Consider the following 57,671-nt stretch of genomic DNA (forward strand, 5'->3'; position numbering starts at 1 on the left):
ATACCCTTAAACGGCTGCCCATATACCTGTTACCGTGGTAGATACATTATGTGTATTTACTTATCTTTACACAATTTGGTTTTTTCACCCTGTCCTACTTACTCACTTCCATGACTACTGAGCAAGCATTGAAAGTAATGATGATAATAGTCAATTTTTATTAGTGCTGATTTTATTTAGCACGTATTTTTAGTGCTAAAACTTATTTAACACTAAATTTAAGAGAGAAATATGGTACAGGCAGCATTTCCCATCGCACCCGAAGAAAAGCAATCTACCATTTGGCATACTTTGGAAATTTCTGAAACGATCGCTCGCTTGGATAGTGATGCTGAGAATGGTTTGAGTAGTGTAGTAGCCAAACACTTATTGTCTGAAGTGGGAGCAAACGAACTCACAGGCAAGAAAAGCAAACCTTGGTGGTTAAAATTTTTACTGCAATTTAACCAACCACTGCTGATTATTTTGTTGTGTGCGGGTTTAGTAAAGGCGCTAACTGGCAGCTTGGTGAATGCTGGTGTTATTTGGGGAGTGACTACCACCAACGCCATCATTGGATTTATTCAAGAATCGAAAGCCGAAAGTGCGATCGCTGCCCTCGCCAAAGCAATTACCACCGAAGCAACTGTCATCCGTGATGGTCAAAAATTACGCATTGCTTCTGGTGAGCTAGTGCCTGGCGATATTGTTTTGCTAACTTCTGGTGATAAAGTCCCAGCAGATTTACGGTTAATTCAGGTTAAAAATTTACAAATAGATGAATCTGCCCTGACTGGTGAATCTCTAGCAGTAGAAAAGAATACTCAAACTTTAAAGCCAGATATTGCTCTCGCCGAGCGCAAAAATATGGCTTATGCGGGTGGCTTCGTTACCTTTGGGCAAGGTACTGGTGTTGTAGTTGCCACAGGGAATACCACAGAAACAGGGCGAATTTCTCAGTTAATGGAGCAACACACAGATATTTCTACTCCCTTAACTAGAAAATTCAATAAATTCAGCCAGAATTGGCTGTATATGGTGTTAGGATTAGCAGCCCTCTGCTTTGTGGTGGGATTAAGCTTTCGAGGTTTTCAAGAAGCTTTAGAAGCAGCAGTCGCTTTAACAGTCAGTGCGATTCCTGAAGGATTACCAGCAGTCGTGACAGTCACCTTAGCCATAGGTGTTTCTCGGATGGCACGACGCAACGCCATTATCCGCAAATTACCAGCCGTAGAAACCTTGGGAAGTGCAACTGTTGTTTGTTCTGATAAAACTGGGACTTTGACAGAAAACCAGATGACAGTACAGGCAATTTATGCCGGGGGATATCAATATACTCTCACTGGTATCGGTTACACACCGGAAGGCGAAATCCTGATAGATGACAAACCCGTGAACCTCAACAGCCATAAAGGTTTGCAAGAATGTTTAATCGCAGGCTTGTTGTGTAACGATTCCCATTTAGAAAAGAAGAATGGCAGGTGGGTAGTAATGGGAGATCCCACAGAAGGCGCATTAATTGTATCAGCAAATAAAGCAGGTTTTAGTCAGCCTACCTTAGTTAAGCAAATGCTAAAGGTAGATGCGATTCCCTTTGAATCAGACTTTCAATACATGGCGACTTTGCACGCCACACCCCAAGGTAAGACTATTTATGTCAAGGGTTCAGTCGAGGCAATTCTCCAGCGCTGCACCCTGATGTTGAACACTGATGGACAACCCCGCCCGTTGGATTGTGTAGAAACATTACGGCAAAGCAGCGTCGAGCGGGAAGTAAATATTATGGCACGGCAAGGCTTGCGGGTATTAGCTTTAGCGAAGAAAGTAGTACCCGATAGGCAAAATACACTCGATCATCCAGATATTGATACCGGGTTAATTTTCATCGGTTTGCAAGGAATGATCGATCCACCGCGTGAGAGTGCCATTAAGGCAGTCCAAGCCTGTCAGGAAGCGGGAATTCAGGTCAAAATGATCACTGGCGATCATGCTATCACAGCGCAGGCGATCGCTTATCGCATGGGTATCAACAAAAATGGCTCAGTTTTGGCTTTCACAGGTGCAGAACTAGCAAAAATGGATAAAACAGAACTTGCCGAAGTTGCCCAAGAAGGCGTAGTCTTTGCCCGTGTCGCCCCGGAACAAAAGCTACGTTTAGTCGAAGCTTTGCAATCAAAAGGTGAAATCGTTGCCATGACAGGAGATGGTGTCAACGATGCACCAGCCTTAAAACAAGCAGATATTGGTATTGCGATGGGTGGTACTGGTACAGAAGTTGCCAAAGAAGCCGCAGATATGCTGCTTACCGATGATAATTTTGCCTCCATTGAAGCTGCTATAGAAGAAGGACGGGCAGTTTATAAAAATCTGCTCAAAGCAATTTGCTTTATTTTGCCTGTCAATGGTGGTGAATCAATGACAATTTTAATTAGCACATTGCTAGCCAGAGATTTACCAATTTTATCTTTACAAGTTCTGTGGCTCAATATGCTCAATTCTATTAATATGACAGTGCCTTTAGCCTTTGAGCCAAAGGCGCAAAACATCATGCAACAAGCGCCCCGTCATCCTAATGAACCATTAATTTCAGGGAGTCGGTTACAACGAATTTTAGCAATTTCCCTATTTAATTGGATTGTCATATTTGGAGTATTTGAATATATCCGCCAAACTACGGGTAATATCGATTTAGCAAGAACAATGGCGATTAACGCTCTCATTGCTGGACGAATATTCTATTTATTGAGTATTAGTCAATTAATCCCGAATTTGATTGCTAAGATGGACGGCACAATTAAAGAGAACGTTGATATTCCTGCTATTGGATTTGGGATTTTAGGGGCAATTATTTTGCAAATTATTTTTGCTCATGTGCCATTAATTAATGAAGTTTTTGAAACAGCACCATTAAACTTGCAGCAGTGGCTATTTTGTTTAGCAGTTGGTTCACCAATGATTTTGTGGGCTACAGTAGTAAATCGTTTTGATCCGCCAAATTAAATACAGCCAAAAACGAACCGCAGAGAACACAGAGTCATGAGAGGTTTTTTGCTCAGTTAATTGTTCCTTCTTATACCAATTCAATTAATGATTGCAACATATCCTTGGGTAAAGACGCGATGAATCGCGTCTCTACAAATGGTCTATTTGTCGCATTATTTTTTGCAATTGGTATTATTTTTCTCTCTGTGTACTCTGCGCCTCTGTGGTAGCCTGCGGCAAGCCGCTGACGCTCCTTCTCTGCGAGACGCTACGCGAACGTCGCTACCGCTTCGCTAATGCGTCTACGTTAAAAAAATTGACACTAATCGATCTGCTTTGATTCTCGACTCAGAGGTAAAATACCACTCATTTGTTCTAGATTTAACACTGTGGCTAAATCTGTTTCACTCATCAATCCGCGTTCTAAGACAATCTGCCGTAAAGATTTACCAGTTTCTAAAGATTCTTTAGCGACAGCTGCGGCGTTTAAATAACCGATGTGGGTATTTAGTGCAGTTACTAAAGCTAAACTACCTTCGGCATAAGCTAAGCAACGTTCCTGGTTTGCTGTGATTCCTTCAATGCAACGTTCTGTAAGGACAGTGATGGTATTGCCGAGAATTTCGATGCTGTGAATTAGGTTATAGGCAATCAGTGGCATCATCACATTTAATTCTAATTGTCCGGCTTGTGCGGCTAATGCGATCGCACTGTCGTAACCCATCACCTGAAAACACACCATTGATGTCATCTCTGCCATCACGGGGTTATATTTCCCTGGCATAATTGAGGAACCGGGTTGCACTGGAGGGAGTTGAATTTCTTTCAAGCCTGTTTTTGGCCCCGAATCCATCAGCCGCAAGTCGTGAGAGATTTTGACTAAATCCTGCGCTAAGTTGCGTAAAGCACCAGAAACATTTACAAATGGGGCCATACTTTGCATGGCTGCCATAAGATGGGGTGCAGGTTCTAAAGGAGTGTCAATCAATTCTGAGAGAACCTCTACCACACGGGCGCGATAAAGAGGATGAGTATTTAACCCTGTTCCGGCTGCACTACCTCCCAAACCCAGCACCATCAAATCACCAGAGGCGGTATAAATCCGGTTTTGGTGTTCTGCAAGAATTTGTGCCCAAGCCCGAAAATTTTCACCCAAACGCACGGGTACAGCGTCTTGTAAATGGGTTCTGCCAGATTTGACGATATCTTGAAATTCTACAGCTTTGTTTTCTAAGGATGCGATCGCACCATCTATTGCTGGGTGTAATGTCTTGGATAATGCCAATAATCCACCAATCCGAATGGCAGTAGGAATCACATCATTGGTAGACTGCCCATAGTTAACGTGGTCATTAGGACTAACACGTTTATAATTGCCCTTTTCTTCACCCAGAATTTCTAAGGCGCGATTTGCCAAAACTTCGTTGATATTCATGTGGTGAGATGTTCCAGCACCCGCCTGATAAACATCCACGACAAATTGATCTCGGAACTTCCCAGCTAGGATTTCATCAGTTGCTTGCACAATCGCCTGACTAATATCTTGGGGAATACAATTCAGTTCTCCATTGACAATTGCTGTAGCTTTTTTAATTATTAATCCAGCATCTACGTAGGTAGCTAAAGGCTTGAGTCCGCTAATGGGGAAGTTTTCGATTGCTCGTAGCGTTTGAATGCCGTAATAAAAGCTACTAGCAATTTGGCGATCGCCCATCGAATCGCGTTCGATGCGGAATTGAGAGTCTGTGTGTTCAGTCATAGTATTGTTTTAAGAGAGCTACAGAAAACAGATTTTCCCATGCAGGCACACTCAGATACACTAATCTGCATAGATTTTGCATATTTGCCTCGCTGCTTGTTGCTTTACAGTCGTTAATTTTGAAGTTTGATTTATGAATTACGAATTACGAATTACGAATTACGAATTATTATGACCATACCCAACTGGATTACCTTCTCTCGCCTATTGGGGATACCATTTCTGCTTTATGGTTTATATAATCCCACACCTCAAGCTCAGTGGATATGTTTGGCGATTTTTCTCGTTGCTGCATTGACTGATTGGTTAGACGGCTATTTGGCGCGGAAACTCAACCAAATTAGCGAGTTGGGTAAGTTTCTCGATCCCTTAGTTGATAAACTTTTGGTACTTGCGCCGTTGCTGGTTTTTATTGAACTAGGAAAAGTGCCGGCTTGGGGAGTGTTTTTGATTTTAGCGCGAGAATTAGCGATCGCTGGTTGGCGGGTAAATCAAACGACGATTACCGGGGCGAATATTTGGGGTAAACTCAAAACTGTTAGTCAAATAGTTGCGATCGCACTTTTGATTGCGCCTCTGGGTGAAGTGTGGCGAACTCCCTCTTTGCTTGCCTTTTGGATTTCTGTTGCCCTGACTTTAATATCTGGGGGTATTTATCTTTTGCCGCAAAAAGCTAGGACTCATGAAACGACAATATAGTATTGTAATTCAGTGGTCTAATGAAGATAAAAAATACATCGTCAGCCTACCTGAGTTTGGCCCCTATGCACACACTCATGGAGATACCTACGCAGATGCTCTCAATAATGGTGAGGAAGTACTACAACTTTTGATTGAAGATTACCAAGCACAAAGAAAACCACTGCCAGAGCCTTTGACTGCAAATGTTTCCTTTCAGTTTGTGTAATCCTCACCGTAATTATAGGAACACTCGGTAATTTCAAAAATAATTCAATAAAATTTGATCGGAGTTCTAAGGTATAGTCTTTATTCTTAACCCGTTGTACAGATGTGATTCATCGCGTCTCTCCTCACCCCTAACTTTTTTCATGCCATCCCCAATCTTACCGCCCCCCCTAAAACCTGGAGACTTACTACGAGTAATTGCCCCTAGTGGTGCTTTGCGAGAATTTGAGGCATTTGAACGGGGTATAGAAATTTGGCGATCGCGTGGTTATCGCATAGAAATCAGTCCTCAGATAGATGACAAATGGGGTTATCTGGCAGGCACAGACGAAACCCGTCGTCAGCAATTAGCAGCAGCGTGGCAAGATCCTGATTGTCGCGGTATTCTCTGTTCTAGAGGGGGTTTTGGCAGCACCCGCATTTTAGAAGATTGGAGTTGGCAACAAAATTCAGCACTTCCCAAGTGGCTTATAGGCTTTTCTGATATCACAGCTTTATTATGGAGCCTTTATATAGCAGGAATTTCCGGCGTTCATGCTCCTGTGCTGACAACTTTGGCAGATGAGCCAGATTGGTCAGTTGAGCGATTATTTCATTCGGTAGAAGGTCGTCCTCTTGCGCCTCTCAAGGGTTGCGGGTGGGGTGGCGGCATGGTAACTGGCACTTTGCTACCAGGTAATCTCACGGTTGCTACTAACCTTTTAGCTACACCAATCCTGCCATATCTGGATGGTGTAATACTGGCGTTAGAAGATGTCACAGAAGCACCCTATCGCATCGATAGAATGCTCACACAGTGGCGTTTGAGTGGTGCTTTGTCTCAAGTCTGCGGTATTGCTTTAGGTGGTTTTACTCGCTGTGAAGCGCCGCCAACTGTGTCTAGCTTTAGTGTAGAAGAAGTATTGCGCGATCGCTTGGGTGATTTAGGTATTCCGATTGTCTCTGACTTACCTTTTGGTCACGATAGTCCCAATGCAGCTTTACCAGTGGGTGTAGAGGTAACTTTAGATGGGGATGCAGGGATATTAGCAATGCCTACGGCGGCAAGCTACGCGCCATAGGTGAACGCTAATATTATTATACCTTTAGGTTATCATCCAGATTAATCTACTTCTGTATTACAACTAAATAATCCCGATCCAAATAAAAGTTTTTTCCATTTGGACTGGACTCTTTAATTACCGTCATTTGCGCCTTTTCTATTAACCACTTAATTGCTTCTGGTGAAGTGGGTTGATACAATACCTCATCATTATCGTATGCAGCAAACCTTGCCCAACCATTTGGTGTAGTTATATTAGTGGTATGAATAAAAGCTTTTCCACCTGACTTGAGAGTTGCATAAATACCGTTTAAGTATTTCCAAATTGTTTGTAAATCTAAATGTACAAATACATCGAATGAATATACAAAATCAAATTTTTCGCTAAACTCAGGTTCAAATTGAGAATTTTTTATTAAACGAAACTCTATTTGAGGATATTCTATAAGCGCTGCTTCAGCATTATCTAGCATTTCTTGTGCTATGTCGAAACAGTATAATTTTTTGACGTTTTTAACCACTTTTGCCGCAATCCTACCACCACCAACACCTATTTCTGCAACTGTACTGTCTTGAGAAATAAACGGTGTAATATACTCACTCACAATATTGACTGCATCTTCTACTGTCGCCCATTCATCACCTAAATAATTGACGTAATTATCTCTTTCATCATCTGTAATTTTTTGATTACCTAGAATAACTTGAGATTTATCCCATGTTTTGGCATAGTTGTTCCAGAATTCTTTATTAATTTCAACGTTGGATGGCTGCATTGGTAAATCCTGTTAGTTGTAACGGTAATATCTAAAGTCATAGGGCTAACCTCACGCATGAGTGAGGTTTGTTCTTGATTTTAGCAAGCACAGACGTAAAGAAAGAGCTAAAAAAATTACGTATTCTAGCTTATAGAAACCCCTGAAAGCGATCGCTCGCTAAAACATTAATCTCAAAGTACACGCAGTAAGCTGGGAATGCTTTCAATCGCTGACAAATTCTGGATTTCTGCCAAAGCTTGCCTAAAATTGCCTTCCCGCACATCATGGGTAACAACCACAATCTCTGCGAGTTCCCCTTGAAAGCCAGTTTGGACAATTGACTCTAAGCTAACGCCATAGTTACCAAAGCAAGTCCCCAATTTCCCGATAACTCCCGGTTGGTCATTGGTAAGGAAACGGGCATAAAACCGAGTTATCAGTTCTGCCATCGGCGCAATTTGGCAGTATTCTTGATGTCCACAAGCTATTAATGGATTTGCAACTGCTGTATTGGTTTTGAGGACAGCAACTAAATTTAAGATATCTGATGTCACAGCACTGGCGGTTGCACCTGCACCAGCACCGGGGCCGAAAAACATTACTTGCCCGATGGGTTCTCCTTCGACGAGAATGGCGTTGTAAACGCCGTTGATGCTAGCCAAAGGGTGAGCTTGGGGCACTAAAGTCGGGTGAACTCTGACGGAAAGTGGTGATGAGGGAGTATGACGTTTAGCGATCGCTAACAATTTAATCACAAATCCCAATTTTTCGGCGTAGGCAATATCTGTTTTGCTAACTTGCCGAATGCCTTCGGTATAAACATCTTGTAGGTTGATGCGTCCACCAAAGCTTAATGATGCGAGGATGGCAATTTTATCGGCTGCGTCTAAGCCTTCAACATCGGCTGTAGGGTCAGCCTCAGCATAACCCAAACGTTGGGCATCAGCTAAGACATCGCTGAAGTTGCTGCCTTCTGTTTGCATCCGCGTCAGGATGTAGTTAGTTGTACCGTTCACAATGCCTGTGACAGTGTGAATGCGGTTAACACTCAAAGACTGCTTTAGGGGTTGAATCACCGGAATCCCGCCACCCACAGCAGCTTCTAGCATGACGTATACGCCAGCTTGATTGGCAGTTGTGAAAATTTCCGCCCCAAAGCGGGCGATCGCTGCTTTGTTGGCGGTGACTACGTGCTTACCATTACTCAAAGCTTTGAGAATTAGCGATCGTGCCGGCTCCAGTCCGCCCATCACCTCGATAACTATATCTACCGCCGGATCGTTGACAATGGATTCTAAATCTGTAGTTAAGACTTCTGTAGATAATTCTACTGCCCGAGGTTTATCGAGCGATCGTACTCCCACCCGATAAATTTCTATCTCTTGTAACAACGGGTGCCGTCCAGCCTTATCTTGCAACAACTGCACTGTCCCCGTTCCCACAGTGCCTAATCCGAGTATTCCTAGTTTCACACCCACAATTTTTGCACCCAATTTATTCTTTAAGTGCTGAGTGCTGAGTGCTGAGTGCTGAGTAGTTATCAGTACTTAGTACTTTACCACGCAGAACAGAGAACTCTTTCCTCAGCTATTTACAATATTCATAACAAAACAATTGTAGGTAGAGCGTTTGCCCTACCTACTGATTATCCTGCTTCCTTTGTCATTTGTCCTTTGTCCTTCGTCCTTTGTCTAAAACTAATGACTAATGACCAATGACTAATGACTAAATTAGTAAGTTTCTACGTGCCAGCGACCGGCTTTCTTGAGTTGCTTCTGGTAATCACTCCAGGTTACGCCTTCCTTAGCAGCAGCAGCAGTTAAGGCTGCATCAATACCTTCTTCCATACCCCGCAAACCGCAGATGTAGGTATGAGTTTTTTCATTTTTAATCAACTGCCACAATTCGTCAGCATGTTCTGCTACGCGGTCTTGAATATACATTCTACCGCCTTGGGGATTTTTCTGTTCGCGGCTAATGGCAGCAGTTAGGCGGAAGTTATCAGGATATTTTTGTTGAATTTCTTCCAGTTCTTCCTTATATAACAGGTTTGGAGTTGTTGGTACGCCAAATATCAGCCAAGAGAATCCTTTAAATTGGTATTCTGGGTTAGCGGCTCTTTCCGCATCTTTAAACTGCCGCCACAGATAAGCCCGCATAGGAGCAATACCTGTTCCAGTCGCCATCATAATGACATTAGCTTCAGGATCTTGGGGTAACAACATTTCCTTACCCACAGGCCCTGTAATCTTTACCTCTGCCCCTGGTTCCAAGAAACACAGGTGTGTAGAGCAAACACCGTAGACTGTTTCGCCAGTTTCTGGGTGCTTATACTCCAACTGGCGGACGCACAGTGATACTGTCTTATCATCTACATCATCGCCATGACGAGTTGAGGCGATGGAGTACAGTCTCAGTTTCTCTGGTTTACCGTTTTTGTCTAATCCTGGTGGAATAATCCCAATACTTTGACCTTCTATATACTTCAAATCCCCACCAGATAGGTCAAATTTCAGGTGTTGAACAATACCAATACCACCTTCTTTGACTAGCGGTTCATTAGATATTACCTTGCCAATAAACGGAGCATTGGGACGGTAAGTGTTAACAGGAACGTCACCGTGGTCTTTTTTGGCTTTCGCTTGAGTCATGGTGTTGCCTTTCTTGTCCTTGTTCTGTTCTTCAGCACTATGAGCATTTACAGGTGTGGCTTTACCATTCCCTTCACTGTTAGCAGTTTCCCCAGATTTAGCTAATTCGCTGACAACGCTTGTAGCATTCCCAAATGAGGCTTTACCATTAACTGGCTCTAGAGCAGTTATAGGCTGGATGCTAACAATTGTGCCGCCTAGACGAGTGATACGTCGCATTTCTTGATTCATGCGGTTGTAAGGCACTCTGATGAACACACTGCCACTTTTCCGAATTGGGTAGTTAGTTTGATCAGTTTCTTCGCTCTGACGCAAACCCACTACTTCATAAACGAAGACGCGGCTACCTAATTCTGTGTTGGCAGCACCCTCAACAGCACCTTGATTGTACATTCTTTCTACCACTCCGATAATTTACTTAACCGTTTTTCAAAAAAAACTATTCCTATCCCATGCCAGCTTTAGTTTACCGGATTTTCGTTTCACAAAACTGGCTCTCAAGGAAAAACGGCATCATTAAATTAATGCCTTGCTAAGTACACTCACCAAAGACATGCAGGCATAGCAAAAAACACACCTGTTCACCTTCTAAGGTAAATGATAAGTCTTGTGGAGAATGTTAATAATGAGTCAATTTAATCTTTTTTTTGTTAACTACCACCCGCATCAGCAAGATAGTTTTTTACTTAACTACCCAACGAGTAACTCACAATAGCAGATATTGACAGGAGAACTAGTTTGATTGCTGGAAGCTACCACTCAGTTGACCTCCAAAATTTGCCGTTGTGTTTGGTTACTTCGAGAACTTAAATCGGGGAATACCAATACCGGAAAGTTTTCTTTCCATTGGTTTTAACTCACCAAATCTACTGCTTTCTCGAAATGTTGTTAGCTATATTTTATGACCTGTCTAGAAATAATTACATGGCTATTACAACTTAAGCTACAAACATAGCAATAGAGAGAACCGTGATTTAATCAACTATAATCAGTTTCACATTGATGTGAAAAATCTGTCAACCTCTATTCAGTACTTTGCCATAACTCAAACGCTTGTATTTGACCATATACATAAATTTACAGCCAATAATTTGACTAATGCAAGTTCTTGGCTCATTCGTTGGGTAGATTTTTGCTTTGAATATCTTAAGTATTGTCGAGTAGGAATTACAATTTAAGAATATTAGGAAATTCGCGGCAATAATAAATTATACCTTAGAGTCTTAATTATATAGAGTCACAAGTAGCAGTCTAATAAAGTTGCAATACTGATGGGCGGTACTGATCCCCATTTTTAAATTAACAACTAAATCACCTAAAAATGATTCATGAACCACGCTAATTCTTCTTGACAGTAATCTTGTATGGGATACCCCCTTCTGTTAAAATCAAATATACCACTAGGATTAAATACTTACCGGCACCAACATTCAGGCTAGTCCGACGAGTAGCAACTTAATTACTTTGTTGCCTACCCGCTTGGTGTCTTATAGATGTGCTAGGTAGCAAGAACGCAGGATAAACCAAAGAGGTAAACTCCTGGCTTCAGAATCTGCTGTGTGAAAAAATATTGACACAATTTTAGTATTTTAGAGGGGATTTATGACAAGTAAGCCGGAACGCGTGGTACTGATTGGAGTAGCCGGAGACTCTGGGTGTGGGAAATCTACGTTTTTGCGTCGTTTGATAGATTTGTTTGGTGAAGATTTGATGACAGTCATCTGCTTAGATGATTATCACTCCTTGGATCGCAAACAGCGTAAAGAAACTGGGATAACGGCACTAGACCCCAGAGCAAACAATTTTGACCTAATGTATGAGCAAATTAAAGCGCTCAAAAGTGGTCAAGCGATTGATAAGCCGATTTACAACCACGAAACTGGCTTAATCGACCCGCCAGAGCGGGTAGAGCCGAATCACATTATAGTTGTTGAAGGACTGCATCCTTTATATGATGAGCGGGTGCGATCGCTAATCGACTTCAGTGTTTATTTTGATATTAGCGATGAAGTAAAAATCGCCTGGAAAATCCAGCGAGATATGGCTGAACGCGGTCATCGCTACGAAGATGTCTTAGCGCAAATCAATTCCCGCAAACCTGACTTTGAAAAGTTTATCGAACCACAAAGAGAATTTGCTGATGTAGTTCTCCAAGTATTACCCACCAACTTGATCAAAAACGACACAGAGCGCCGAGTCCTACGAGTACGTATGCTCCAACGAGAAGGTAAGGAAGGCTTTGATCCAACCTACCTATTTGATGAAGGCTCAACAATTAATTGGACTCCCTGTGGACGCAAGCTGACCTGTTCTTATCCTGGTATGCAACTATACTACGGTTCAGATGTTTACTACGGTCGCTATGTCTCAGTACTAGAGGTAGATGGTCAATTTGACAACTTGGAAGAAGTAATTTATATCGAAACCCATCTCAGCAATACATCCACCAAATATCAGGGTGAATTGACTCATTTGTTACTCCAGCACCGTGAGTATCCAGGTTCTAATAATGGTACTGGTTTCTTCCAAGTACTTACAGGTTTAAAAATGCGTGCTGCCTATGAGCGTTTGACAGCTACGGAAGCAAAGCTAGCGGTTCAGGTTTAAAAACAGCAGTACTTGTGTCAAAGTTTGTGGGGGCGCTTCTGGGTGCCCCCTTTTTTTGTGTTATTAAATACATTTTGTCTACGAAATAATTACCATAAATTTATTTTTTTTACAGATACTTACCTTATAGTGAGTGGTTTTTATCAATATCAACAAGATACTAACTACTGAAGTATAAATATTGTTATGATTTCATAAATTAATGTGAGTTCGACGGCTCCTAGGAAACTAAATTGTTTCTCTCAAGGCATAACGAATGCCGTTCATTGGAAGCACACGTTAAATTTAGGTAGTTGAACTGAATACCACATTTAGTCAGCAAAAAAACTCAAGTCAGGAGGAATTTGCTTTGTCTCGTCGATATCTATTTACCTCCGAGTCAGTCACCGAAGGTCATCCAGATAAAATCTGCGATCAGATTTCTGATACCATTCTGGATGCCCTACTGACACAAGACCCTAGCAGCCGTGTCGCTGCTGAAGTAGTAGTTAACACTGGTTTGGTGCTAATCACTGGTGAAATAACCACCAAAGCAAATGTGAATTTCGTCAATCTCGCCCGCAAAAAAATTGCCGAAATTGGCTATACCAATGCTGATAATGGCTTTTCTGCTAACAGCACCAGCGTTCTGCTGGCTTTAGACGAACAATCACCTGATATTGCCCAAGGTGTTAACACCGCTCAAGAAACGCGCCAGCAAGATAGTGATGAGCTATTCGACAAAATTGGTGCAGGCGATCAAGGTATAATGTTCGGTTTTGCCAGTAACGAAACACCAGAACTGATGCCCTTACCCATCAGTCTCGCCCACCGCATTGCTCGCCGATTGGCAGCAGTTCGTAAAACAGGCGAATTGTCATACCTGCGTCCTGACGGTAAAACCCAAGTAACTGTGGTCTACGAAGATGGGCGGCCGGTAGGTATTGATACTATTCTAATTTCCACTCAGCATACAGCCACTATTGGGGAAATTACGGATGAGGCAGCTGTACAAGCCAAAATTAAACAAGACCTCTGGTCGGCAGTAGTCGAACCTGTTTTTGGCGATATTGACATTAAGCCTAACGATCAGACGCGTTTTTTAGTTAACCCCACTGGCAAATTTGTCGTTGGTGGCCCTCAAGGAGACTCTGGTCTAACAGGACGGAAAATAATTGTTGACACCTATGGTGGTTATTCACGACATGGTGGCGGCGCTTTTTCTGGCAAAGACCCCACGAAGGTAGACCGTTCTGCGGCTTATGCAGCTCGCTATGTGGCGAAAAACATTGTCGCTGCTGGGTTAGCAGAAAAAGTTGAAATCCAGCTATCTTATGCTATTGGTGTAGCGCGACCAACAAGCATTTTGGTAGATACCTTTGGCACTGGCAAAGTGGATGAAGAAACCTTACTGGAATTAATCAACAAACACTTTGAACTGCGTCCAGCAGGGATTATCCATACCTTCAACTTACGCAACTTACCAAGTGAACGAGGCGGACGTTTTTATCAGGACGTCGCGGCTTACGGTCATTTTGGGCGGGCTGATTTAGACTTGCCTTGGGAACAGACCGATAAAGCCGAATTGTTGAAGCAAGCAGCAAACGAATCACTTTCGGCAGTAGTTGCTCAAGCACTAACTTAGACTTATACGCGACTGCAAAAACTTAGTTTATATATCTGAGGGTATAGGCAACTTCAAAAATTGGCTATACCCTTATTTCTCTTTCAATTGTCGCACTAAAGGCGGGAGTATCCCCAATACTTGTTGGTAAAGGGGAAAAGGGTAAGGGGAAAGGGGAAAGAAAAAACCTTTAACCTTTACCATTTAACCTTTACCCAAAACCCAATTACGAGTTAAAAATGCTTAATCGAGCAGTATTGGGAGTATCCCAACCGTTTTATTGTGTTGGGTTCAGACAAAAATGAGAGAATGAACAAACGAACCACATTCGCGCAGCGTCTCGTTAGAGAAGAACGCAAAGGTAAGAGGTTTGTAAAGGGCTTTTGCGCCACTCAAGTGGTTTTTGGAAAAATTGGATGCTCTCCGAAAGCTGAAATTAATCATGTTAAGGTTTTAAGCCAGCACCTTGGATGCTAACTGGTTTTTGGTCATCTCCTTAGTGTCTAGATGCCCGACTCCCCTCAGCGACCGATTTCGACATCTTCAAGGATGCCGAGTGCGTCAGGGACAAGGACAGCTGCGGAGTAGTAGTTTGTAACGAGGTATGAGATAATTGCCTTTTCGCTGATGCCCATGAATCGGACAGACAAACTGGGTTGGTATTCATCCGGGATACCAGTTTGATGTAAGCCAATTACACCCTGATCTTTCTCACCAGTGCGGAGTATGAGGATAGAGCTGGTCTGGTTCTTGGTAATCGGAATCTTGTTACAGGGAAAAATCGGTACATTGCGCCACGTGATTATTTTGCTCCCATCCATATCGATGGTGTCTGGATAGATACCTCGACGGTTGCACTGGCGACCAAAGGCTGCAATCGTGCGGGGATGAGCCAGGAAGAACCTCGACTTCCGCCGACGGGTGACTAATTCATCCAGGTCATCGGGAGTGGGGGGGCCAGTGCGGGTGTAAACGCGCTGTTTGAGGTCGGCGTTGTGTAACAATCCAAATTCGCGGTTGTTGATCAACTCGTATTCTTGACGTTCCCGCAATGCCTCAATCGTCAGCCGCAATTGTTCTTCCGTCTGGTTGTATGGTTGATTGTACAGATCCGCAACGCGAGTATTCACTCGCAACATAGTCTGAGCAATGCTTAACTGATATTCGCGGGGTGAGAGTTCGTAGTCAACAAATGTTCCTGGTAACGTCGTCTCTGTACTATGACTGGTTGACAACGCGATCGCAGCTTCTCCATACTTGTTTTGTGGAAGTTCTGCGCGAGTCCTAAACTGCTCAAGTTGAGCCTGTAAGGCCTGCGACTGGTTGAGCAGTTCCCGAAATGCCTGTTGTGGTAGCACTAATACAGTGCATCGGTTCACAGCTTGGACTGTGAACTTCCAATTGCTTTCTGACTCCACCAACACGCGATCGCCAAAATAATCACCGTCAGCTAGCATATCCAATAGAGGCTGCTCGTCATATTTGCCAACACCAATCTTGTTCGCTTTGCCATGTGCGATCAAAAAAAGCTGATTGGCTGGCTGACCTGACTGGACTATGATATCACCAGGTGCGAACTCCTGCTGAACAAACCGACTTGCCAACCCCCTTAACACCTCAATGTCGTCAAACCCTTGCAGCAAGGGCAATTCACCAAGTTCCTGGGGAATCACCTGCACCTCGGCTCCGGTGTTGGAGAAACTCAACCGCCCATCACCGACAGTATAGGTCAATCGACGGTTCAGCCGATAAGTGCCACCCTTCGTCTGCACCCACGGCAACATCTTCAACAACCACCGCGAGGTAATTTCTTGCGTCTGCGGTGCAGATTTGGTGGTCGTGGACAAATTCCGCGCAGCATCTTTACTCAAACTCAGTTGAGGTTGTCTATTCTCAACATTTAAATTTGATTCAATAAAATCCGTCATCACCCCATCCTCTAGTTACTAATAAAAGTGCCATTCAGTGCCAATACGGTTCGGTTAAGGTTTTTTGATGAAAATTCTAGATCCAAAGACGCGATAAATCGCCGTCTCTACAAGGATCAATCTTTTGTAGAGACGGCGATTTATCGCGTCTCTTGCCTTAAGCAAACCGTATTGCATTCAGTGCTGAGTGCTGAGTTCCATTAGCGGTAGCGGGGCGTTGAGCCAGTGCTGAGTTAAAAGACCGCCCACTTTCTTGCAGGGTATCAACAGTCAGCTATAATTTTTACTCACTCAGCACTCAACACTCAGCGTTCCTGATATTTAGCGCCCGATTTCCACATCTTCGAGGATGCCAAGTGCGTCAGGAGTGAGGACAGCTGCGGAGTAGTAGGCGGTGACGAGGTAGGAGATGATCGCCTTTTCACTGATGCCCATGAATCGAACAGACAAGCTGGGTTGGTATTCATCGGGAATACCAGTTTGATGTAAGCCGATTACCCCTTGTTTTTCTACACCAGTGCGGAGCAAAAGGATAGAACTGGTACGGTTATTGGTGATGGGGATCTTATTGGAAGGAAAAATGGGTACGCCGCGCCAAGATGTGACCTGAACGCCGTTCACATCTACGCTTTGTGGATAGAGACCGAGGCGGTTGGCCTCACGACCGAAGGCAGCGATCGTGCGGGGGTGAGCCAGGAAGAATCCCGGCTCCTTCCATACCGTCGCTAACAGCTCGTCGAGGTCGTCGGGAGTGGGTGCGCCGCTACTGCTGTAGATACGCTGTTTGAGGTCGGCGTTGTGCAGCAACCCGAATTCGCGGTTGTTGAGCAACTCGTGTTCTTGACGTTCCCGCAATGCCTCGATAGTCAACCGCAGTTGTTCTTCTGTCTGGTTGTACGGTTCATTGTACAGATCGGCTACCCGCGTACTGACTCGCAACACCGTTTGAGCAATGCTCAACTCATATTCCCTGGGTGTGAGTTCGTAATCGGCGAAGGTTCCCGGCAACTCAGCCTCTTGGGGATGATTGGCCGCCAGTTCAATGGCAGCTTCACCTTGGGGAGTCTGTGGTTGGTTCAGGCGGGTGCGGAACTGTTCAACATGGGTTCCTAACGCCTCAGACTGAGCGATCGCCCTCTCAAACGCCGCTTGGGGTAGCGACAAAACGATGGTTCTAGTAATCGCCTTCAGGGTGTACTGCCAAGTATCCTCGGACTGCACCACAGTTTCATCGCCGAAATGGTCGCCGTCAGCTAGCACATCGAACACGATCTGCTCGCCATACTTGCCAACACCAATCTTGTTTACCTTGCCACGAGCAATCAGAATCACGCGATCGGCAGGCTGACCAAGTTCGACAATTACATCATCTGGGGCATACTCCTGCTGAACAAACTGGTTTGCTAACCCAGTCAATACGTCAAGGTTGTTAAACCCTCGCAGCAAGGGCAACTCAGTCAGTTCTAGGGGAATCACCTGCACCGTTGCTCCAGTGTTGGTGAAAGTCACCCGCCCATCACCCACGGAATAACTCAACCGACGGTTGACTCGATAAGCACCACCTTTTGTCTGCACCCACGGCAACAGTTTCAATAACCACCGCGATGTAATTTCCTGAGTTTGCGGTGCAGATTTGGCCGTTGTCGCCAAATTACGCGCTGCGGCTGTACTTAAAGTTAACTGGGGCTGCTGATCTTCTACCAAATTGGGGTCGTTAGAATATGTCACAACTTAATCCTCCACTTTTTAGTTACTAAAAAAACCGATCTCACGCGATCGCATACTGACTTTGAAAACTCTATTCACGGACAAAAAACCTAACTTCATTGACCGAGTAATGACCTTAGATTCCCCTCACCAATCAACGATCCAATACGCCTAGCAGAAGTCCCCAGCCCTCTGGGTCCACTAAGTAGCCGCCCTGCTAACGAATTACGCAATTCAAATTCCTTATAGCGGTCTACCGTTATATGCCACTTGAGGACACCGCACATCCACTGCTCTAGTTTCTTGACGTATCCGAGCAGTTTCTCGCGGGTACTTGCATCCAGGTTGAAATCATCGAAAAGAACTGGCAGTTCGGTGGCAACGATGAGTTGAAACTGGAGCGCCCTAGAGGTCATCAGGTTGTTGACAACTTCAACGGCCTGCGGCAAATCGCAGTTGAGGAAATTCTGAACGACCAGCACACAGTTATGGATTTCGCCCTCGAATTCGATTTCTTTCTGATAGGAAAAGATATCGTTGGTTAAACAGGCGTAGTCGGCGGCGGAATTATCTAGCGATCGCATCGTTCGAGTGCGATAAATCTCCTGCGGGATCTCGTTGCCCTGAGCTAGTCGTGACAGACTCATGGTCAGATCCGAGCCAAAGGTCTTACGGCGCATCTCAACATAATCTATCGGGTCGGGAATCCGATTTTGGATCTGGTTGGCGAGTTCCCACACCCAGCTGTCAGTCATATCCTGGATTGCGCGGCGGAACTGAGTCCGCGCGTTGGCAGACATGGGACCAGCTGTGCGAGACCAAATATCTGCCAAGCCCGCTTCTACCGGATTGGTCGGAACCTCGCTGGGGGTGGAGTCATCCAGAGGCATGAACGCCGACAGTCGGGCGTTGAATACTTTCGCACCAGCCATGTTGCGGTTATTCCCGTAGAGCGCCGGGAAGTAATCGTCGGCATAGGTTCCCCAGACAAGCCAGCACGCTGTCAGATTCAGCTCATGACCAGACCCATTCGGATGGATCAACGCACCACAGAGGGCTACGTCGGCAACATCAAACTTGTGGTCATCCCAGATGACGGCATCAGGAATACCAGGTAGTGATTCCAGCATCCCCATCTCGCGCGCCCATTCCTTGGAATGCTTCCGCGCAGCATTCAGATGGGGATTCAAGCTTGTAGTGAAGGGCATGTAAAACTTCGGCAGTGTCACTGCTCCCACAGCCTGGTATGGAACGTGAGTGAACCTCTTGAACCTTCCTAAACCCAAGGCCGCATATAACGATTCAATCCGCGCCGCCGATGTGCCTAGCCCTGTGGGGCCTCCCAGAAGTGTGGATGTCGAAGAATTGTCTCCTCCCTTGTTCATGTAACGGCTCGATCGCATGTGCCACTCGTGACCGCCCGATTGCCAGTCCTGGAGTCCTTTGATGTAAAGGAGAACGTTCACACGAGCCACTGGGTCTAGTCCGTACTCCTCAAAGAGGGGGGGTAACTCGGTGACGGCAGTGTTATCAAACTGGTATAACCGCGAGGTCAGCAGTTCGTTTGTGAGATTAGCTGCCTCCTGGGTACTCACATTCAAGAAGCGCTCCAAGACCAACACGCAGTTGGCATTTTCGCCTTCATCCTCCACTTCTCTCTGGTAGGAGAACAGGTCATTGCGTAGATGTACCCCATCGGCAAATGTGTCTTTGAGTACACGCATTGGCCGAGTCGAGGCAATGTCAGCCGGAATCTCTATAAACACGGCGTGTTCGACAAGATCCGCCGACCACGGAGCGCCACCAACTTTGCGCCGCATCTCAATATATTCGATGGGGTTGGCGACACGATCCTGGTTGATATTGGCAAGTTCCCACAGAGACTCTTCAAGGAGGTTCTTGGTACTCTCGAAGAACCGAAGTCGCCAGTCCACAGATTTAGTAAAGGCGGTGCGAGACCACAGGTCAGCCAAGCCGCGCTCTACTGGGTTGGTCGGAATCGAAGGGGTATCAGTGGGATGCACTGGCATAAACGCTGGCAATCGGTCAAGGTATTCCTTTGCCCCAGCCATGTCTTGGGTGCGCTTATAGATTTCCAGGAAGTGATCGTCGAAAAAGAACACCCAAACATACCAATCGGTCACTAGGTCAAGCTCCGCTCCCGGCGCATCTGGATGGGTATAGGAGCAAAGCAAGGCGTAGTCGTGAGCATCAAATGTGCGCTCGTCCCAGATAACCGAGCTTTCCGCTTCCTCTTCTGAGCCAAGTATCCCCATCTGGTAAGCCCAAGCTTTGGAATGCGATCGCGCCGCTTCCAAGTTTGGGTTCAGCCGCGCGGGCCAAGGCATGTAAAATTCTGGCAGTTCAAAGGGTTGCATGATCTGCGCGTAACCTCCTCTGGAGTCTTCTTGCTGTCTTCATTTCGTGGCTGAGATTGGCAATTGATGAGCATCTTCACCAATCGCACTATGTCCCCACGTATAGTTTTCTGGTGGTGGCTTGTATCAATGTAATAATTTGAAGAAGAATTCAGAATTCAGGAGCAAAGCCAAAGATACTCCGCTTTTGGTCAGAATCAATCAGTAAGCAATTCAAACCCACAACTGATAGCGTAGTTTCTCGTAGAGAATTCAGAATGAATTCTGACTCCTGAATTCTGTTTCGATAAAATACTCTTCAGTCCAGATAAAAAGCTATGTGATTTTTAGCTCAAGTTCCCTATACCTAAAGATAGGAGACTTGAAAAATCTGTTTGAGTGATTACTCATTTCAGATGATGGCAAATAAATGTTTAGTAATTTATGGTGTTCTCATAATCTTTCATGGTTATAGAAAAAAAGCAATACGTAGACTCAAGCATTTAAACAGATAGTTAAATTAAAAAATGAACAATTAGAAGACAGTTAAGACAGTTAAGCAGATAGTTAAATTAAAAAATGAACAACTAGAAGACAGTTAAGACAGTTAAGCGGATAATTAAACTATTTAAGACAGTTATTAAACAATAATTACTGATTGTAAATCTTTGCAACTAAAGCAATACGGCTCGGTTCATCCACAAACCAAGTAGAGGCTCTAAACCCGAACCTATATAAGTCAGCCCAATGATGATATATATGAAAAAATTGTGGTTTCGCTAGATGCTTTGGAAGTGATATCTTTCTATTAAATTTTGTTTTTGTTTTAGTATACAGAAACCAAAAAACTTTAAAAATTACAACTGCGATCGCTGCTAGAATCAAAAAACCAACATTGTAACCAGCACTTTTAACCACAACCCTAGCTAGCAGATTAGATTTATTACATAATTCAGCAAAATGGGAAAGGGTTAATAGAAAGCCCTTTCCCTCTCTTACAAAAGCTGTAATTGTGTGAAATAATAATGAGATTCCCCGCTTTTTTAATAAGTTGGGAATCTTAGTCTTTCCAGTTAGTCTGAAAAAATCCTATTTGAACCAATACTTGACTAATTTGCGATCGCAATTAACTCATCAAGTATATTTCTACTTCGTTACCTCTGCTCCCGCTTTGTTTGACTCATTAGATGAAGAAGTAGATTCTGTCTTCTCTGATTGCGTGTCACTCGTTTGTTGCAATTGGTTGAGATGAATATTGTTCACTTGAACAATAAAGTATTCTAATGCTTGACTTGCCTTTTGTTGCTGTTGGCTTTCGTCAGACACATCATAACAACGATAAGGTGGAGTTACACCCAATATAAATTTCTCTTGTTCAGCTTCTAACAATTCAACTGCTGTATTAGCAGCAAGAGAATTCTTCTGAAAAGGAAAAGAGGTAACGATACTAGCAACTATAGAAGCAATAGCTGGGCAGAGTACAGGCAGCCATTTGAGCCAAGCTTGTCCTGCTTCTAATTTGTCTACCAGAACTAAAATTGGTGTGACTCCTGATAATATCACTGTCGCGATTTGCAAACTATAGTAAAGGTTCCTTGATACACCCCTAATTTTTTTATAATCGTCAATCAAGTCTTGGCTGTATTGTAAAGCTTTTCCTCTTGTTAGAGTCAGTGTTTCTTTATCCCAAGAATTAGGGTTAGTTAATAGATAACTATACAGTTCAGCTTTTTTTGTGAGTTCTGACTGATAAGCTGCCTTCTTATAGTTCTGGAATACTTGTCTATTGATAAGCAACAAAAAAAATAAGAAAGTTAGAGCTACTGCTCCAGAAATGACAACTGTTTTATCTTCGGAAAGAAAAACAATAAAGAGTGCAGAAGAAACAAAAGCTGCAAGTAATAGATACTCAATTACCTTTAAGTTAAATAACTTTTTTTCATCTGATGTCGAGGATAAATTTTCAATCCTATCAGAAACTTTCTTTTGGTTTATTTGATTAAGATTAGGTAGTTCAGAAGTAGTCATTGCCTTTTACTCAATTCGTTATCGGGTGAAATGTAGCATTGAAGAAGAATTCAGAAGTCAGAATGAGCTAAACCTTAGCTATCCGCTAACAAGAGTCAGAATCAAGACGCTCTCTACGAGACGCTAAAAGCGAACGCGGACTCGCTTGCCGCCGGCTTTATCCACCAGTCGCATAGAATACCCAACTGAATTCTGGCTCCTGACTCCTGAATTCTGTTTCGATAAAATGAATAGCAATAAATAGAATTAATTGTGCTGAGGGTGTATAAGTCAGGACAACTTCGCAAATATATAGAGTTCTAACTTTTGCTTAGATATCCCTTATATAATTGCTCTTAAGTAACTTCTCCCTTAGCAAAACCTTCTAGCATCTACTATTAGCTCCTATTTTGTGATTGACTAGTTGGCTGAGATGCTTTACAAAAGCCAGAAATGTTTTTTCTGTTCACGTAAAATTATCTAGATACAGCAAGTCTAATTAATCCTAACCATACATACATTTGATTGATAATGCAAGGCTTTTTTGATAGTAATTTTACGTAGCTATTAAAATACTTTTGATACAATTACTGTGCTTGTGGCAAAAAATATATGATTTGGACTTTGCAATAGTCGAATTGTTTTTTGGGGAATTTTAAGCCTATCGGGGGTGTTAAGCTGTCGTGTCAAGATTGGTAGACAACTATTTCGACAGGAAATTATGCAAGATTCTCTGATTTATCAAGATATCCTTCAGAGAGGAAGATAGCAGGAAGCGCTAGCACTGATAAGATGCGAACAATTGCAGAAATTAACGAGAAAATCATCCGCCAACGTGCGGTAGTGTTGACAACTGAAGAGTTAAAAGCACGAGTTGTAGAAATTGGTGTTACTAAGGCGGCTAAAGAAGTTGATGTAATTACCACTGGTACGTTTGAGCCGATGGAATCAAGCGGTGCAATTATCAATCTCGGACACACTGACCCTCCGATCAAAATTCGTCGTTGCTGGTTAGATGGCGTACCAGCATACTCTGGTTTTGGGGCAGTAGATTTATATTTGGGTGCGAGTTGTGCTGTGGAGACAACAGACGGAGAAGAAGTCCGAGAACGTGGCGGTGGTCATGTAATCGAAGATTTGATCGCTGGTAAAGCTATACATGTAAAAGCGCAAGGACAAGTGACAGATTGTTACCCCAGAGCAAGTTTTGAAACTACAGTTACCCGTGAAACGATTAATCAGTTTTATTTATTCAATCCGCGCAATCTTTATCAAAATTTTATTGTTGGTGTAAATGGTGGCGATCGCCCCCTCTTCACCTATCTGGGCCCCTTACAACCGCGTCTAGGGAATGCCGTTTACTCTAATCCTGGCGCTATTTCGCCCTTACTCAACGATCCTGATTTGCAACTTGTTGGTATAGGGACTCGGATTTTTTTAGGCGGCGGTATTGGCTATGTTGCCTGGGAAGGCACTCAGCACTTCCCCTTACAAAAGCGTTTAGCTAATCGTACACCCATTGGACCTTCTGCCACTTTAGCTTTAATTGGTGATGCCAAACAAATGGATGCTCATTGGGTGCGGGGTTGTTACTTTAAAAGTTATGGTCCCTCATTGATGTTAGGGGTTGGTGTTCCACTCCCCGTATTAAATGAACAAGTAGTTGAACACTGCGCCGTACAGGATGAAGACTTAGTAGCCCCAATAGTAGATTTTTCCATTCCCCGGCGCGTTCGTCCCACTTTTGGTTTGGTGAGTTATGCCCAACTCAAATCTGGGAGGATCACTATTGAGGGCAAAGCTGTACGCTCTGCCCCCTTAGCGAGTTTGTTTTTTTCTAGGCAAGTTGCCCTAGAGTTGAAAAAATGGATTGAAGCAGGGACGTTTACCCTCACAGAACCAGTTTCTCCAATTCCGATGGAGCGATCTTTTCTACCCCAAGACCGTCGAACGGATTTTTGATCTTGGGGAGCAGGGAATGGGGGGAGCCGGGGAGGCAGAATAATTAATAACTTCTGATTACTGAGCCATGCCCCATGCCCCATGCCCAATTCCCCATTCCCTATTCTTGAGTCGGTTTCGGTCGCTTGATGGGTTTAGGAGCAGGCGTTTTTGGTATAGGTTTTGACACCACAGAGGTGTCGCCGCCTGCGCCTGTTTTCTTGATGGGACGCGGAGTTTCGCCACTGCGTCTGGGGGGGAATGGTTTTCTACCACCAGCACCAGCACCACCGCTACCGCCAGCACGAGGGCCACCTCTGAATGGTGGTTTGCGTTTTTTGGGCAAGTCAGCGATCGCTTCAGCTTTTTCTACGATCAAAACATCAGCTTCTCGCTTGGCTTGGAAATCCCAGAACTTTCCTACCGCTTTGGTGGTCAGGACACCCCTCAATTTCAACTTGAAATACTTGGGTTTGTCAGTTGGTTTGCGTGCAGCCTGCCTAATTTTGACTACTAAACTCTTAGCGTCAAAAGATTGGTAGACTACCTCACCACGAACAGAAAAACCACCATCAGCTACTTCTGATGAAGGGATCGTGGGAATTGTGCTTAATTCAGAATTTTCGGATAAGCCATCATCAACTGTCTGTGACTCTTGCAACTCTAAATCTGACTCGTCCTCATCTGTTGAGCTTTTAGCCAGATTTTCTGGCTCCCAAACTCCGACGATTTGGATGTGCAAGGTGTCATTTTCTTGTCTTGTACGTGGATATACTACCCACAAGTGTTCTTTTTCTAAGTCTAGATGATTCTTGACTAAGCTCATAATCCGGCCTAGGAGGACGGCATTGAGTTCTACACCATCTGTGGTTAGTAGCGTACCTTGAGTAAATTGTTCGCTGCTAGCATGATAGCGACCCCGGACTAATCCGATCGCTCGGTACTGCATCGGTTCGCTGGGAGGCGGAATCGGTTGCTGTCGATTGACTAAGTTCCCATTTGAGTCAGTCTCGCTGGGATTGACAGGCGAATTTTCAAATTTAGAGGGCTTGGGTACTATGTGAACATTAGAGGCAGCCTCTATTTTATTTGGGCCCTGGTTAGAGGCAGAAGAATTGGAGGATTCAGGCAACGGCATCAGGTCGGAATTCATAAAAACTCCTTGCGGCGGAGACACATCCCATTGTGGGATTTTATAAAGGTAGCTGGAAAGAGCATTTGTGCGACTGATGAAAGTATATTTGCTTTTCACAAAGTCACACTAGGGTACTCTATAACAATACTAAAGGCGCTAAATTGAGTGTATAAACACTAAATGTGTAATTTAGCGCCTTTACACTAGTTTCGGAAGCATATCATAGCTACAATTCTGACGGCTCCTCCTAAAGTCATCACTTACTTTAGCAGTGTAAATAGTTAATTGTTATAAAATTCACAGGCAATTGACGGTATTCCGCAAAGTTTTGGAAATTTTTAACTTTACGATTTGTGTAAATGATAATGTCATTAAAATTTAGGAGAAAGACAAAACTGTGTCTCAACCGCGCAATCGTTGGATAGTTCAAATCATCTTGGCGCTGGCAATTCTTGCTTTTGTGGGTGTTTCGGTGATTCCCATAATTGGAGCATTTAATAATACGCCACCCTCAAACCAGAATACTGCTAGCACCAGAGGCACTTTGACCTCTGCTGACCAAAAATCAAAATTGGAAGATGAAGTACGGGGTTATGAACTGGTTTTGCAAAGGGAACCAGAAAATCAGACTGCGCTTAAGGGCTTATTGCAAGCGCGTCTACAACTACTGAGTCAAAAAGAAAAAAGTGAGGTTAAACCAGCTGATATCCAAGTCGTAATTGAACCCCTGGAAAAGCTAGCCAAGCTGAATCCCGAACAGTCAGAATATTCAGTGCTACTAGCTCAAGCTAAACAGCAAATAGGCGATCGCGAAGGAGCCGCTCAAGCTTATCGCACAATTTTGTCTACAAAACCTGGCGATTTGAAGGCTTTGCAAGGAATGGTGGCTTTGTTAATCAGTCAGCAACGCCCAGAAGCAGCTATTGGTTTGCTGCAAGAAACCCTCTCGAAAGCAGCCCAAGCAAATACAATTCAGCCTGGAAGTGTAGATACAGTAGCCGTGCAGGTGTTGTTAGGTTCTGTTCATGCTTCCCAGAAACGCTACGCTCAAGCTAGCTCTGTATATGACCAGGCAATTAAGAAAGATCCTAAAGATTTTCGCCCCGTTGTGGCAAAAGCTATGCTCTTGAAACAACAGGGCAAAGACGCAGATGCAAAACCTTTATTTGATAGTGCCGCAGCTTTAGCACCTGCTCAGTACAAAGACGAAATTAAAAAGGCAGGAATGACTTCCCCCATTCCTAATTCGGCAGTATCTCCCGCCGCGCCTTCATTGAAAAGTACTCCGAAGTAATGGGCATTGGGCATTGGGCATGGGGCATTGGGCATTGGGCATTGGGCATTGGGAATTGGGTTGTTCTCCTTATCTCCCTGCTCCCCCTGCTCCCCTCACGATCCTTCAATAGCAGCTACGACACCAAAGACTAAAAACAGGCATCCGCCAACAAAGGTGAGTTGACGCTCAGAAATGCGTCCGGCAATCATTTTGCCACCAATAACTGCGATCGCAGCACAAATGGCATGTCCTAAAATTGCACCTACTGTGACTCCAATGGGATTATTACCTGCGGCTAGGGCAATGGTGGCAATTTGAGTGCGATCGCCCCACTCTGCCATAAATGTCAATATAAAGGCTTCTATGACAATTGCTAAGGAAGTCTTTTTCTTTGGTAACTCCAAATCTGCTTTTTTCACCGCAGCTTCGGCTTCTTGTACAACTTCCGTATCACAAACAGCCGAGGACATCTTACTAGCGTCATATAACAGCTTGATACCAAAGGCAAGAAACAAAACTATTTCGGCGTAATGAATATAAGCTTTTGGCAATAAAGATACCGCTTGTCCAAATAGCACCGAAAGGATGGTCATCGCTGCTAAAGCAGATGTAACACCTATAAATACCAGCCGCCGTGGGTGGTGCATTGCCAAAATCACGGCAATAAAAAATGTTTTATCGCCTAATTCTGAAACTGTGATTAATAATAAACCTGCGGTAAAAGCTGTTAACACTCTCTCAAGCTCCTGAAGAATCCTTTACCGATGTGAAGCTTGATGAGAACCAAAAGACCTCACCAAGTTTACACTTTTCGGTGTGAACTTAGTGAAGGTCTCGCTTTCAAATATTTATTATTCGCCACCTGAACCAGGCTCATCGCCAGTATGTTGATTCAGATGTACTGGCTTTTATTTTTTTGCCAGCAGCTACTCCCCTTCAATGCGAATCTGATTTTACATCTGTTATAGGTAAAAGTCAAGAGTGGAGAATGGAGAGATATAACTTTAAAAAAAGAAAGCGTCACATACAGCCCGATTCAGAGATTACTTTGGTAAAAACTCCTCATCTGTGAGTGCTGGACAGATAAGATGAATCATGCACAAGGTTAAGGCCAAATCCTATCCCATTATGCAAGTCCGACCAACTTAGCACTTAGTTGCCACATGCGATCGCCTTTGTCGTCATCGCGGGCTTGAGGAGAAACCTTTTGAACAAAGGATTTACCATCTTCCTTCTGGCGATTTCCCCAACTCCAATACACACCGGATTGATTGTACTCAGGATCGGCAACCACCGCCGCAACTCGTTCTCCCGCCAATTCCTGAGACACATATCCCTTAGTGATGTACTTCTGGAATAATGGAAAGATTTTCTGAAATAGGGGATAGTGGTTTCTAAATAGTGGCGTTTCTGCAACACATCCCGGATAGAGAGAGTTGAAGACGATACCAGTTGATTCGTGATAGCGCTGATGCAGTTCCCGCATAGTCAGCACGTTACAAACCTTGCTGTCCTTATAAGCTTTGACTGGTTCAAATTTCTTACCATCAATCATTGAGATCGGCTCTTTAAACCCTTCTGCAAAGCCCTGCAAATCGCCCAAGTCTGGACGCGGGGGAATCTTTCCACCCAGTTCATCTGGATTATGGGTAACAGTTCCCAAAATTACGAGCCTTGGCTCTGAAGATGACTTCTTCAGATCCTCTAGCATTAGGTTACACAAAAGGAAATGTCCCAGGTGATTTGTGGTGACAGTTAGCTCGTAACCTTCTGGACTGCGTAAAGGCTCCTTTATTAAGGGCATATAAATTGCGGCGTTGCACACCAAAGCGTCTAGGGAGTGGCCGCTTGCTCGAAAGTTATTCACAAATTGTCGAACGCTATCCAAAGAGCCAAGATCGATATGCATGATAGTGTAGCTGCCCTGATGCGGGATTCCCACAGATTGGGCTGCCAGTTGAGCTTTGGCTACATCCCTACAGGCCATTACTACATACCATCCCCTTTCAGCAAGAGCCTTGGCAGCGTACAAACCGACCCCTGAAGAGGCACCTGTGATTACAACCGTTGACTTCCTATCCTGTACCATTCTATTCAGACTCTGTTAATCACCTTTTTCTCTCTTCAGGATTTTACATCACTGAGTTGTACCAACATTTATTTTTGTAAGATATGAATTTAATATTTGGTAATAAATAAGCATTTAAATCAAGGTTTCTAGCTAACTTGTTTACGAAATATTAAGCTCATATTCATCTTTATAATCAATGCTCACAGATAACTTTTAGGTAGGCGATCGATGCTCTTGTTTGCGAAGATTGTTCTTAATTTTCCAATTCTGCATCATTAAAACACCATTCTTTGTGCTTTTCAGCTAATGAGAGAGGTAAAGGATACTCACATTCAGCAGAAGTCCACCAATGACAGGATCTGAGATAGTGTGTAATTACATGATGAAGTTGGAATTTATCTGGTGATGGCGTTGCTAGGATATTGTGAGTGCGTGGCTGCGGAGCTTTCCAATCTTTTCTTGGAGATGGATTGTGAGCATTATTTTTGATAATGCATTTGCCTGTTTTTGCATCACGTTTATTTATTGATTTACCATCTTTGTTAGTTTCTTTTTCGTATGTCCTCGATATCCAAGCTTGATAACGACTCATCTCTTTAGCTAGTTTATTAGTATCAGATTTTTCAACAATGCTTAGGATAGTTTGAGTAAACTCACTTGCATTTAAATTGCAATTTTGTGGAATAAAAATTCCTTTTGTAAAAGAAGCTGCACCTTTTGTAAATGTTTCCTGTTTTGTCGCAAGCCCATATCCTTGCGGAACTTCATTGTTCATATTGTCACGGATACGAACAATGTGGATTTTATTTGTTGGTGGTTTATCCGGCTGAAACTTACTATCTTGTAACCAAGACCAATAGCTACGAGCATTTTGACCATGAACAAATAGATATATATCGTCAGCAGCAGAGTATGTCTGGCTCAAGGTAGTCAGCATATTACTGATGACTTGATCGCAATTAACCTTAGATGTTCTCGACTGTGATAACTGGCAAATTGTATCAGGCATAGTTCGGAAATTTAGATCCCTTTGAGGCAATAAAACGCTAACTTCATTTTTATAAATTGCTACTAAAACTGGCTCATTAAAACTTTGAATGGCTGTTTTTTCGTTCCGTCGAATTACATACAAACCAGCATAGACGGTGTTATCGTCAGGAGTTGATAAAGGGTAATTTAGGTCGAATGGCAAAATTGCATCCAGAATGGCAGCAAGAGCACGATTATAAAGACTATTTTGTAAATTTTCGTCTGTTTTGGCTTCCCCAGTTTCATTATCATCTCCCTTCTCTGTAGATAAGATGCACTGAGGAATCAAATTATACTTAGGTAATAGAGATTTTAGATAAGGTTTTGGATCTTGATTACCACGATATCTAGGATGGTCTGGAGATAAAATTTCTACGATCATCGGCATTGGATGTTCGGGTTGATTCTGCTGCCCAAATTCTCGAATATGACGGTCAATGATAACTGTTCGACCGTTTCTTTCCATCTCTACTAAAGGATCAGCTAAACCTTCGGATGTATAAAACTCTAGATTAAGACTGTTGCCAAAGTAATGCTTGCCAACTAATGCAAGAGCGTCTCGGACTTCTTCTGTGCGGTAACGTACTTGAAGAGTTAAGTTATTTGCTCGCTCGGTTAGGAAGAATTTTAATTCCTTGTCAATTTTAGGAAGTTCATTTTTAGAAGGTTTAGGTCTAGAAATAGTTGGCGTGTCCTTAAATCGTTGCCTAATAGATTTTTTCAAATCCCCGTCAACGGAAATCCTTTTCCAGGGAGCAGAAATTACTACGCTAGGTGGCAAAATATCTTTGATTTGTTCAAGTAATGTTCTCTCATCCCCAAAGGTAAATCCTGTTCCCCATCCTGCCTTCTGGTAGACTCGCGCCGGAATCAGAATATCTGTCTGGTCTGTTCCAAGAAAATTTAATGGGTTTGCCAAGACATCCGTTATGTTTGGAATTTGCACTGATAAACGTTCTAAAATTTGGCTGACCTGTCGGTTTTTCCATTGAGGAACATACTCAGTTCCTTCCCGACGGTAATTTGCTTCCAGAACTGTAAAGGCATTTGGCTGTAGTAGGTTGTAGTCTCCTAGCCAAGATCGTAATCTACGAACATAGCATCTTGTAGTACGCTTCTCCAACCGGATATCTGAGTCCTTTCCTTGTTTAACTATCCAACGCTTCATCTGAAAGTGAAGGTTGATTTTTTTAGGATCTATATCACTTTGAGTTGATATAATAAGCGCCACAGATGCTCGATGACCATGTGCATTTGGAAATGGCGGCCAAGATACAAGTTCAACAGTATTTCCGCTTCTTCCTGGACCAAATAAAAACTTAAATGAATTTTCTCCTAGTTGATACTCGTGCTTACTTAGTTCCCAAGCGATCGCCCAAGAAGGTGCCCAAAATTCGAGATGATTAGGTGCTACTTCAGCCCAATGAAACTGATCTACACTGCAATATGGTTTTAACGCTTCATGTTCTGATTCTGGATAGCATACTTCAACCCATCTCTTGAATATAAGAGCTAGAATTTCTGGATCAACTTCTTCATAAGCCAAGAAAGTCGCGGGGTTTGGTTCACCATTAACTGTCAAACTGTTGATGACCCGAATCTGTGGCAGCAATAATCGTAGCGTATTAAATAATGAAGTTGTTGGAGCGTTTTCTTCAGGTTCTCCATAATGGGTATTAAATTTTTTTAAATTGGGAAACGGCATCACAAAACCAGTGATATCCCTGACCAGTGCCTCTTTAAACTCAAGGTAGATGGGCTGATAGTAATTAATACTCAAAGTTTCACTCCGTGAATGAAATGGGTTAGTCGAGTTAGTGGGTAATAAACTGGCCCATAGAGGGTTTTGATCAGCCTTCCAGAAGCACCGCCTTTATTGATGGCGCTGCCCAAGAGCTTGCGGGCAGCAAACAAAATAGAGTTTTGCTCCGAATCCCCAGACGAATTTCCCTTTGCGGTTTCTGGCATAAACGCGGCATCGACAAACCAGACAACTGTTTTGCGACCACCGCGAGTGCTACGTCCAATTAATTGAGTTAAATTAACCGTTAGCGTCCAGATAAGCGGCGTTTTGAGCGCAATTTTAGCGATTCTATCAGGTAATCGAGAGAAAATTTGCGGGATTGTCAGAAAAGTGTCTCGTGCATGTCGAGCATGTCTCTGAATAACCTCGACGGATAGTTTGTCGATGATATCTATTGTTTCCTTATTAACCCCACTGATAACTGTTTGATTATCATCTGGGCTAGGGTGCTGTCTAACAGCAATCACCATACCACCAAAGTATGGTTCTCCAGTCAGAGGATGCATCATGTTAATAGCACGAGATATAGCACCCATTGGCGCAATTAAAAACTCTTTACCACGACCTGGAAACTCAGTGAGTTTAGATCGGGAAACCTGATCGTCTGAAACCCAGCGACCATCTTGAACAACATAAGATGCCCTATCAAGATAGGGATTTTTTAGAGAATTGTAAAACGCCTTAGCTTCTGCATAGCTATTTGTCACAATTAGCAGATTTTTGCGATCGCTACCTACGTTTGCTGCTAAATAATCTTGAAATTGCTCAAGTAGTGGCTTGCCTTGTTTGCTTTTACGGCAAAGTCCTGCAATCATGCGGCTAATGTTCTCCTGCCGATCATCTCCTTGACTACCGGAGATAAAGACAGGATTTCCTGCATCGTCGACAACGGGGCAATAAAAGAATTCACTGTCATGCGCTACCGCTTTAGACTTCTCAGGAGGCGGTTCGATTAACAAAGTTGGCTTTAATTGCACATGAAAAGGATATGATTGTTCGGTATCTCCTGAGTAACTAGTTGCTGATGTAACTAACAAATTTGCTGGAGTCAGCCCATCTATGCTGAAGATAGAATTCCATTGGCTTAGAAGTGACCTACCCAAGGCAATCCCACGAAATATCCTAAGTTGTCTGTTGAGGAATTGAGCGCTAGTGACGGAACCAACAGGAGAATTAGGTAACAAGCTTTCAAAGTCACTGGGAGGGGTTATTGGTAAGGTAGATTCCAGGTCAACGCTAGCGTAACCTCTAGCCGATACGTGCTTACTTAATGCACCTAATACATGGGCTGCATAAATGGCTAGTTGCAGCAATTTAGCAAGGTTGTCTATGAAGCGCTCGACATCAGATTCTAGTTGTTCAAATTTAATATCCCATCGCGTTGTTTGAATAAACTTTTTGCAGTTAGGATGGGGTACTGTAGTGAGCAAGTCTCCTGCTAACAATGCTCCAGAAACTAATGCTAAACGTTCTGCAATTACTGTGTCACTAGAGTTAAGACCAATGGTGTCAGGACTAACAGGATTGTTTTGTATTCGCTTGAAAATTTCACGGTAGCGATCGTAGTTACGCTGATATTTAGATAAAGTTTGTTTTCGGACTTTGTTAGCACTAGTTTGAACATGTGCTAATCCTGAAAGTTGTTCAGCCAACTTATCAAAAAATGTCCAAGCTGTAAACAATCTTCCTTCCTGGGTATATGCTTTTAAAAGTTTTTCAATTTCTTGACGGGAACTTTTACCTTTAATTGTGTTTGTAATATTTCTCATCAAATACATTAAAGCCCCAATTCCTCGGTTGGCTAAATGTCGTTGATCTTCTGACTGTTCTAAATAAGGATCGCGGTATCTCCCTGGCACAACCACTTCGCCTTCCATCAGACCATGTACATGTTGATAAGATTCAGTTCTTGTCCATGTATCTTGCAACAAATCGAAAGATGCAAGTGTCTCTGTAGGATAAAAAATTTCATCTAGCTTGGGTTGAGCAAGATCAACTTCATCAATAATGAACAAATCTGTTGTTAGTGCCAAATATTCAAGAATGGTAATATTTTCAGTCAAATTGTGTGGGGCAACTTTTTTCTGAATAAACCCTTGTAAAGTTCCAACTATGAGTTGGGCATTTTCTAATGTAGTAGCTTTAATATGTCTGGGACAGATAGGAGCTAGGGGACAACTGTAAACCTTATTCTGATCATTAACATCTTGTAGCTTGCTGAAGCATGGTGGTCTGCTGCGCTGACCATTTGATGTTTGTGGAATCTGAGGTTGTGCCAAGCTATACAATGGGCAGGATTGTGACAGCCATTTAAAACCAGGATGGGTGAAAGGCTGCTGTTTGTTACTGAACATTACAGCCTGATTTAATCGGCTGAGGTGCTTGTGTCGTTCCGATTCTCCAATAATCGGAACTGCCGCGATCCCAACTTTTTGAGCAAATTCAAGCCAGTTCTGTACTTCCCCTACACTATTTGTAGCAATCGCAACTCTTTTATTGCTATCTACCAAGAGTGCAACTAGGCAATCAATGAGGGTGGATTTGCCGCTTCCAGTCGGGCCTAAAATATGACCTTCTCCATCAATATAAATCTCTCTGGCTTCTTGATCCTGTTGAATATCCCAATAGGTTGACTGATTAAGTATTTGCCCTGCGTCGTATCCTAAAATTGGTTTCAATTCAGTTCCTTTCTTAATCAAATCAGCTAGGGGGATTTTGATAGACTGACGATCCTTGGAAAGATTAATGCTGGGAATTTGAGTGGCGTACTTTACACCAATATTGGCAATTTCGTTTGAAATTCTGATTGTGCGCGTCTGCTGTGGGTTAATGTTGAACTCATAGTCACCAGCCGGGGCTGGTCTGTATTTCCTTTGCTGAAACTTCAATGGCTCTTGAGTCAGCAGGCTTTCGTATAGGTCATACCGAGCCAATGCCATCTTTTTTGTTGGCGTAATTTTGTTGCTTAGGTAGTCGATTTCAAAACCTAGCCAACCAGAAGCCGAACTTTTGGCAACCTCATCATAACTACGAAGAGCAATTTCCCAGCTAATTGAACTACGGAATTCTGCCGCTAAATGGCGTAGATGCTTCAAAATATCCCACTGTGCATCTGTAATACCTGGCTCTCGGTAGCCTTGCATCAGTAAATGTGCTTTCCGAATAGGTTGGTCAGGGAAATGAGTCCACAGAGCATGAAACATTAATTCTGTACGGGCGAAATCGGAAAATTTCATCTCAATCGGTGGTGATTCACCTCCCATTGCTTTTTTTAGGGCCTCATTCAAAGTACTGCTATCTCTCACTTCAAAACTCCCTTGACACGCTTAATTAATTCTGACTCTGAAAAAACAGGCAAATTTCCCTTATACCGACTTTTAAAAGCTGCTTGATATGCTAAATTTTTCCATCGGTAATCTGGGATTACAAAGAATGATTGAGACTGGCCAATATTTGGAATCGTATCTTGATTTAATTCTCTAGCTAACATGGTGGCGCTTCCCCAATCTTTAGCGTCAATTGCCCAAATATCTCCAGTCGGTAGTACTACTTTCAGATCAGCCTTGTCTAGTTCTGGCCATAGTTCTACTTGCAATCCCATTTTTTCGAGAGTTCGAGCTAAACGCAATTCTATGAGGGAAGGTCTAATTAGGCATATGACGGTATCTTCTATCGGTGCTCTATCTACTCGCCCTTCTAATGGTTCACAACAGCCTTGGATATCTCGTGCGGCACAATCCAAATATCCACCGCAAGTCTTGCATAATGGCATTGACTCAGACTGCGGTGGTGCATCCCGATATGCTTGCATCAATAGGTCTAAAACTGGATCGATATCAGGATTATTAGAGCGAAATAAGGCAATTATTAAATCTGAAGGAAATGGGTTCTCAGCAATAAATCGACGGAAAAGTGTGTAGGTACTGTGGGGTAAGCTAAGTCGCTCAATTTCTGCCATTAAGCGTGGAATGTAGCTTTGATTCTGCTCTCGTTCCAAATTCAGTGCATACCTGCTAGCCCAAGCTTCGCATTCCTCTGAGGGGCGCGTCATATTTCCAATTAATGGGTCTTCAGGATAATCGACGAATTCGGAAAAGTCTGGCTCAACTGCCTCTACTGACTCTCTGGCCCCTTCAACCATACACAATATAGCTGGATGTCGCATTTCCTCATCCCGCAGTATCCATTTCAAACTCAATCCTTGAAATGCTTCATATAATGGCTGTGGAAACGGTTGTGAGTCCTCGACTAGATAAGCTGGCTCACCTCGGTTAATGCGATCGCAAATCTGCACAAGTCCTTTACATAACTTGATGAACAGAATTTCATCCTCACTGAATTGCATATCCAGACTTTTATATAGCGATATTGACCGTTATTTTAATACGTTTGAACTAGTTTTCAGACTTTAAGAATATTTATAATCACGTTATTATTTATCGAGGTGGACAAAATTTTTGTAGTCCCCTCGATTTTCCATATAAATTTACCTTTAGCTAATACCTCCGTTCTTTTGGCTCAAACATAGTAATCGCCACCGGTCGATATTGAATGTCAATTCCGGCTGGTGAATAGTAAGCCATTGTGTGTTTCAGAAAGTTGGCATCATCTCGCTCGGAATAATCTTCGCGGAAATGAGCGCCCCGACTTTCTTGCCGATTCAGAGCTGATGCCAAAATAGTCTGTCCCACTATCATCAAACTTCGCAATTCCAAAGCTTCCACAAGTTCTGTATTCCAGCAACTACCTTTATCATCTAAATAAATTTGTGGATATTGCTGTTGAATTTCTGCTAATTTGTGTAACCCTTCACTCATTAATTCCTCAGTGCGGAAAACGCCACAGTACTCAGTCATACAATCCTGAAAGGCTTGACGGACTTGGTTAATGCGATACTCTCCTGGTTGTTCTAGCAAAGCTTGAATTTCTTGCTGGGCTTGGGTTAAATAGCGTTGCTCATCTACGGACGGCAACTTCCGTTTTTGGACAAATTTTGCGATCGCAGCCCCAGTTCTCTTGCCATAAACGACACATTCCAACAGGGAGTTACTACCAAGGCGATTGGCACCATGTACGGAAACACAAGATGTTTCGCCAGCCGCAAAGAAAGCATCAACTAAGCCATCACCACTAGTGCGGACTTGCCCATCGGTGTTAACTGGGATACCACCCATACAATAGTGAATTGTCGGACGGACTGGCATTGGTTGAGTTACCGCGTCAACACCCACCAAACGATGCGCTTCTTCCCAACAGAAGGGGACGCGACTCATAATTTTTTCTTTACCCAAATGGCGGAGATCCAGATAGACAAAGGGGCCACCAGCGCTACCGTCGAGATGAACACCACGACCGGCGCGAATTTCATAAGCGATCGCGCGTGAGGTAATATCACGAGGAGCCAATTCCATGCGGCTGGGTGCATAATTCGCCATAAAGCGATCGCCTTCACTATTAATCAGATATGCCCCTTCACCCCGTACCGCTTCCGAAATCAGTACCCCTACGGGATATAAACCAGTGGGATGAAACTGGACAAATTCCATGTCTTCGAGAGGCAAACCTGCGATCGCAGTCATTGCTAAACCATCACCTGAAGAAGCGTAATCATTAGAGGTGGTATTATAAACGCGACCATAGCCGCCTGTGGCAAACATCACCGCCTTAGCTCGCACCACTTCTATATGTCCATCCAGAAGATGGAACATTACCACACCTTTCGCCTCATTTTCTTCCAAAATGAGACGCATCACATACCATTCTTCATAAACTTGCACCCCATAACGCCGCAGGTTGTTAACCAATTCGTGCAAAATTGCGTGACCGGTCTTATCGGCTGCGTAGCAAGTGCGGTTGTGGGAATGTCCGCCAAAAGCTCGTTGGGCAATGCGACCATCGGGTAAGCGAGAGAACAAAACGCCTAGATGTTCCAAATCAATTACCACATCTGGCGCTTCTTGGGTGAGAATTGCCACAGCATCTTGGTCTGCCAAATAATCAGAACCCTTGACAGTATCAAAAGCATGTGCTTCCCAACTATCTTGGGAATCAACATTTTTTAGCGATGCAGCCATACCACCTTGAGCCGCCACCGAATGGGAGCGAATTGGGTGTGTTTTCGCAACCACAGCAATATTTAAACTAGGATCGGTGCGAGCAATTTCCAGCGCCGCACGACATCCTGCCAATCCACCCCCGACAATAATTACATCGTGTTCCAGCATAATTAGTCCCTTGATTGCAAAGCACTGCTGTTCTATTGTAGAGATGTGATTAATCAGGTAGTGCGTTGCGATCGCCGTGGCATCTCTACAAAAAAATTCCCTGCCTATAGACAGGGATGTTATTACAAATTTTTAAATTAAAAGTGAAGAGTTAGGAATGAAGAGTTAGGTCTTCATTCCTAACTCTTTAGCTAGCTGCTTGCACAGGTTGTTGCTGAGACACATTACCTGGTATGGGTTCCATTTTAGTTCCCGGCCCTACAGGAGTGACTTCAATATGATTTAACAAGGTCGTGACAAACGCAAACAACAAGAAAGGTAGCGATAGCAGAACGACCAAACCCGCAGTTGCTAAAGCGTACACAGGACGCTTCGCACCCATCAGCGCCAAGGCAGATGCCAAACTTAGGGTAATTGTAATTAACCAAACAATTATTTGACCGTAGATATCACCAAAAGTCAGCGTACAGACAAACCGATACTTTTGAATATTATTTCCGCTCATCACATTTGCCTCAAGTCTCTCCTATATAGGTTCTACGTTAGAACCATGTTTGCTTTGTAGACAATTTCTAAATATTTTTGCAAAATTCGTAATATTGCTTCACAATTAACTTTTTTTGTTACAAACCGCAATTCATAGTCCTGCATGGCGTAAATAAAACAAGCATACTCGACGGTAAGCCCTTTTCCTATATCTCCATGTTCCCTATACTACGGTGTACACATAAGTCCTAAAAACCTAGTTTTGTAGGGTGTGTTATCCCGTAGATTAACGCACTATTCTAGATTTTTGGTGCGTTATGACCATAGATAGATCCAGCAAAGTAAGGATGTGAAATCCGATTTTTTGGTGTTAAATTTTGAGTATTGCCGGAATTTGTTGACTTAAATCAACAAAAACCTTTATTTTTCGTGGCAATGTTGTTTTAGGAGTGAACGTGAATACTATTTTTCTTCGTAAAGGTGTTTTTTGGTTGCCAGGTATAGCTGCTCTTGTAGTTCTGAGTAGCGGCTTATCTGCAAGTGCCCAGACAGTAGACAAGGTAAGCAGCCAAGCATTAACTGACTCTTCCGCAACCGTAGCGTCTCCCAATGAGTTTAGTACAGAACTAGACTCTGTAAGCCAAAATCTCTCTACAGAAACAACTGAAACATTTACAGCCACAAATTTAGCTGAGGTACAGCAGCTCCAAAATCCTCTAATACAGGAAAATGGCAGTGCAACGTCTACACCAGTTCCAGGCACAGTGGCAACCTCGTCTGTGACTCTCACCTCTGAGTTTGTCCAACCAACTTCTCAAACGACTGCTCAACCATCTGCTACCAAAGTGGCACAATCGGATATTGATTTAGGTAGAACAACCCGTGGTGGCAGTAGCTATATTGGCGTGGCTGCTAACATTGGTTTGAGTGGTGATGGTAGCTCGTCTTTGGGCGATGGTAACTTTGCAGTAGTTAGTAAAGTCGGACTGACAAATTCTATATCAGTACGTCCTTCAGCCGTATTTGGCGACAACACTACAATTTTGCTTCCGCTCACCTACGATTTTACCTTCAAATCAGCAGATGCTTTTAGCGAACCGTTAGCGATCGCACCTTACGTTGGAGTTGGTGCAGCTTACAAAACTGGTAATGATTCGCAATTTGCCTTTTTGATATCTGGTGGCATTGATGTGCCTTTAACTCCTCAATTCACAGCAACAGCCTCTGTCAATGCGGGATTTTTCGATCAAACTGATGTTGGCTTATTGTTAGGAGTTGGTTATAACTTCACTGGATTATAAGAGTTAGGAGTTATGAGTTAGGAGTTAAGAGTTAGTAATATTTCCTTAATAGCTCTTAACTCCTAATTCCTAACTTTCTATTTAGGGGTAACTTTATCAATTACCTTGATTTTTCCATCGTCTCCTACTGTCCAAACGTCATATACACCAACGACATCGCCGTTAGCATCAACATCGACGTTGCCGCTAGCTCCTTGATAGTTAATCTTTTTACCATCTTTCAGTAACTTTAGTCCCTCGCAGACATCGGTAACTTCTGTGCCAGGACCATCAGCGACTTCACGAATTTTACCAGCTATTCCAACGCCTGTATTTTCTTTAGCCGCTTGTGCTGCCAATGTCAATAAAGCAGCCGCATCCCAAGCTTGAGGGGCGTATTCCCCTGGTTCATTACCCTTTTTATCCTTCCACAGTTTATTGAAAGCTGCTAATGCTTTACCGTCGGAACCGGGTACTGTACCGATCGCTCCAGTTAAAATATATTTACCATCACTGCCTTTGCCAACTTGTTCTGGGAAAGTAGGTGATTTCACTCCATCTGTGAGCAGAATCTGCACTCCCTTAGCTACACCTTGCTGATAAGCGGCTTTCAAGAACAGACTGCCAGTTTCGGCGTAAAGTACAGCTAGAACTGCATCTGGCTTACCAGCAAAGGCAGCCGCCGCTTCTGTATCAAATGTCTGCGCTTTCGGGTCGTAGCGGACAGGTTTATCTTTATTAACGATGGTTCCACCCAATTTTTCAAAAGTTTGCACAAATGCTTTTTCAAAGCCCACGCCATAGTCGTTATTAATCACAACTGTAGAAACTCGCTTGAAACCTTTTTTTCTGGCAAGTTGGGCTAATGCTAGTGCTTGGTAGGTATCAGGGGGAGCGGTACGCGCCCAAAAGCCTTTAAAGTCGCCTTTTTGGGCTTTTTCAGTAAATACGGGACTGGTACTACCAGGGGAAACCAGCATAACTTTATTCGGCGTAGCAATGGAGACTGCGGCACTAGAAACGCTACTGGCAAAGGAACCAACTACACCTGCGACTTTATCTAAAGTTGCTAGTTTGGTCATACCGGCTGCACCAGCTTTCGGATCGGTTTGGTCGTCTACTTGCACCAAGTTAACTGGTTCGCCATTCACCCCACCGCAAGCGTTGACCGTATCGACAAGTAAAGGGACAGAACCTAGCATCTGCTGTCCGACAGAAGCCAAGTCGCCTGTTGTCGGTAGTAGGGAACCGATTTTTAGCCCTTTAGCACTGCTTGTTGTAGTTGAGTTTGCTGCTGGGGTCGCACTACTTCCGGTGGTAGCTGTACCATTGGGGGTACTACTATCACCACAAGCCCCAACTAGGAATCCTGTTGCTATGGCAGCTAGACTCAAGGTTAAGGCGGCACTAATTTTTCTCATAAATCACTTTCACTCCTCAAATATTTAGGAGCCTAAAATTAAGATTCAAACTAAGTTTGTAAGTTAGTTGGATCTTATCAAGACTCCAAAGGATAAATCATATCATCCATCTTTGGGAGTAGAAATGTTTACGTCTATAATTTAGTTTACACAGAACACTTTCTGTGTATTAAAACTTGGAAAACGGAGAGGGAGGGATTCGAACCCTCGGTACGGAGTTGCCTGCCGTACAACAGATTAGCAATCTGCCGCTTTCGACCACTCAGCCACCTCTCCTGACTCACGAATATCAATGGTACCAGACTTGTTTTTAAGAGTCAATAGTCATTTGTCATTTGTCATTAGCCGTTGGTTATTTATAAAACACTAAGGACTAAGGACTAGGGACAAATGACTAATTTCTCAAAGAACTTGCGATCGCATCCAAGCTAAGGGCAAGGTGCGTAACTTTTGCCACTGGGGAACGAAAGCCCGCCGACTGAACACATCGTAATCGTTACGTTCAATCACCTCCAAAATCTGGCCGTACAGCATTGATGCTGCCCATACAGGCCAACGGGCATCGGATGCTAGATAAGTTATTCCCTGGTTTGACGTGGTATAGAATTGGCGGGCCCGTTCAATTTGAAAGCGCATCAGCGCCCGCCAGCGATCATCTACCACACCTTTGAAGAAGTCTTGCTCGGTGTAGTTGAATTTTTCCAAGTCCTCAAGGGGAATGTAGATTCGCCCCCGTTTGGCATCTTCTCCCACATCCCGCAGGATGTTGGTGAGTTGATTGGCAATTCCCAGAGCGATCGCTTCTTCTGTGGGAAGATATGGTTGTTTGTTCTGATGCCACGGAGCGGTGTATAGGGTGCTATCTACACCCATCACTTCTGTTGACATTAAGCCAACAGTGCCAGCAACGCGGTAACAGTAGAGGTATAAATCCTCAAAGGTTTCATAACGACTGCGATATAAGTCCATACGCTGACCGGCAATCATATCCCGAAAGGGCTGAATGTCCATCGGAAAGCGCTGGAGGGTATCAACTAAAGCGACATCGTAATTTTCTAATGGTCGTCCCGCAAAAATCGATTCCAGCTGCTGTTCCCATAGGTCTAGGGTTTCTGGCGTGGTAATAGCAGAGGCGGGCCCATCCACTAATTCATCTGTACGGCGACACCAAGCGTAAATTGACCAAATAGATTGACGTTTTACCGGACTCATGAGCAAAGTACCCAGGTAAAAAGTCTTGGCATACTTTGCTGTGAGATGTCGGCAAAGTTTGTATGACTCGTCTACAGAGACCAGCGTTTTCATGCGCGGGGGGGAATCAGGCAGTTGCAGCATTCGTTGCGGGCGGTCGGGTGAGCGTTTGCAGGTTTGAGGAATTTGCTACCGGGAGAGCCTCAGAAATTGCCTGCGCTGTCAGCTTACCAGAAAGTACGGCACCTTCCATACTGCCTAAGTAGCGTTGCATGGTATAACTTCCGGCGAGATAGAAGTTGGCAATGGGCGTAACTTGTGCGGGACGGTACTGTTGACGACCAGGGGTCGCTTTGTAAACTGAACGCGGCGTTTTCACCACATGAGATTTTAGCAACGTTGCTGGATTGTCTTCCCCAAAGTGGTCGGGGAAAAGTTTTTCCAATTCAGCAAGCGTTGCAGCCACAATCTCCTCATCGGATTTGGCAATCCAATCTTTTGCCGGAGCTAGAACTAATTCCAGCATTGAGCGATTGGGGTTGGCGTATTCACGGCAGGTATTGCTCATATCAGCATAAACGCTTAGGAGGGGCGATCGCGAAAAAAGTAGGTGATCAATTTCTGTAAGTTTCCGGTCAAACCACAGATGGAGGTTAATCACTGGTACTCCTTCTAAACCTTCTAGCTTTTGAAAAAACTCCATCAGCTTCCAAGGTTTAGGCAACATGACCTTTAAAGGATCAACTGAGATGGCAGATACATACGAATCAGCTGTAATAACTTCATCTTCAGCCCCATTTAACCCTCGAATCAAGTATCCCTTCACCGTGCCATCGGCGTTGAGCAAAATTTCTTTCAAGGGGGCATTTAGCCGCACTTCTCCACCGCGTTCTGTGATGTAATCTACAATCGGGCTGCATAGACGTTCTGTGGGAGAACCATCTAAAAATGCAATCTTGGAGCCATATCGTTCTTGCAAAAAACGATTTAGTGCAGTTAAGAGAATCGTTGCTGAAACTTCATCAGGATTGATAAAGGTGAGTGCTTTACATGCGGCGATAAAAACGTCACTAGTTACCCGCTCATCAACACCTTGCCTTTTCAACCACTCTAAGAAGCTATATTTGTCCATCTCTTCGACATACTTCTGACCCCGAACCACTGCGGGAAGTAGGCCAACGGCAAATCGAATCTTCTGCTCCCAAGTCAACATGTCTTTGTTGCGAAGAATCGATGCTATGACGTTGAAAGGAGATGGAATATCTGGAACATCAAAACGTGAGAGTGTTCCAGGCTTGTCTGGTTGATTAAAAATCAGTGTATGCTCTTTCCACTGGAGTCTATCCTCAATGCCCAACTCCTTGAGCAATTGGAGCATATTAGGATATGCCCCAAAGAAGGCGTGTAACCCGGTTTCGTACCAGTCGCCGTCAGAGTCTTTCCACGCCGCAACCAGACCACCCAGTACGTCCCGGCTTTCCAAGACAATGGGAGTATGACCTGCGTCCGTGAGATATTTCGCGCAGGAAAGTCCTGCTAGACCAGCACCCGCGATCGCTACTCGCATTTAACCCTAATGCCCTTCAATATTTCTTAACGGTTTTATCGTTCTCATTATACGTTGCAATCTGTTACATTTGGCGGTTATTGTGCGATCGCTTCCCCAAAAAACTTTGATCAAAGGGAATTTTACCTACCCACAACTGCCCAACAAAATTACTAATACCATTGTTGGTAATAGGTTTTAGCAAGTATTTTATCTAAATTTAGGTGCAGAAAATTTAGCAAGACAAAAGTAATTCCTTTGACAGGAAATAGGTAATCTCAAAAGTAGTTGATTTCTTTGGGAATCCGTGCATCTAAAATCTGAGAAAATATTTAGGGTACTGGTTATAGATTGCTATTAAACACCTCAGTTAGGTAAAAGATTATGAGTGGTTCACAGGAGCTAAAACAGTTTGGAAATCACCTAATTTTAGGTATTTCCGGCACTACACTAAGCGATGACGATAAACGCGTACTCAGTGAATTAAAGCCGATTGGGGTGATATTTTTTGCTAAAAACTTTTTAGATGGCGCTCCATATCAAGTTTGGCTAGAAAGCTTCAAGGATTTAAACAGCCAGATACGAGAATATGCTGAACGTGATTCAATGTTTATGACTCTGGATCATGAAGGAGGTCGTGTCATTCGCACACCAATGCCAATTACGCGATTTCCTCATGCATTGTTGTTGCGATCGCACGCCCGCGAAGTAGCAAAAGCCACAGCTACAGAACTAAAATCATTGGGAATAAATTTATCCTGGGCTCCTGTAGCAGATGTTTTTTCCCATCCCCACAACCCTGTCATCGGGCCTCGTGCCTTCGGTAACACTCCCGAAATCGCCGCAAAAGATTCCTGTGATTACTACCTTGGACTTCAAGAATCAGGAATTTTGGGATGCGCCAAACACTTCCCCGGACATGGAGACACTAGCAAAGACTCTCACATTGAGCTACCAATACTGGATTTAACTTTAGAAGACCTGCGACTTCGAGAACTCGTACCTTTCAAAGCCCTAATCGAAGTACAGATTCCTTTAATCATGACTGCCCATATTTTATTTCCTAGGATAGATGCAGATTTACCAGCAACACTATCCCAGCCTATCCTCACAACCATACTTAGGGAAGAACTTGGCTTTCAGGGAGTGGTTGTATCTGACGACTTGGATATGAAAGCGATCTCAGATATGTTTATGAAAGCTGGTACTGTGGCGCGGTCATTTCATGCAGGCTGTGACCTGTTCATCGTCTCGCGCAATATCAACTCTTCATCTATTGAAAGAACCTATCAGATTGCTGAAGATTTCGTCGATTCTCTTAGCAAGGGTAGTTTAGACAAATTAGTAGTGGAAGCAGCCAGAGAAAGAATTGAGAAACTACTGGCAGTAACACCGCAATATCCCATAGAAACTTTGGATCAAGATATACTATTGCAACATGCTCAACTAGCGATCGCTAGTTCCTATTCATAACCCAACGCGCATTCAAGTTGCATATTAGCAATTGCCAAAAGCTAACTAAGATTGCATTTCTTAATTTTGAATTTTGAGTCGCACCTTTGGTGCGCTAGAAGCGCAACTTAAATTTTAATTGTTCAGTGGGTGGTATAGGGGTCGAACCTATTTCTGCGGGTTAAAAGCCCGCTGCACAGCCGGTATGCCAACCACCCTAGTTAATTTAAGAAATGAGTCGGTGCGATCGTATTACATCGCAAATCTTGTAACACCAACACTAGATATAAATCCACCAGGGAGGTACTGCCCCTCCTATTTCTGTGTTATCAGCACAGTGCCTCGCTTTTCGGCTTCAGGTGGAAAAAGAGGAAGATGGAGGAATCGTAGCTTGCTTCCCGTAGGGTACCCCTACAGTTGCCTGTACTCCAAGGTTCAAGCTTGGTTGCCGACCATTCAGCAGCATCTTCCATTCAAGGGTGTCTGACGGGACTTGAACCCGCTATAACTGGTTCCACAAACCAGCGCCTCGACCACTTTGGCTTCAGATACCATTAGTGGAATCAATGGGACTTGAACCCATAACCTCCTGCTTGCAAGGCAGGCGCTCTAGCCATTTGAGCTATGACCCCATATTTGGTGGATACTGGTCGGAATTGAACCGACATTTTTCTAACAGCCAGTTAGATGCTTTACCAATTAAGCTACAGACCCATAGGCGGGAGTGGTAGGACTCGAACCCACAACTTTCGAGGTAGAAGCTCGAAGCTCTATTCCATTGAGCTACACTCCCAAGATTTGGTAGTTCTGGCAGGATTTGAACCTGCAACCTCTTGCTTGTAAAGCACTTGCTCTACCGTTGAAGCTACAGGACTACGCAAGCGAGTGGAGGGAGTTGAACCCACGCACTGAGTATGGCGTACTCAGATGCTACCGATTACATCACACCCGCATCAAGCTGGTAACAGGAATTGAACCTGCAACCTACTGATTACAAGTCAGTTGCTCTGCCAATTGAGCTACACCAGCACTGTTTTGGTAACGGGGGCAGGAGTTGAACCTGCCGATGTTCAGGTTATGAGCCTGACGAGCCACCGTTGCTCTATCCCCGCATATTCACCAATACCCATGACTGGATTTGAACCTGCAAAATCTGGACTCTGATTCCAGCACGTATGCCAGTTCCGTCACAGGGGCATATCGGGATGGCAGGATTTGAACCTGCGACTCCATGCTCCCAAAGCATGGCTTCTGTCCACTGAATTACATCCCGTTGGTACTCCTGGTGGGAGTCGAACCCACAACCAAACAGATTTTAAGTCTGCCACCTCTTCCAATTGGGCTACAGGAGCAGAGTTTGGCAGCCCCGCCAGGACTCGAACCTGGAATCTTCGCCTTCAAAGGGCGCTATGTTGCCAATTACACCACAGGGCTTTATTGCCAGGGCAGGGCTTGAACCTGCAACCTCATCGTTCAGAGCGATGCGACTTACCAATTCGTCCACCCGGCATTAAACAATTCGTAGTTCGTAATTCGTAATTCGTAATTATGTTTTGTGACGAGGATTTAAATCCCGGCTAATATAAAAGCCCTTTATAAAAACGTGGGTATCAACCCCTATTTAATTACGAATTACGAATTAGTAATTACGAATTATAAATGGCTGCCTCAGTAGGACTCGAACCTACAACCGCGCGGTTAACAGCCGCTTGCTCTACCATTGAGCTATGAGGCAACGAAGCCCCCCAGGTCGGAATCGAACCGACGACCTCCTGTTTTTCAAACAGGCGCTAACTACCAACTGAGCTACCGGAGGATAGAAGAAGAGATTATGTAACGAGCGAGAGCGGAGGGAATCGAACCCTCAAATCTTCAGTTTCGTAGACTGAGATGTTATCCAGTTACACCACACTCTCAAAACGGAGAGAACAGGATTTGAACCTGCGACGGATATTAGCTACCCGTTTCCTCTTAGCAGGAGGACGCTTTTAGCCACTCAGCCACCTCTCCATAGTGGGTCGAGCAGGATTTGAACCTGCGTGCAAAAAAGAACAGTTTTACAGACTGTCGCCTTTAACCAGACTCGGCCATCGACCCATAATGATTCCCCTGACGGGATTTGAACCCGCAATCTCTGCTTTGAAAGAACAGCGACTTAACCGTTCGTCCACAGGGGCATGATTAACCAAACAATTTGCAGTTTAATTGCGAATTGATTTGACACAGGGACTCAATACTTGTCGGGTTTTGGGGAAAAGGGGAAGGGGAAAGGGGAAAGAAAAAACTTTTAACCTTTACCCTTTAACCTTTTCCCAAAACCCAATTCCAAGTTAAAAATCCTTAACCGAGCAGTATTGCACAGGGACTAGGATTTGAACCTAGAACATCGGATTTGGAGTCACGAGGTGTTACCGTTACACCATCCCTGCATTTGGTGGCAGCGGCGGGATTTGCACCCGCATATACCAGGGTATGAACCTGGGGCTTTGCTGATTAAGCTACGCTGCGACCCCACCAGAGGCTGAGGTGAGATTTGAACTCACGATATCGGTTTTGCAGACCAACGCCTTCGACCACTTGGCTACTCAGCCATTTGGGAGTCCCGGCGAGATTCGCACTCGCAATCTTCAGTTTGAGAAACTGACGGCTTAAACTATTCGCCTACAGGACTACAACCAGGGTGACGGGATTTGTAGATTGCTTCCCGCAGGGTACCCGCAACATTTCCGCAGACAACGGAACGCTCTAGCCAATTGAGCTACACCCCGATTTTTTGAAATCTGTGCCTAAACTTTGAGGTTTTTAGGCACAAATTTTGTTGGTGAACTTGCCCATTTCTTATTTAGTTTTCAAGGTTCAGAAAATTTATTTTTAACTGTTAGAAACTGTTAGGAAAACAACCAAAACTCTAGGTAGCAAGCCTGTTGTGTATTACGGATTTATTCAGTGGTTTTGATGAGTGCAAAATTAGAACTTTTTTCGTTTATTGCCTCTACTGTCGATGGTTTGCAAGTAAAAGCAGCTTTGTTGACTAAGGATTCTGGTTTGTTTCAACGCTTTCCTTTAGTTGTATGTAGAAGGTAACTTTGACTCTTGGGAAGCTTGTCTTTTGCTTTACTACAAATATGCTACAAAATACTACAAGAGGTGTCAAGGGATTTTAGAAAGTTTTTTTGAAATTGTCTAGAAAAGCTTCTGCACTTAGATTTGAACTTGTTAAACCCTCTGAAAAGTCAAACTACAGCTTATGATTGGGTGAGTTTTGAAAAGCCTGACGTGACAGACAACTACCTCAAGCGACAAAAAATAATTAGTTTTATCGCGATCGCCTCTAGTATTACAGCTTGTAGTATTGCTCCAGGCACTTCCCCACAATTGGGGTTAAACCAGCCAGTGAGCAAAAGCCATACTGCACAAGTTCAAGATCGAGCAAAGGGCCTAATTAATGTCCAAATACCGCCATCAGCTAAAGTAGAAAACCCTACATTTACAGTCCCAGCTAAATTTCAAGGAAAAACAGTTTATAAGGTTCAACTCAGCAGCAACGAAAAGGTTATTGCTCTGAGCATTGATGATGGGCCTTGGCCAAAGACAACCCTAGAGATGCTAGATATCCTCAAGCAAAATGATGTTAAAGCAACATTCTTTTGGGTAGGACAAGCCTTACAAGCCAACCCTGACCTAGCAAAACAAGAGGTAGCCGAGGGACACGCCATTGGCAACCATACTTGGCATCATTGGTATCGGCGAATGGATGAAGCCACAGCTAAGAGTGAAATTGATCGCACATCTGACCTGATATACAAAACTACAGGAGTGAAAACTGCTTTGTTTCGTCCTCCTGGAGGCTTTTTAAACAACGGACTAGCTGCTTATGCGAAAAGCCAAAAAAATGCTGTCATTATGTGGTCGTTAACTTCAGCTGATACCGATCCTCACGCCAAACCGCAAGCATTTGTAAATAACGTCTTGAAAGGCGCGAAACCAGGTTCTATTGTTTTGATGCACGACGGTGGTGGCGATCGCCGAAGAACTGTAGAAGCTTTGCCACAAATTATCAGTGGACTCAAACAGCAAGGCTACCGATTTGTGACAATTCCCGAATTGCTGCAAATGGCGCAATAAAGGGTGAGAATTTCTCACCCTACTATTTCGTTTATTCACTCATGACAGAAGCACAAGCTTGAGCTTCTTGCCAAAGTTTGTGCAAAAAGAACTCAGCGCGATCGCTCATAGTGGTGAAAAACACACCTACAGCATCCTTAGAACTATCTGATAGCCAAGAACCTTGCAGAGTGACTTCCATATATTGGGTATCAGAGGCACAGAGGGCAATGATTTCTCTGTCATCCCTTTTTACCTCAGCCTTAAGCACTTCTACTCCTGGCAAATCAACAGGCAGCAAAAAGGAAGCAGTACTGGGTTCAATGCACAAACTTTGCCCAACTCGCAGGGCCAAAACCACTCGCTGCGCTACCCATTCTTCTAGCGACAGAGTGAGACATTCCAAATCAAAACTGCTTTCAGTGTAAGTTAATTTCAGCATTCCTTATGCTCTCCTGCTATTCCAGGCTTGCTTGCATATCTATCCAAAACTGTTCGGCAAAAGAAATCGCGGGGTGAATTGGCGCTTTTGGTTTGGTACGTAATTGCATACCAGATTCAAACAGGGTGCGATCGCCTTTACGGGAGTTGCATCTCTCACAAGCTGTGACTACGTTATCCCAAGTGTGAGAACCGCCTCTTGAGCGCGGCATCACATGATCTAGTGTTAAATGCTTACCGCTACCGCAATATTGGCAACTGTGATGATCTCGCCGCAACACTTCCCGCCGATTCACTGGCGGAACTTTCCACATCCGCTCATTAGAAGTGATTGTTAAGCGAATATGTTTTGGCACATCAATTACCAAGTTGGGTGAGTGAACTCGCCATCCGCCTTCTGTGGTAAAACCTAACGGTTGAGCTTTGTTGGTTACTAACAGCACAATCGCCCGCTTGATATTGATCCGACACAGTGGCAAGTAATTTTGAGAAAACACCACCACAGATTGCTCTAACACTTGCATTGCGTTCGCGCCGCGCATTGTTCGCGTAGCGGACGCACCAGAAGATATCGTCACAGCTTCACTCCTTATAAAAAAACCCCCGCTTCCTGTTTGGGTGAAGCGGAGGTTATAATTGACCGGAAAACTTTCTGGTCTCATATTGGTACAGCATTCCTTTGCCTGTACCCCCCGCTTTCTTCATCTAGTTGTGGTTTCGCAATCAACCCACTTATGCTGAGATGTCTAAAATCATAATTACCCTCTGTGATTTGCCCATAATTTCGGCTACCATCGCCCATAAATAAATACTCCACTTCCATAGCAGCTGATTCCCAACTGGCTCGGCAATTGGTAGCGCACAAAATTGAAGTAGAGATGGGGAAAATGGATTTCACAGAAAATTTCACCTATTGAACATTCCTTTAAACATACTACACTTGTATTACTATCCTGTCTATAGTTTCAAGGAGAAATAGTGATGCATACGATCGCCCGCACCCCAACCACCGATATGGAAGTTACCAGCATCCGCCTAGAGCGAGAACTCAAAGATAAGCTCAAAGAAATAGCTGGAAATCAGGGATATCAAGCTCTGATTCGAGATATTCTTTGGAATTATGTCCAACAAAAATCAGGTGAATGGAAGCCTCGATTTTCCCGAGCGGACATTCGAGCTAGCATAGCAGCCACAGCCCAGCAAGAAGAACGTTGTGTACTAACAGGTCAACTAATTCAACCCCAAGAACCAATGCTGTTAGGACTGACGAGAAATGGTGATATGGTTCCTCTAAGTGTCGAGAGTTTGGCTGGATAGTCTTAATTCAGGCAATGCAGCCTAGTTATTTTATTTAGGGCTGATGTACAAGAGATCCTCCAACCCCCTTAAAAAGGGGGCTTTTAAGATACCCCCTGTTTAAGGGAAACCAATTGCTCAACTTAGGGATACCCAAGTTGAGCAATTGGCGTTTATTAAGCGGTAGTGGGGCTACGCAAACGAGGTTTTAGCTTTTCAGTACGTAAGTCTTATTACTGAATAATTGGGCTGCATTCAGAATTTAGCTTTATTTTCTCGAACAAGTAAGATTTATTGTTAAGATTTGTAGCTTAATAAAAGTAAATTCTGAGGGAATACGAATTTTATATTTTAGATTTTTTGGTTCATACCCCGCTCTGAGCTAAGAGAGTAGTCTCTTTCAATCCAAAATCCCAAATCCAAAATTGGTTTGACGCTCTGGCTTAGTTATATTTGATTGAAAGCAACACAGAGCAAAGGATAGCTGCTTAAAGGACTAAAATAAAAACAAAATTTTACAAAAATCTTAAAATCAATCCAGTGTTTTTACGGTCATGACTGGGGGATTTTCTTGAGATTCCAGAGAATTTACGGTTTATGTATACTTACAGACAGGATATTCTAAATCAAAGTTAGTTAATTATCTCAATATAAAGAAGATAAAACAGCTAAAAATAATCAGGCTGGGTCATTTTAGAATATCCTAAGTATCTCACTACCTATGTAGCAATTTGCTTTATATAGCAGCAACTTGGCCATCTGCCATAGAAAAGGGCTATAACAGGTGAGAGAAAGTATTCATATAAGATTTGTCAATTATCAAGGTGTCGCAACACAACTAACGGTGAAAAATATGCCAATGGGTTGGGTGCAAAAACAATGGATTTATTATCCGAGGGCGTGCCAAGAATGAAAAAGCCTTTATGGTCGCCGACAGAGTACGTAGATGACATAGATCGACTACAAACTTACAAAGTCAAGCTGATGCAGCATCAGGAAGAAACTGCCCACCAGTTGGTACAAAAGATTAACCAAATCATTGCCAATACCTCAGCTACGGCTTTGATGTTGCAAGATATTGCCCAATTACTCGGAACTGCTTTTGAAGTAGATTGTTGCTGCTTAGTTTCAGTAACGGGTGAAACATCTGACGAAGCAACTACTATGAATTGGTGTGCCGATCAATATTTGGGGTTGCCACATCCAGAAGAGATGTTTTCAATGGAACAATTGCTTATGCACTCGCCAGTGCTGCAATGTGCTGCTGAACCATTGACTATTGAAGATATTTCCATCATTCAGAAGAGTCTGGTAATTGGCTGTCAGTATTTACCCCTACCCATAAAAGCTGTTTTGGCAATTCCCACCAGGTTTGGTGCAAATAATAATGGGGTGATTAATCTGATTAAATTCCAACCTTATGATTGGAGTGAATCAGAAAAACAGCTGCTCAAAGAAGTAGAGTCTGCTTGTGCGATCGCTTTTTCGCAAGTGGCGCAAGCTAAACTAATTACTCATCAACAACAGTATCTGCAAAAAGGCGATCAGTATCAAAGCTTGATCAAGCAATTAACATTATTGAGTCGCAGTAACTTGGAGCTTAATCAAATGCTCCAGTTAGTTATCGCCTCTACTGCCGAATCTCTACAGGCAGATCGAGGTTTACTTATACTACTAAAATATACTGATCCATTATTTAGGACTCAAGCTAAAAAACAAATTCCGAAAGCGAAAGCTAGAGTGGTTGGTGAATGGGCTAAGACAACACAAATTTCCCGCATTACTAAACCAGAAACCTTAGAACAGCAGTCTTTTTTGCTTTCGGAATGTAGTTTGTGCCAGCGTCCCTTTATAGATTCTGGAAAAGCAGTAATCTTCGATAACTATACAGAGCAAAATGATACTTCGGTAGCTGCTCCATTATTTGCAATCGAGCAATTGCCTGCCGTCTTATTAGTGCCATTAGAAAGTCAAGGTAAAATCTTAGGATTTTTGGTGCTACAGCAAGCTACTACTCGCAGTTGGCAAGCAGCCGAATTAAATCTTGTGGAAATGGTTTGCGCTCAAGTAAGCAACGCCATAATTCAGTCACAGACATTGCGTCAAGTACAAACTTTGGTAGATGAGCGGACAGCGAAACTCCAGAGTAGTCTGGAACTCCAGGCAAAGTTGCATGAAAGAACCCGGCAATATGTTGAGCAACTGCGGAAACTCAATGAACTCAAAGATGAATTTTTGAGCAACATGAGCGATCGCTTGCGCTATCCTTTGACAAATATGCTGATGTCAATTCGGAACTTACGTTTGCCAGGAATTGCACCAGAGCGTCAAATTAGATACATGGATATCCTAGAGCAGGAATGCACAAAGGAAATTAACTTGATTAATGACTTGTTGACACTCCAGAAACTAGAGTCGCCTCACGAAGCCCCACAATTAGAATCTATAGATTTAAATACTAGAATTCAGGATATAACAGTAGCTTTTGAGAAGAAACTCGCAGAGAAAGGATTAAAGATTTCTGTAGATTTACCAGAGGAATCGCTAAAACTGCAAACGGAACTGGAGAGTTTTGACCGCATCCTGCAAGAGTTGTTAACTAATGCCTGTAAATACTCGCAGCATGATACCACCGTCCATTTAGAAGCTGTTCACCGAGTCGATCAACAAATCGATCAAGTTATCATAAAGGTGACGAATACAGGACATGCCATCTCCCAAGAAGAAGCAACCTACATCTTTGACAAGTTCCGTCGTGGAAAAGGGCGCTGGACTCCAGGGACTGGCTTGGGACTGGCTCTAGTCAAGTCTTTAGTGCAGCATTTGAATGGAGTGATCGCAGTTGAAAGTCTCCCAATCTCAGATTCTGAACAGAGCGAAATTTGCTTCACCCTGAGTCTGCCCCAATTTTCTGACGAAAGCAAACCATAATTCTTAATGTGACTAAAGAACAGAACCCAACAGAGAACCTTGATTTCCAGTCTCCTAGTGATGACATCAATCTTGAAGGAGATTTGAGTGCTGATCTAGTCGCTTTGGCAGCTAAGGTAGAAGTTCAAATTCAGAAAATAGCAGAGCGACAGCGACAAATCAGCGCCAAAGTCCAAATCCCCCAACCAGTGGAAAAAATTTGGAAGGTTCTGACAGATTATGAAGCCTTACCTGACTTTCTCCCCAACCTCGCTAAGAGTCGTCTAATCGAGCATCCCAACGGTGGAATTAGACTGGAGCAAGTAGGCTCCCAGCGCTTACTAAATTTCAACTTTTCGGCGCGGGTGGTTCTGGATTTGGAAGAATGCTTCCCCAAAGAAATTAATTTTCGGATGGTAGAGGGAGATTTTAAAGGTTTTTCTGGTAGCTGGTGTTTAGAGCCTTGTTCCCTTGGTGAGTATGTAGGAACAAATCTTTGCTACACAATTCAAGTTTGGCCTAAACTCACTATGCCAGTAAGAATCATTGAAAACCGCCTGAGTAAAGACCTACGGTTGAATCTTGTTGCTATTCACCAACGTGTAGAAGAGTTAGCCAGCAAACAACCGTATGTATAATTAAACGCTCGTTCTGAAATAATCCTGAACGAGCGTTTTAATTTATCAACTTGTAGAACAGACACGCTTCTATTTTTTCAAGTACCCCCAGGGGAATTCGAATCCCCGTTACCTCCGTGAAAGGGAGGTGTCCTAGGCCTCTAGACGATGGGGGCATCGGACTCAGACCTTTTATAAATTAACTAATTTTCTAGCTATTGTCAACAGCTTTTGCGAAAAAAAGTTTTTGGCAGCTAAACTGGGTGGTGGCTAAAGCTTGAAAAGGATACAAAGAGATGGAGAAGCAAAAAGAATTTCGTAGAAGCTCTTATGGGAAGCCGCAGGGTGCATCAACGTCTGGTGCTGGTAACTTCGAGAGAAGCTCAGATAGAAAAAACGGTAAATTCTGCCAAGGACAAAAGGGTATGATGTTGTACCCTGTAGAGTTAATATCTATGATTTTTTACCAAAGATTTTGAAATAAATCGCTCAAAATCTACAACATGGAAGCATCTTTTGAAATTACCCTACAGATGGCGATCGCTGTTTTTGCAGGCATTAGCGCTCAAGTGCTGGCTGCATACTTTCGCATACCCAGCATCGTCTTGTTATTGCTGTTAGGCATATTGTTCGGCTCTGATGGCATAGGGCTATTGCATCCCCATTTGCTAGGCACTGGAGTGGAAGTTATTGTCGCTCTAGCAACTGCAATAATTTTGTTTGAAGGCGGACTTAATTTGGATCTGCGAGAGTTAGGCAGGGTTTCAGTCAGCTTACAATTGCTCGTCACTCTCGGAACGCTAATCACACTACTTGGTGGCAGTATGGCTGCTCACTGGCTGGGTGAATTTCCTTGGAATATAGCTTTTCTCTATGCTTCCATCATTGTGGTGACAGGCCCAACCGTTGTTGGCCCTTTGCTTAAACAAATCAATGTAGATCGGCAAGTTGCAACGCTTTTGGAGGGTGAAGGGGTTTTAATTGACCCTGTAGGAGCGATTCTCGCCTTCGTTGTCCTCGATACTATTTTGAACGGCGATGCCGATCCAATTAATGCGATCGTCGGTTTATTAATACGCCTGGGCGTTGGTGCGGCAATTGGTGGTGCTGGCGGTTATCTGATGAGCTTGATTTTCAAACGCGCCAGTTTTCTGTCATTCGAGCTAAAAAACTTAGTAGTGTTGGCGATACTTTGGGGTCTGTTTGCCTTATCACAAATGATCCGCAGTGAATCGGGAGTTATGACGACAGTAGTTGCAGGAGCAGTCTTTGCTAACTCCTCAGTCCCGGAAGAACGTCTGTTACGCAGCTTTAAGGGTCAGCTAACAATTCTCAGCGTCTCGGTGCTATTTATCTTATTAGCTGCCGATCTATCCATTGCCAGTGTATTTGCTTTGGGCTGGGGTAGTTTATTCACTGTTTTGGTATTAATGTTTGTCGTTCGCCCGATTAATATCCTGTTGTGTACCTGGAACAGTGACTTAAATTGGCGACAGAAACTATTTTTAAGCTGGGTTGCTCCTAGAGGAATTGTTGCGGCTTCTGTAGCTTCTTTTTTTGCAATCTCCCTTACCCAGCGTGGCATTAACGGCGGTGATTCCATTAAAGCTTTAGTTTTCCTGACAATTATCATGACTGTTGTCTGCCAAGGGCTAACAGCTGGCTGGGTTGCCAAATGGTTGCAAATCACCTCCAAGGACGTAACCGGGGTAGTGATTGTGGGTTGTAACCCATTGAGTCTTTTGATTGCCCGATTCTTTCAAGAACGGGGAGAAAATGTGGTCATGATTGATACTGACCCCGAATGTCTTGTTCAAGCTGAGGCGCAAAATCTGCGAGTGATTGCTAGCAGTGGGTTGGATGCTGCTGTTTTAGAAGAGGCAGGACTTGCCTCGATGGGGACTTTTTTGGCGATGACAAGTAATGGCGAGGTGAATTTTGTTTTGGCTCAACGAGCAGCCGAGGAATTTAAGCCGCCACGCGTGTTAGCTGTTTTCCCCCGCGATCCGCAAGCGAGTATTTCGGTTAGTAATAAAGTTAATCAAGCTTTTATCCCAGACTTAGCGATTAAAACTTGGAATGAATATTTAAATGATGGGCGAGTCAAACTGGGGACAACTACGCTAAATGAGCTGGAATTTTCCACTCAGTGCGATCGCATCCAAGAAAAAATTCGGACTGGGGTGTTGATACCGTTATTGGTAGAACGAGAAGAACGATTACAGGTAATGCCAGTTAACCAAGATTGGGAAATTGGCGATCGCATTATTTACCTATTACATGACCCCAGACCTAGCCTTTTAAAACGTTTATCTGGTGCTACCCAATCCACTCCCCTCTCTCTAGAAAAGTTAGCGGAGGTTGAAGACCTATCCCTCGTCCAATTGTCCGCTAGTGAGGCTCCTGGGGGATGAGGCAGGGAGCAGGGAGCAGGGGAGAAGATGCTGTAATTTCCCGGCAATAGAGGGTTTCAAAGGAAATAAATCTATTTATGCTTAATGTTAAATATTTATTTCAAGATGCATGGCATAAGAAATAATGCGTCCAAGATCAAGCCCATAAATAAATTTAGGGGCTTCTCCCCCCTGCTCCCTGCCCCCTGCTCCCCTGCCTTAACTTTGGGAAGGAATAAATTCGCCTTCTGGTGGTTGTTGCAAATTACCAATTTCTGGTCTTGGCGCTTCTTGATACATTTGCCATTCCTGCCACAGTAAAGCAGATAAATGCACGATCGCAAGAATTAGCGTCGCCACCGAAATGAGATAACTATGTATTGTGTAAAGGTGTTCGACAGTAACTGTATTAATCGCTCCACCCCCAGTTAGGATTTCGCGCAGTTGTCCACCAATAAAAGGAATGGCTTCGATGGTTCCCAATTCAATGTTAAAACGCCAGTATCCTTCCTGAGTCCAATCTAGGATCATCGCTGTCCAGTCCAGCCCGATCGCACTTAAGGTTAACAAAATCCCGCTAATCCAAGCAGTCAGCCAACTCTTGCGGAATTGGCGACCTAAAAACATCACCACAATTTGAATCAGAGCGATCGCAATTACTGCGTTACCAGCAATGTTATGCGCTCTCCAAAACAACCACCCATATGGCACTTGTGTATTAATCATCTTTAAGGAGTTATAAGCACCGCCTGCTGTCGGTTCATAGTA

The 57,671-nt window shown here is 43.6% G+C and carries 38 protein-coding genes and 26 tRNA genes (1 of these 64 running past the window's edge); 15 read left to right on the forward strand and 49 right to left on the reverse strand.

Translation table 11 applies throughout. The features are described from left to right. Positions 1 to 231: 231 nt before the first annotated feature. Positions 232 to 2,979: a cation-translocating P-type ATPase gene (locus tag H6G86_RS16020; protein WP_190935157.1), complete on the forward strand. Its 2,748-nt coding sequence runs from the start codon at positions 232 to 234 to the stop codon at positions 2,977 to 2,979. A gap of 304 nt (positions 2,980 to 3,283) precedes the next feature. On the opposite strand, the gene H6G86_RS16025 is transcribed toward H6G86_RS16020, so the two are convergent. Beyond that, positions 3,284 to 4,720, reverse strand: a complete 1,437-nt coding sequence (locus tag H6G86_RS16025) for an aspartate ammonia-lyase (protein WP_190935158.1) — start codon at positions 4,718 to 4,720, stop codon at positions 3,284 to 3,286. Between the two features lie 171 nt (positions 4,721 to 4,891). Here H6G86_RS16025 and pgsA point away from each other — a divergent pair, with 171 nt between their 5' ends. The 3 genes from pgsA (at position 4,892) to H6G86_RS16040 (ending at position 6,687) form a co-directional block, all read left to right on the forward strand. Further along, positions 4,892 to 5,419 (forward strand): CDP-diacylglycerol--glycerol-3-phosphate 3-phosphatidyltransferase, encoded by a 528-nt coding sequence (gene pgsA, locus H6G86_RS16030; RefSeq protein ID WP_190935159.1) that lies wholly within the window; start codon positions 4,892 to 4,894, stop codon positions 5,417 to 5,419. Further along, complete coding sequence (locus H6G86_RS16035; protein WP_190935160.1) at positions 5,403 to 5,627, forward strand: type II toxin-antitoxin system HicB family antitoxin; 225 nt, start codon at positions 5,403 to 5,405, stop codon at positions 5,625 to 5,627. Before pgsA ends, H6G86_RS16035 begins: the two co-directional genes overlap by 17 nt. A 142-nt stretch (positions 5,628 to 5,769) precedes the next feature. Further along, positions 5,770 to 6,687: a S66 peptidase family protein gene (locus tag H6G86_RS16040; protein ID WP_190935161.1), complete on the forward strand. Its 918-nt coding sequence runs from the start codon at positions 5,770 to 5,772 to the stop codon at positions 6,685 to 6,687. A gap of 46 nt (positions 6,688 to 6,733) precedes the next feature. On the opposite strand, the gene H6G86_RS16045 is transcribed toward H6G86_RS16040, so the two are convergent. From H6G86_RS16045 to cpcD/petH, 3 genes are all read right to left on the reverse strand, one after another. Continuing rightward, positions 6,734 to 7,444, reverse strand: coding sequence for a class I SAM-dependent methyltransferase (locus H6G86_RS16045; protein ID WP_190935162.1), 711 nt, complete (start codon positions 7,442 to 7,444; stop codon positions 6,734 to 6,736). A gap of 173 nt (positions 7,445 to 7,617) precedes the next feature. Next, entirely contained in the window at positions 7,618 to 8,904 is a 1,287-nt protein-coding gene (locus tag H6G86_RS16050) for a homoserine dehydrogenase (RefSeq protein WP_190935163.1), read from the reverse strand. Positions 8,905 to 9,156: 252 nt separating this feature from the next. Continuing rightward, positions 9,157 to 10,470: a bifunctional rod-capping linker CpcD/ferredoxin--NADP reductase PetH gene (gene cpcD/petH / locus H6G86_RS16055; protein WP_190935164.1), complete on the reverse strand. Its 1,314-nt coding sequence runs from the start codon at positions 10,468 to 10,470 to the stop codon at positions 9,157 to 9,159. Between the two features lie 1,209 nt (positions 10,471 to 11,679). Between cpcD/petH and H6G86_RS16060 the strand changes: the two genes are divergently transcribed. Continuing rightward, the gene (locus tag H6G86_RS16060; RefSeq protein WP_181932234.1) at positions 11,680 to 12,684 is read left to right on the forward strand and encodes a phosphoribulokinase; all 1,005 of its coding nucleotides are present in this window, start codon (positions 11,680 to 11,682) and stop codon (positions 12,682 to 12,684) included. 349 nt (positions 12,685 to 13,033) lie between these two features. Continuing rightward, positions 13,034 to 14,308 (forward strand): methionine adenosyltransferase, encoded by a 1,275-nt coding sequence (gene metK, locus H6G86_RS16065; protein ID WP_163927402.1) that lies wholly within the window; start codon positions 13,034 to 13,036, stop codon positions 14,306 to 14,308. A gap of 500 nt (positions 14,309 to 14,808) precedes the next feature. Here metK and H6G86_RS16070 read toward each other — a convergent pair whose 3' ends face one another. From H6G86_RS16070 to H6G86_RS16085, 4 genes are all read right to left on the reverse strand, one after another. Continuing rightward, positions 14,809 to 16,215: a family 2B encapsulin nanocompartment shell protein gene (locus tag H6G86_RS16070; protein WP_190935165.1), complete on the reverse strand. Its 1,407-nt coding sequence runs from the start codon at positions 16,213 to 16,215 to the stop codon at positions 14,809 to 14,811. Positions 16,216 to 16,536: 321 nt separating this feature from the next. Then, positions 16,537 to 17,943: a family 2B encapsulin nanocompartment shell protein gene (locus tag H6G86_RS16075; protein WP_190935166.1), complete on the reverse strand. Its 1,407-nt coding sequence runs from the start codon at positions 17,941 to 17,943 to the stop codon at positions 16,537 to 16,539. Positions 17,944 to 18,038: 95 nt separating this feature from the next. Next, on the reverse strand, positions 18,039 to 20,300 hold the full coding sequence (locus H6G86_RS16080) for a family 2 encapsulin nanocompartment cargo protein terpene cyclase (RefSeq protein WP_190935167.1): 2,262 nt from the start codon (positions 20,298 to 20,300) through the stop codon (positions 18,039 to 18,041). 1,125 nt (positions 20,301 to 21,425) lie between these two features. After that, complete coding sequence (locus H6G86_RS16085) at positions 21,426 to 22,307, reverse strand: DUF4231 domain-containing protein (RefSeq protein ID WP_190935168.1); 882 nt, start codon at positions 22,305 to 22,307, stop codon at positions 21,426 to 21,428. A 771-nt stretch (positions 22,308 to 23,078) separates the two neighbouring features. Here H6G86_RS16085 and H6G86_RS16090 point away from each other — a divergent pair. Beyond that, positions 23,079 to 24,248: a homocysteine biosynthesis protein gene (locus H6G86_RS16090; protein ID WP_190935169.1), complete on the forward strand. Its 1,170-nt coding sequence runs from the start codon at positions 23,079 to 23,081 to the stop codon at positions 24,246 to 24,248. Between the two features lie 100 nt (positions 24,249 to 24,348). Here the strand turns inward: H6G86_RS16090 and patR are convergent, their stop codons facing one another. Then, complete coding sequence (gene patR / locus H6G86_RS16095) at positions 24,349 to 25,380, reverse strand: heterocyst master regulator PatR (RefSeq protein ID WP_190935170.1); 1,032 nt, start codon at positions 25,378 to 25,380, stop codon at positions 24,349 to 24,351. Positions 25,381 to 25,759: 379 nt separating this feature from the next. On the opposite strand from patR, the gene H6G86_RS16100 reads away from it, so the two are divergent. Further along, positions 25,760 to 26,656: a tetratricopeptide repeat protein gene (locus H6G86_RS16100; protein ID WP_190935171.1), complete on the forward strand. Its 897-nt coding sequence runs from the start codon at positions 25,760 to 25,762 to the stop codon at positions 26,654 to 26,656. Between the two features lie 95 nt (positions 26,657 to 26,751). Here H6G86_RS16100 and H6G86_RS16105 read toward each other — a convergent pair whose 3' ends face one another. From H6G86_RS16105 to H6G86_RS16135, 7 genes are all read right to left on the reverse strand, one after another. Next, on the reverse strand, positions 26,752 to 27,372 hold the full coding sequence (locus tag H6G86_RS16105; RefSeq protein WP_190935172.1) for a TMEM165/GDT1 family protein: 621 nt from the start codon (positions 27,370 to 27,372) through the stop codon (positions 26,752 to 26,754). A 392-nt stretch (positions 27,373 to 27,764) separates the two neighbouring features. Next, a complete protein-coding gene (locus H6G86_RS16110) occupies positions 27,765 to 28,727 on the reverse strand; it encodes a protochlorophyllide reductase (protein WP_163931646.1) in 963 nt (320 codons plus the stop codon). Between the two features lie 235 nt (positions 28,728 to 28,962). After that, positions 28,963 to 31,518, reverse strand: coding sequence for a pPIWI_RE module domain-containing protein (locus H6G86_RS16115; protein WP_190935173.1), 2,556 nt, complete (start codon positions 31,516 to 31,518; stop codon positions 28,963 to 28,965). After that, positions 31,515 to 34,829, reverse strand: a complete 3,315-nt coding sequence (locus tag H6G86_RS16120; RefSeq protein WP_206758438.1) for a pPIWI_RE_Z domain-containing protein — start codon at positions 34,827 to 34,829, stop codon at positions 31,515 to 31,517. The genes H6G86_RS16115 and H6G86_RS16120 overlap by 4 nt, the downstream gene beginning before the upstream one ends. A 14-nt stretch (positions 34,830 to 34,843) precedes the next feature. After that, positions 34,844 to 35,887, reverse strand: coding sequence for a restriction endonuclease-related protein (locus H6G86_RS16125; RefSeq protein ID WP_190935174.1), 1,044 nt, complete (start codon positions 35,885 to 35,887; stop codon positions 34,844 to 34,846). Between the two features lie 151 nt (positions 35,888 to 36,038). Then, the gene (locus H6G86_RS16130; protein WP_190935175.1) at positions 36,039 to 37,766 is read right to left on the reverse strand and encodes a succinate dehydrogenase/fumarate reductase flavoprotein subunit; all 1,728 of its coding nucleotides are present in this window, start codon (positions 37,764 to 37,766) and stop codon (positions 36,039 to 36,041) included. 187 nt (positions 37,767 to 37,953) lie between these two features. Further along, positions 37,954 to 38,271, reverse strand: a complete 318-nt coding sequence (locus H6G86_RS16135; protein WP_114084056.1) for a hypothetical protein — start codon at positions 38,269 to 38,271, stop codon at positions 37,954 to 37,956. Between the two features lie 436 nt (positions 38,272 to 38,707). Between H6G86_RS16135 and H6G86_RS16140 the strand changes: the two genes are divergently transcribed. Continuing rightward, on the forward strand, positions 38,708 to 39,553 hold the full coding sequence (locus H6G86_RS16140) for a hypothetical protein (RefSeq protein ID WP_190935176.1): 846 nt from the start codon (positions 38,708 to 38,710) through the stop codon (positions 39,551 to 39,553). A 77-nt stretch (positions 39,554 to 39,630) separates the two neighbouring features. Here the strand turns inward: H6G86_RS16140 and H6G86_RS16145 are convergent, their stop codons facing one another. From H6G86_RS16145 to pds, 4 genes are all read right to left on the reverse strand, one after another. Then, entirely contained in the window at positions 39,631 to 40,953 is a 1,323-nt protein-coding gene (locus tag H6G86_RS16145; protein WP_190935177.1) for an ABC transporter substrate-binding protein, read from the reverse strand. A gap of 184 nt (positions 40,954 to 41,137) precedes the next feature. Further along, positions 41,138 to 41,229: transfer RNA gene (locus H6G86_RS16150), tRNA-Ser, on the reverse strand. A 126-nt stretch (positions 41,230 to 41,355) separates the two neighbouring features. Next, positions 41,356 to 42,288, reverse strand: coding sequence for a 15-cis-phytoene synthase CrtB (crtB, locus tag H6G86_RS16155; protein WP_190935178.1), 933 nt, complete (start codon positions 42,286 to 42,288; stop codon positions 41,356 to 41,358). Next, the gene (pds, locus tag H6G86_RS16160) at positions 42,272 to 43,711 is read right to left on the reverse strand and encodes a 15-cis-phytoene desaturase (protein ID WP_190935179.1); all 1,440 of its coding nucleotides are present in this window, start codon (positions 43,709 to 43,711) and stop codon (positions 42,272 to 42,274) included. Before pds ends, crtB begins: the two co-directional genes overlap by 17 nt. 363 nt (positions 43,712 to 44,074) lie before the next feature. Between pds and H6G86_RS16165 the strand changes: the two genes are divergently transcribed. Beyond that, complete coding sequence (locus H6G86_RS16165; RefSeq protein WP_190935180.1) at positions 44,075 to 45,163, forward strand: glycoside hydrolase family 3 N-terminal domain-containing protein; 1,089 nt, start codon at positions 44,075 to 44,077, stop codon at positions 45,161 to 45,163. A 126-nt stretch (positions 45,164 to 45,289) separates the two neighbouring features. Here H6G86_RS16165 and H6G86_RS16170 read toward each other — a convergent pair. The 24 genes from H6G86_RS16170 to H6G86_RS16285 all read right to left on the reverse strand — a co-directional run bounded on the left by H6G86_RS16170 (position 45,290) and on the right by H6G86_RS16285 (position 47,910). Continuing rightward, positions 45,290 to 45,360: transfer RNA gene (locus tag H6G86_RS16170), tRNA-Lys, on the reverse strand. 259 nt (positions 45,361 to 45,619) lie between these two features. Further along, positions 45,620 to 45,695: transfer RNA gene (locus H6G86_RS16175), tRNA-His, on the reverse strand. Between the two features lie 5 nt (positions 45,696 to 45,700). Continuing rightward, positions 45,701 to 45,774, reverse strand: a tRNA-Ala gene (locus H6G86_RS16180). Positions 45,775 to 45,779: 5 nt separating this feature from the next. Then, positions 45,780 to 45,856 (reverse strand) — tRNA-Ala (locus tag H6G86_RS16185). A gap of 5 nt (positions 45,857 to 45,861) precedes the next feature. Next, a tRNA-Arg gene (locus H6G86_RS16190) sits at positions 45,862 to 45,935 on the reverse strand. A gap of 87 nt (positions 45,936 to 46,022) precedes the next feature. After that, positions 46,023 to 46,094, reverse strand: a tRNA-Gly gene (locus tag H6G86_RS16195). 4 nt (positions 46,095 to 46,098) lie between these two features. Further along, positions 46,099 to 46,171 (reverse strand) — tRNA-Thr (locus H6G86_RS16200). An 11-nt stretch (positions 46,172 to 46,182) separates the two neighbouring features. Next, positions 46,183 to 46,254, reverse strand: a tRNA-Met gene (locus tag H6G86_RS16205). Between the two features lie 11 nt (positions 46,255 to 46,265). Continuing rightward, a tRNA-Leu gene (locus H6G86_RS16210) sits at positions 46,266 to 46,339 on the reverse strand. Between the two features lie 3 nt (positions 46,340 to 46,342). Further along, positions 46,343 to 46,415 (reverse strand) — tRNA-Pro (locus H6G86_RS16215). A 1-nt stretch (position 46,416) separates the two neighbouring features. Then, positions 46,417 to 46,494 (reverse strand) — tRNA-Leu (locus H6G86_RS16220). 6 nt (positions 46,495 to 46,500) lie between these two features. Beyond that, positions 46,501 to 46,576, reverse strand: a tRNA-Gln gene (locus H6G86_RS16225). A gap of 3 nt (positions 46,577 to 46,579) precedes the next feature. Further along, positions 46,580 to 46,652, reverse strand: a tRNA-Gln gene (locus H6G86_RS16230). A gap of 150 nt (positions 46,653 to 46,802) precedes the next feature. Then, positions 46,803 to 46,877, reverse strand: a tRNA-Asn gene (locus tag H6G86_RS16235). Between the two features lie 6 nt (positions 46,878 to 46,883). After that, positions 46,884 to 46,958 (reverse strand) — tRNA-Phe (locus tag H6G86_RS16240). 25 nt (positions 46,959 to 46,983) lie between these two features. Beyond that, positions 46,984 to 47,058, reverse strand: a tRNA-Arg gene (locus H6G86_RS16245). A 4-nt stretch (positions 47,059 to 47,062) separates the two neighbouring features. Further along, positions 47,063 to 47,152: transfer RNA gene (locus H6G86_RS16250), tRNA-Ser, on the reverse strand. A 4-nt stretch (positions 47,153 to 47,156) separates the two neighbouring features. Beyond that, positions 47,157 to 47,239: transfer RNA gene (locus tag H6G86_RS16255), tRNA-Tyr, on the reverse strand. Between the two features lie 7 nt (positions 47,240 to 47,246). Continuing rightward, positions 47,247 to 47,318, reverse strand: a tRNA-Glu gene (locus H6G86_RS16260). Positions 47,319 to 47,499: 181 nt separating this feature from the next. Next, a tRNA-Trp gene (locus H6G86_RS16265) sits at positions 47,500 to 47,571 on the reverse strand. 3 nt (positions 47,572 to 47,574) lie between these two features. Further along, positions 47,575 to 47,650, reverse strand: a tRNA-Met gene (locus H6G86_RS16270). Between the two features lie 10 nt (positions 47,651 to 47,660). Then, positions 47,661 to 47,733, reverse strand: a tRNA-Cys gene (locus H6G86_RS16275). 3 nt (positions 47,734 to 47,736) lie between these two features. Then, a tRNA-Glu gene (locus H6G86_RS16280) sits at positions 47,737 to 47,813 on the reverse strand. Positions 47,814 to 47,817: 4 nt separating this feature from the next. After that, positions 47,818 to 47,910, reverse strand: a tRNA-Asp gene (locus H6G86_RS16285). A 487-nt stretch (positions 47,911 to 48,397) separates the two neighbouring features. Between H6G86_RS16285 and H6G86_RS16290 the strand changes: the two genes are divergently transcribed. Beyond that, positions 48,398 to 49,267, forward strand: a complete 870-nt coding sequence (locus H6G86_RS16290; RefSeq protein WP_190935253.1) for a polysaccharide deacetylase family protein — start codon at positions 48,398 to 48,400, stop codon at positions 49,265 to 49,267. A gap of 31 nt (positions 49,268 to 49,298) precedes the next feature. Here the strand turns inward: H6G86_RS16290 and H6G86_RS16295 are convergent, their stop codons facing one another. From H6G86_RS16295 to H6G86_RS16305, 3 genes are all read right to left on the reverse strand, one after another. Beyond that, positions 49,299 to 49,688 carry an alr0857 family protein gene (locus H6G86_RS16295; protein ID WP_190935181.1) on the reverse strand — a complete coding sequence of 130 codons (390 nt, stop codon included), beginning with the start codon at positions 49,686 to 49,688 and terminating at the stop codon, positions 49,299 to 49,301. 16 nt (positions 49,689 to 49,704) lie between these two features. Then, positions 49,705 to 50,211, reverse strand: a complete 507-nt coding sequence (locus H6G86_RS16300; protein ID WP_190935254.1) for an HNH endonuclease — start codon at positions 50,209 to 50,211, stop codon at positions 49,705 to 49,707. A 134-nt stretch (positions 50,212 to 50,345) separates the two neighbouring features. Continuing rightward, complete coding sequence (locus H6G86_RS16305; RefSeq protein WP_012409306.1) at positions 50,346 to 50,597, reverse strand: hypothetical protein; 252 nt, start codon at positions 50,595 to 50,597, stop codon at positions 50,346 to 50,348. 71 nt (positions 50,598 to 50,668) lie between these two features. Here H6G86_RS16305 and H6G86_RS16310 point away from each other — a divergent pair, with 71 nt between their 5' ends. The 3 genes from H6G86_RS16310 to H6G86_RS16320 all read left to right on the forward strand — a co-directional run bounded on the left by H6G86_RS16310 (position 50,669) and on the right by H6G86_RS16320 (position 54,531). Beyond that, on the forward strand, positions 50,669 to 51,004 hold the full coding sequence (locus tag H6G86_RS16310) for a ribbon-helix-helix domain-containing protein (RefSeq protein WP_012409307.1): 336 nt from the start codon (positions 50,669 to 50,671) through the stop codon (positions 51,002 to 51,004). An 888-nt stretch (positions 51,005 to 51,892) separates the two neighbouring features. Next, positions 51,893 to 53,914, forward strand: coding sequence for a GAF domain-containing sensor histidine kinase (locus H6G86_RS16315; protein WP_190935182.1), 2,022 nt, complete (start codon positions 51,893 to 51,895; stop codon positions 53,912 to 53,914). Between the two features lie 8 nt (positions 53,915 to 53,922). Further along, positions 53,923 to 54,531 carry an SRPBCC family protein gene (locus H6G86_RS16320; RefSeq protein WP_190935183.1) on the forward strand — a complete coding sequence of 203 codons (609 nt, stop codon included), beginning with the start codon at positions 53,923 to 53,925 and terminating at the stop codon, positions 54,529 to 54,531. Between the two features lie 82 nt (positions 54,532 to 54,613). Here H6G86_RS16320 and H6G86_RS16325 read toward each other — a convergent pair. Further along, positions 54,614 to 54,686, reverse strand: a tRNA-Glu gene (locus tag H6G86_RS16325). Positions 54,687 to 55,013: 327 nt separating this feature from the next. On the opposite strand from H6G86_RS16325, the gene H6G86_RS16330 reads away from it, so the two are divergent. After that, on the forward strand, positions 55,014 to 56,924 hold the full coding sequence (locus tag H6G86_RS16330) for a cation:proton antiporter (protein WP_190935184.1): 1,911 nt from the start codon (positions 55,014 to 55,016) through the stop codon (positions 56,922 to 56,924). 198 nt (positions 56,925 to 57,122) lie between these two features. On the opposite strand, the gene H6G86_RS16335 is transcribed toward H6G86_RS16330, so the two are convergent. Continuing rightward, positions 57,123 to 57,671 carry the 3' portion of a cytochrome b N-terminal domain-containing protein gene (locus H6G86_RS16335; RefSeq protein WP_190935185.1) on the reverse strand. It continues 111 nt past the right edge of the window, so only the last 549 of its 660 coding nucleotides appear in the window; its start codon lies beyond the right edge, outside the window — the gene reads right to left on this strand; it ends in the stop codon at positions 57,123 to 57,125.

Source organism: Nostoc sp. FACHB-133 (assembly GCF_014698055.1).
Taxonomy (GTDB): domain Bacteria; phylum Cyanobacteriota; class Cyanobacteriia; order Cyanobacteriales; family Nostocaceae; genus Nostoc.

Coding starts and splice junctions, on each gene's coding strand:
- pds (WP_190935179.1), bottom strand. CDS start 43,711: ATGCGAGTAGCGATCGCGGGTGCTGGTCTAGCAGGACTTTCCTGCGCG.
- H6G86_RS16295 (WP_190935181.1), bottom strand. CDS start 49,688: ATGCTGAAATTAACTTACACTGAAAGCAGTTTTGATTTGGAATGTCTC.
- H6G86_RS16025 (WP_190935158.1), bottom strand. CDS start 4,720: ATGACTGAACACACAGACTCTCAATTCCGCATCGAACGCGATTCGATG.
- crtB (WP_190935178.1), bottom strand. CDS start 42,288: ATGCTGCAACTGCCTGATTCCCCCCCGCGCATGAAAACGCTGGTCTCT.
- H6G86_RS16070 (WP_190935165.1), bottom strand. CDS start 16,215: ATGACGGATTTTATTGAATCAAATTTAAATGTTGAGAATAGACAACCT.
- H6G86_RS16135 (WP_114084056.1), bottom strand. CDS start 38,271: ATGAGCGGAAATAATATTCAAAAGTATCGGTTTGTCTGTACGCTGACT.
- H6G86_RS16090 (WP_190935169.1), top strand. CDS start 23,079: ATGCGAACAATTGCAGAAATTAACGAGAAAATCATCCGCCAACGTGCG.
- H6G86_RS16060 (WP_181932234.1), top strand. CDS start 11,680: ATGACAAGTAAGCCGGAACGCGTGGTACTGATTGGAGTAGCCGGAGAC.
- H6G86_RS16080 (WP_190935167.1), bottom strand. CDS start 20,300: ATGCAACCCTTTGAACTGCCAGAATTTTACATGCCTTGGCCCGCGCGG.
- H6G86_RS16110 (WP_163931646.1), bottom strand. CDS start 28,727: ATGGTACAGGATAGGAAGTCAACGGTTGTAATCACAGGTGCCTCTTCA.
- H6G86_RS16330 (WP_190935184.1), top strand. CDS start 55,014: ATGGAAGCATCTTTTGAAATTACCCTACAGATGGCGATCGCTGTTTTT.
- H6G86_RS16310 (WP_012409307.1), top strand. CDS start 50,669: ATGCATACGATCGCCCGCACCCCAACCACCGATATGGAAGTTACCAGC.
- H6G86_RS16040 (WP_190935161.1), top strand. CDS start 5,770: ATGCCATCCCCAATCTTACCGCCCCCCCTAAAACCTGGAGACTTACTA.
- H6G86_RS16300 (WP_190935254.1), bottom strand. CDS start 50,211: ATGCAAGTGTTAGAGCAATCTGTGGTGGTGTTTTCTCAAAATTACTTG.
- cpcD/petH (WP_190935164.1), bottom strand. CDS start 10,470: ATGTACAATCAAGGTGCTGTTGAGGGTGCTGCCAACACAGAATTAGGT.
- H6G86_RS16130 (WP_190935175.1), bottom strand. CDS start 37,766: ATGCTGGAACACGATGTAATTATTGTCGGGGGTGGATTGGCAGGATGT.
- H6G86_RS16165 (WP_190935180.1), top strand. CDS start 44,075: ATGAGTGGTTCACAGGAGCTAAAACAGTTTGGAAATCACCTAATTTTA.
- H6G86_RS16045 (WP_190935162.1), bottom strand. CDS start 7,444: ATGCAGCCATCCAACGTTGAAATTAATAAAGAATTCTGGAACAACTAT.
- H6G86_RS16020 (WP_190935157.1), top strand. CDS start 232: ATGGTACAGGCAGCATTTCCCATCGCACCCGAAGAAAAGCAATCTACC.
- H6G86_RS16315 (WP_190935182.1), top strand. CDS start 51,893: ATGAAAAAGCCTTTATGGTCGCCGACAGAGTACGTAGATGACATAGAT.
- pgsA (WP_190935159.1), top strand. CDS start 4,892: ATGACCATACCCAACTGGATTACCTTCTCTCGCCTATTGGGGATACCA.
- H6G86_RS16085 (WP_190935168.1), bottom strand. CDS start 22,307: ATGACTACTTCTGAACTACCTAATCTTAATCAAATAAACCAAAAGAAA.
- H6G86_RS16035 (WP_190935160.1), top strand. CDS start 5,403: ATGAAACGACAATATAGTATTGTAATTCAGTGGTCTAATGAAGATAAA.
- H6G86_RS16125 (WP_190935174.1), bottom strand. CDS start 35,887: ATGCAATTCAGTGAGGATGAAATTCTGTTCATCAAGTTATGTAAAGGA.
- H6G86_RS16145 (WP_190935177.1), bottom strand. CDS start 40,953: ATGAGAAAAATTAGTGCCGCCTTAACCTTGAGTCTAGCTGCCATAGCA.
- patR (WP_190935170.1), bottom strand. CDS start 25,380: ATGAATTCCGACCTGATGCCGTTGCCTGAATCCTCCAATTCTTCTGCC.